This is a genomic window from Georgenia halophila, from assembly GCF_039541595.1.
Window position 1 is genome coordinate 115,344 of sequence record NZ_BAABGN010000004.1, and the last position, 56,411, is coordinate 171,754.

General features: G+C 72.3%; 52 protein-coding genes, 1 tRNA gene and 2 pseudogenes (2 of these 55 cut by a window edge). 25 read left to right on the top strand and 30 right to left on the bottom strand.

The window, feature by feature from the left end; genetic code table 11:
* The 4 genes from ABD907_RS06010 to ABD907_RS06025 form a co-directional block, all read right to left on the bottom strand.
* Positions 1 to 47: the beginning of a homoserine dehydrogenase gene (locus ABD907_RS06010; protein WP_345214848.1), read on the bottom strand. It extends 1,273 nt beyond the left edge of the window; 47 of the gene's 1,320 nt are visible here — the first part of the coding sequence; it begins with the start codon at positions 45 to 47; its stop codon lies beyond the left edge, outside the window.
* Positions 48 to 400: 353 nt separating this feature from the next.
* Complete coding sequence (lysA, locus tag ABD907_RS06015; RefSeq protein ID WP_425555658.1) at positions 401 to 1,840, bottom strand: diaminopimelate decarboxylase; 1,440 nt, start codon at positions 1,838 to 1,840, stop codon at positions 401 to 403.
* Positions 1,837 to 3,480, bottom strand: coding sequence for an arginine--tRNA ligase (gene argS, locus ABD907_RS06020; protein ID WP_345214849.1), 1,644 nt, complete (start codon positions 3,478 to 3,480; stop codon positions 1,837 to 1,839). Before argS ends, lysA begins: the two co-directional genes overlap by 4 nt.
* A gap of 101 nt (positions 3,481 to 3,581) precedes the next feature.
* Positions 3,582 to 4,343, bottom strand: a complete 762-nt coding sequence (locus tag ABD907_RS06025; RefSeq protein ID WP_345214850.1) for a hypothetical protein — start codon at positions 4,341 to 4,343, stop codon at positions 3,582 to 3,584.
* A gap of 258 nt (positions 4,344 to 4,601) precedes the next feature.
* On the opposite strand from ABD907_RS06025, the gene ABD907_RS06030 reads away from it, so the two are divergent.
* A tRNA-Arg gene (locus tag ABD907_RS06030) sits at positions 4,602 to 4,674 on the top strand.
* Positions 4,675 to 4,782: 108 nt separating this feature from the next.
* Here ABD907_RS06030 and ABD907_RS06035 read toward each other — a convergent pair.
* From ABD907_RS06035 to ABD907_RS06050, 4 genes are all read right to left on the bottom strand, one after another.
* A complete protein-coding gene (locus ABD907_RS06035; RefSeq protein WP_345214851.1) occupies positions 4,783 to 5,565 on the bottom strand; it encodes a glycerophosphodiester phosphodiesterase family protein in 783 nt (260 codons plus the stop codon).
* Between the two features lie 60 nt (positions 5,566 to 5,625).
* Entirely contained in the window at positions 5,626 to 6,849 is a 1,224-nt protein-coding gene (locus tag ABD907_RS06040) for a M23 family metallopeptidase (RefSeq protein WP_345214852.1), read from the bottom strand.
* Positions 6,850 to 7,061: 212 nt separating this feature from the next.
* On the bottom strand, positions 7,062 to 8,111 hold the full coding sequence (locus ABD907_RS06045; protein WP_345214853.1) for a hemolysin family protein: 1,050 nt from the start codon (positions 8,109 to 8,111) through the stop codon (positions 7,062 to 7,064).
* On the bottom strand, positions 8,111 to 9,430 hold the full coding sequence (locus ABD907_RS06050) for a hemolysin family protein (RefSeq protein ID WP_486334052.1): 1,320 nt from the start codon (positions 9,428 to 9,430) through the stop codon (positions 8,111 to 8,113). The genes ABD907_RS06045 and ABD907_RS06050 overlap by 1 nt, the downstream gene beginning before the upstream one ends.
* Before the next feature lie 316 nt (positions 9,431 to 9,746).
* Between ABD907_RS06050 and ABD907_RS06055 the strand changes: the two genes are divergently transcribed.
* The 8 genes and pseudogenes from ABD907_RS06055 to ABD907_RS06090 all read left to right on the top strand — a co-directional run bounded on the left by ABD907_RS06055 (position 9,747) and on the right by ABD907_RS06090 (position 18,561).
* On the top strand, positions 9,747 to 13,616 hold the full coding sequence (locus ABD907_RS06055) for a multifunctional oxoglutarate decarboxylase/oxoglutarate dehydrogenase thiamine pyrophosphate-binding subunit/dihydrolipoyllysine-residue succinyltransferase subunit (protein ID WP_425555694.1): 3,870 nt from the start codon (positions 9,747 to 9,749) through the stop codon (positions 13,614 to 13,616).
* A 218-nt stretch (positions 13,617 to 13,834) separates the two neighbouring features.
* Positions 13,835 to 14,440 carry a GDSL-type esterase/lipase family protein gene (locus tag ABD907_RS06060; RefSeq protein WP_486334041.1) on the top strand — a complete coding sequence of 202 codons (606 nt, stop codon included), beginning with the start codon at positions 13,835 to 13,837 and terminating at the stop codon, positions 14,438 to 14,440.
* Positions 14,441 to 14,516: 76 nt separating this feature from the next.
* Positions 14,517 to 15,623, top strand: coding sequence for a GTP 3',8-cyclase MoaA (gene moaA, locus ABD907_RS06065; RefSeq protein WP_425555659.1), 1,107 nt, complete (start codon positions 14,517 to 14,519; stop codon positions 15,621 to 15,623).
* Between the two features lies 1 nt (position 15,624).
* Positions 15,625 to 15,969 (top strand): MoaD/ThiS family protein, encoded by a 345-nt coding sequence (locus ABD907_RS06070; protein WP_345214856.1) that lies wholly within the window; start codon positions 15,625 to 15,627, stop codon positions 15,967 to 15,969.
* A 224-nt stretch (positions 15,970 to 16,193) separates the two neighbouring features.
* Positions 16,194 to 16,919: pseudogene (locus ABD907_RS06075) on the top strand (sensor histidine kinase); the annotation flags it as partial.
* Positions 16,916 to 17,572 carry a response regulator gene (locus ABD907_RS06080; RefSeq protein ID WP_345214858.1) on the top strand — a complete coding sequence of 219 codons (657 nt, stop codon included), beginning with the start codon at positions 16,916 to 16,918 and terminating at the stop codon, positions 17,570 to 17,572. The pseudogene ABD907_RS06075 and the gene ABD907_RS06080, both read left to right, overlap by 4 nt.
* Positions 17,573 to 17,740: 168 nt before the next feature.
* Complete coding sequence (locus tag ABD907_RS06085) at positions 17,741 to 18,085, top strand: ArsR/SmtB family transcription factor (protein ID WP_345214859.1); 345 nt, start codon at positions 17,741 to 17,743, stop codon at positions 18,083 to 18,085.
* Positions 18,082 to 18,561 carry an SRPBCC family protein gene (locus ABD907_RS06090; protein WP_345214860.1) on the top strand — a complete coding sequence of 160 codons (480 nt, stop codon included), beginning with the start codon at positions 18,082 to 18,084 and terminating at the stop codon, positions 18,559 to 18,561. The genes ABD907_RS06085 and ABD907_RS06090 overlap by 4 nt, the downstream gene beginning before the upstream one ends.
* A gap of 22 nt (positions 18,562 to 18,583) precedes the next feature.
* Here the strand turns inward: ABD907_RS06090 and ABD907_RS06095 are convergent, their stop codons facing one another.
* The 4 genes from ABD907_RS06095 to ABD907_RS21080 all read right to left on the bottom strand — a co-directional run bounded on the left by ABD907_RS06095 (position 18,584) and on the right by ABD907_RS21080 (position 20,938).
* The gene (locus ABD907_RS06095; protein ID WP_345214861.1) at positions 18,584 to 19,039 is read right to left on the bottom strand and encodes a molybdenum cofactor biosynthesis protein MoaE; all 456 of its coding nucleotides are present in this window, start codon (positions 19,037 to 19,039) and stop codon (positions 18,584 to 18,586) included.
* Positions 19,036 to 19,965 (bottom strand): DUF6457 domain-containing protein, encoded by a 930-nt coding sequence (locus tag ABD907_RS06100; RefSeq protein ID WP_345214862.1) that lies wholly within the window; start codon positions 19,963 to 19,965, stop codon positions 19,036 to 19,038. Before ABD907_RS06100 ends, ABD907_RS06095 begins: the two co-directional genes overlap by 4 nt.
* Before the next feature lie 7 nt (positions 19,966 to 19,972).
* Entirely contained in the window at positions 19,973 to 20,785 is an 813-nt protein-coding gene (locus tag ABD907_RS06105) for a DUF4097 family beta strand repeat-containing protein (protein ID WP_345214863.1), read from the bottom strand.
* Positions 20,786 to 20,860: 75 nt separating this feature from the next.
* Positions 20,861 to 20,938 (bottom strand): 50S ribosomal protein bL37, encoded by a 78-nt coding sequence (locus ABD907_RS21080; protein WP_425555695.1) that lies wholly within the window; start codon positions 20,936 to 20,938, stop codon positions 20,861 to 20,863.
* Positions 20,939 to 21,150: 212 nt separating this feature from the next.
* On the opposite strand from ABD907_RS21080, the gene ABD907_RS06110 reads away from it, so the two are divergent.
* Positions 21,151 to 21,882 carry a phosphatase PAP2 family protein gene (locus ABD907_RS06110; RefSeq protein ID WP_345214864.1) on the top strand — a complete coding sequence of 244 codons (732 nt, stop codon included), beginning with the start codon at positions 21,151 to 21,153 and terminating at the stop codon, positions 21,880 to 21,882.
* Here the strand turns inward: ABD907_RS06110 and rsrA are convergent.
* Together rsrA and ABD907_RS06120 are read right to left on the bottom strand one after the other, a co-directional pair.
* A complete protein-coding gene (gene rsrA, locus ABD907_RS06115) occupies positions 21,826 to 22,152 on the bottom strand; it encodes a mycothiol system anti-sigma-R factor (protein WP_345214865.1) in 327 nt (108 codons plus the stop codon). The two genes, ABD907_RS06110 and rsrA, sit on opposite strands and share 57 nt — an antisense overlap.
* Before the next feature lie 85 nt (positions 22,153 to 22,237).
* A complete protein-coding gene (locus ABD907_RS06120; protein WP_486334042.1) occupies positions 22,238 to 22,861 on the bottom strand; it encodes a sigma-70 family RNA polymerase sigma factor in 624 nt (207 codons plus the stop codon).
* 172 nt (positions 22,862 to 23,033) lie between these two features.
* On the opposite strand from ABD907_RS06120, the gene ABD907_RS06125 reads away from it, so the two are divergent.
* The 3 genes from ABD907_RS06125 to rsgA are packed head-to-tail and all read left to right on the top strand — an operon-like array spanning position 23,034 to position 25,916.
* On the top strand, positions 23,034 to 23,531 hold the full coding sequence (locus ABD907_RS06125) for a DoxX family protein (RefSeq protein WP_345214867.1): 498 nt from the start codon (positions 23,034 to 23,036) through the stop codon (positions 23,529 to 23,531).
* Positions 23,532 to 23,551: 20 nt separating this feature from the next.
* Entirely contained in the window at positions 23,552 to 24,895 is a 1,344-nt protein-coding gene (gene aroA / locus ABD907_RS06130) for a 3-phosphoshikimate 1-carboxyvinyltransferase (RefSeq protein WP_345215409.1), read from the top strand.
* Positions 24,888 to 25,916, top strand: coding sequence for a ribosome small subunit-dependent GTPase A (rsgA, locus tag ABD907_RS06135; RefSeq protein ID WP_345214868.1), 1,029 nt, complete (start codon positions 24,888 to 24,890; stop codon positions 25,914 to 25,916). The genes aroA and rsgA overlap by 8 nt, the downstream gene beginning before the upstream one ends.
* A 22-nt stretch (positions 25,917 to 25,938) precedes the next feature.
* Here rsgA and ABD907_RS06140 read toward each other — a convergent pair whose 3' ends face one another.
* Entirely contained in the window at positions 25,939 to 27,120 is a 1,182-nt protein-coding gene (locus ABD907_RS06140; protein WP_345214869.1) for an NAD(P)-dependent alcohol dehydrogenase, read from the bottom strand.
* Positions 27,121 to 27,243: 123 nt separating this feature from the next.
* On the opposite strand from ABD907_RS06140, the gene hisN reads away from it, so the two are divergent.
* The 4 genes from hisN to ABD907_RS06160 all read left to right on the top strand — a co-directional run bounded on the left by hisN (position 27,244) and on the right by ABD907_RS06160 (position 32,853).
* Positions 27,244 to 28,050 (top strand): histidinol-phosphatase, encoded by an 807-nt coding sequence (hisN, locus tag ABD907_RS06145; protein WP_345214870.1) that lies wholly within the window; start codon positions 27,244 to 27,246, stop codon positions 28,048 to 28,050.
* Between the two features lie 66 nt (positions 28,051 to 28,116).
* A complete protein-coding gene (locus tag ABD907_RS06150) occupies positions 28,117 to 28,521 on the top strand; it encodes a DnaJ family domain-containing protein (RefSeq protein ID WP_345214871.1) in 405 nt (134 codons plus the stop codon).
* A 61-nt stretch (positions 28,522 to 28,582) separates the two neighbouring features.
* Complete coding sequence (locus ABD907_RS06155; RefSeq protein WP_345214872.1) at positions 28,583 to 29,794, top strand: exonuclease SbcCD subunit D; 1,212 nt, start codon at positions 28,583 to 28,585, stop codon at positions 29,792 to 29,794.
* Positions 29,794 to 32,853 (top strand): AAA family ATPase, encoded by a 3,060-nt coding sequence (locus tag ABD907_RS06160; protein ID WP_345214873.1) that lies wholly within the window; start codon positions 29,794 to 29,796, stop codon positions 32,851 to 32,853. The genes ABD907_RS06155 and ABD907_RS06160 overlap by 1 nt, the downstream gene beginning before the upstream one ends.
* A gap of 55 nt (positions 32,854 to 32,908) precedes the next feature.
* Here the strand turns inward: ABD907_RS06160 and ABD907_RS21085 are convergent.
* The 3 genes and pseudogenes from ABD907_RS21085 to ABD907_RS06170 all read right to left on the bottom strand — a co-directional run.
* A pseudogene (locus ABD907_RS21085) lies at positions 32,909 to 33,376 on the bottom strand (DUF6912 family protein); the annotation flags it as partial.
* A gap of 47 nt (positions 33,377 to 33,423) precedes the next feature.
* On the bottom strand, positions 33,424 to 34,827 hold the full coding sequence (locus tag ABD907_RS06165) for a CpaE/TadZ family protein (RefSeq protein ID WP_345214874.1): 1,404 nt from the start codon (positions 34,825 to 34,827) through the stop codon (positions 33,424 to 33,426).
* Positions 34,824 to 35,513 carry a hypothetical protein gene (locus tag ABD907_RS06170; RefSeq protein WP_345214875.1) on the bottom strand — a complete coding sequence of 230 codons (690 nt, stop codon included), beginning with the start codon at positions 35,511 to 35,513 and terminating at the stop codon, positions 34,824 to 34,826. The genes ABD907_RS06165 and ABD907_RS06170 overlap by 4 nt, the downstream gene beginning before the upstream one ends.
* A 110-nt stretch (positions 35,514 to 35,623) precedes the next feature.
* On the opposite strand from ABD907_RS06170, the gene ABD907_RS06175 reads away from it, so the two are divergent.
* The 3 genes from ABD907_RS06175 (at position 35,624) to ABD907_RS06185 (ending at position 37,751) form a co-directional block, all read left to right on the top strand.
* Positions 35,624 to 35,836: a helix-turn-helix domain-containing protein gene (locus ABD907_RS06175; protein ID WP_345214876.1), complete on the top strand. Its 213-nt coding sequence runs from the start codon at positions 35,624 to 35,626 to the stop codon at positions 35,834 to 35,836.
* 122 nt (positions 35,837 to 35,958) lie between these two features.
* Positions 35,959 to 36,543: a TetR/AcrR family transcriptional regulator gene (locus ABD907_RS06180; protein ID WP_345214877.1), complete on the top strand. Its 585-nt coding sequence runs from the start codon at positions 35,959 to 35,961 to the stop codon at positions 36,541 to 36,543.
* A complete protein-coding gene (locus tag ABD907_RS06185) occupies positions 36,540 to 37,751 on the top strand; it encodes an FAD-dependent oxidoreductase (RefSeq protein WP_345214878.1) in 1,212 nt (403 codons plus the stop codon). Before ABD907_RS06180 ends, ABD907_RS06185 begins: the two co-directional genes overlap by 4 nt.
* Positions 37,752 to 37,831: 80 nt before the next feature.
* Here ABD907_RS06185 and ABD907_RS06190 read toward each other — a convergent pair whose 3' ends face one another.
* A complete protein-coding gene (locus ABD907_RS06190) occupies positions 37,832 to 38,347 on the bottom strand; it encodes a hypothetical protein (protein WP_345214879.1) in 516 nt (171 codons plus the stop codon).
* A gap of 153 nt (positions 38,348 to 38,500) precedes the next feature.
* Between ABD907_RS06190 and ABD907_RS06195 the strand changes: the two genes are divergently transcribed.
* Positions 38,501 to 39,319, top strand: a complete 819-nt coding sequence (locus ABD907_RS06195) for a LysM peptidoglycan-binding domain-containing protein (RefSeq protein ID WP_345214880.1) — start codon at positions 38,501 to 38,503, stop codon at positions 39,317 to 39,319.
* Complete coding sequence (locus ABD907_RS06200; RefSeq protein WP_345214881.1) at positions 39,319 to 39,843, top strand: Rv3235 family protein; 525 nt, start codon at positions 39,319 to 39,321, stop codon at positions 39,841 to 39,843. Before ABD907_RS06195 ends, ABD907_RS06200 begins: the two co-directional genes overlap by 1 nt.
* 20 nt (positions 39,844 to 39,863) lie before the next feature.
* Here ABD907_RS06200 and ABD907_RS06205 read toward each other — a convergent pair whose 3' ends face one another.
* The 11 genes from ABD907_RS06205 to mtrA all read right to left on the bottom strand — a co-directional run bounded on the left by ABD907_RS06205 (position 39,864) and on the right by mtrA (position 53,905).
* Entirely contained in the window at positions 39,864 to 40,481 is a 618-nt protein-coding gene (locus ABD907_RS06205; RefSeq protein WP_345214882.1) for an FMN reductase, read from the bottom strand.
* A gap of 34 nt (positions 40,482 to 40,515) precedes the next feature.
* Positions 40,516 to 41,697, bottom strand: a complete 1,182-nt coding sequence (locus tag ABD907_RS06210; RefSeq protein ID WP_345214883.1) for an LLM class flavin-dependent oxidoreductase — start codon at positions 41,695 to 41,697, stop codon at positions 40,516 to 40,518.
* Between the two features lie 225 nt (positions 41,698 to 41,922).
* Positions 41,923 to 44,793: a preprotein translocase subunit SecA gene (gene secA / locus ABD907_RS06215; RefSeq protein WP_345215410.1), complete on the bottom strand. Its 2,871-nt coding sequence runs from the start codon at positions 44,791 to 44,793 to the stop codon at positions 41,923 to 41,925.
* Positions 44,794 to 44,979: 186 nt separating this feature from the next.
* On the bottom strand, positions 44,980 to 46,290 hold the full coding sequence (locus ABD907_RS06220) for a winged helix-turn-helix domain-containing protein (protein WP_345214884.1): 1,311 nt from the start codon (positions 46,288 to 46,290) through the stop codon (positions 44,980 to 44,982).
* Between the two features lie 103 nt (positions 46,291 to 46,393).
* Positions 46,394 to 47,035, bottom strand: a complete 642-nt coding sequence (locus tag ABD907_RS06225) for a UdgX family uracil-DNA binding protein (RefSeq protein ID WP_345214885.1) — start codon at positions 47,033 to 47,035, stop codon at positions 46,394 to 46,396.
* A complete protein-coding gene (locus ABD907_RS06230; protein WP_345214886.1) occupies positions 47,032 to 47,868 on the bottom strand; it encodes a DUF72 domain-containing protein in 837 nt (278 codons plus the stop codon). The genes ABD907_RS06225 and ABD907_RS06230 overlap by 4 nt, the downstream gene beginning before the upstream one ends.
* A 65-nt stretch (positions 47,869 to 47,933) precedes the next feature.
* A complete protein-coding gene (gene hpf, locus ABD907_RS06235) occupies positions 47,934 to 48,626 on the bottom strand; it encodes a ribosome hibernation-promoting factor, HPF/YfiA family (RefSeq protein WP_345214887.1) in 693 nt (230 codons plus the stop codon).
* A 268-nt stretch (positions 48,627 to 48,894) separates the two neighbouring features.
* On the bottom strand, positions 48,895 to 49,638 hold the full coding sequence (locus tag ABD907_RS06240; protein WP_345214888.1) for a ComF family protein: 744 nt from the start codon (positions 49,636 to 49,638) through the stop codon (positions 48,895 to 48,897).
* 96 nt (positions 49,639 to 49,734) lie between these two features.
* Positions 49,735 to 51,450 (bottom strand): LpqB family beta-propeller domain-containing protein, encoded by a 1,716-nt coding sequence (locus ABD907_RS06245; RefSeq protein ID WP_345214889.1) that lies wholly within the window; start codon positions 51,448 to 51,450, stop codon positions 49,735 to 49,737.
* Positions 51,447 to 53,105, bottom strand: coding sequence for an MtrAB system histidine kinase MtrB (gene mtrB / locus ABD907_RS06250; protein WP_345214890.1), 1,659 nt, complete (start codon positions 53,103 to 53,105; stop codon positions 51,447 to 51,449). The genes ABD907_RS06245 and mtrB overlap by 4 nt, the downstream gene beginning before the upstream one ends.
* 116 nt (positions 53,106 to 53,221) lie before the next feature.
* Complete coding sequence (gene mtrA, locus ABD907_RS06255) at positions 53,222 to 53,905, bottom strand: MtrAB system response regulator MtrA (protein ID WP_345214891.1); 684 nt, start codon at positions 53,903 to 53,905, stop codon at positions 53,222 to 53,224.
* 113 nt (positions 53,906 to 54,018) lie between these two features.
* Between mtrA and ABD907_RS06260 the strand changes: the two genes are divergently transcribed.
* The 3 genes in view from ABD907_RS06260 to ABD907_RS06270 are tightly spaced (at most 1 nt apart) and all read left to right on the top strand, a layout consistent with a single transcriptional unit that may run on beyond the window.
* On the top strand, positions 54,019 to 55,329 hold the full coding sequence (locus tag ABD907_RS06260; protein ID WP_345214892.1) for a glycerophosphoryl diester phosphodiesterase membrane domain-containing protein: 1,311 nt from the start codon (positions 54,019 to 54,021) through the stop codon (positions 55,327 to 55,329).
* A gap of 1 nt (position 55,330) precedes the next feature.
* Complete coding sequence (locus ABD907_RS06265) at positions 55,331 to 56,002, top strand: DUF4129 domain-containing protein (RefSeq protein WP_345214893.1); 672 nt, start codon at positions 55,331 to 55,333, stop codon at positions 56,000 to 56,002.
* A protein-coding gene (locus ABD907_RS06270; protein ID WP_345214894.1) for a DUF4350 domain-containing protein crosses the window boundary here: on the top strand, positions 55,999 to 56,411 show its beginning. 796 nt of this gene lie beyond the right edge of the window; the window shows 413 of its 1,209 coding nt (coding positions 1-413); the start codon lies at positions 55,999 to 56,001; its stop codon lies off the right edge, out of view. Before ABD907_RS06265 ends, ABD907_RS06270 begins: the two co-directional genes overlap by 4 nt.

A 56,411-nucleotide genomic window follows, 5' to 3' on the forward strand; every position in this document is an offset into this window, starting at 1 on the left:
GCGATCCTCACGACGCCGTCCGCACGGGCTGTGTCACTGGTGCTCACGCGCGTCCTCTCGATGGTGTGTCGGTGCTGGTACCGGGGCGCCCGGAGCATGGAGGGCTCGGGCGCCCCAAGGATAAGGGCCCAGCCGCCGAGCAGGGGCAGGTGTCCGGCCAGCGATCCCGACCGCCGCCCGGGAGTCGTAGGACGGTTCGGTCACGCCAGCCCGTGTCACCGCCGAAGCTTCCGTTGATGGCCCTGCCGAAGGTCCCGCTGAAGGTCCCGTCGAACAAGCCCGAAGTGCCCGTCTCGGCGTGGGGAAAGGCAGTTAGCGCTTGTTCGGCGGCCGGCGGCGGCGCCCCGCGAGGATGGCTCGGCAGACCCGGGTGAGCGGGCGCCGTCGGGTCGGCGGGTACTCAGCCGACGTCGAGGCCGAGCACGTCCTCGAGCGTCTCGCGGCGCACGATCACCCTGACGGAGCCGTCGGAGGCGGCGAGCACCGGCGGACGCGGTACGAGGTTGTAGGTGCTGGCCATCGAGCGGCCGTAGGCGCCGGTGGCGGGCACGGCGAGCAGGTCGCCGGCGTGGACGTCGCCGGGGAGCGCGACGTCGTGGACGACGATGTCGCCGGACTCGCAGTGCTTGCCCACCACGCGCGCCGTGACGTCCGGCGCCGCGGAACGACGGTTCGCCAGGGCAGCGGTGTAGGCGGCGCCGTAGAGGGCTGGGCGGATGTTGTCGCTCATGCCGCCGTCGACGCTGACGTAGGCCCGGGTGGCGCCGCCGTCGAGGGCGACGTCCTTGACCGTGCCGACCGTGTACAGGGTCAGGCCCGCCGGTCCGACGACGGAGCGTCCGGGCTCGATGCTGATGCGCGGCGGCCGCGGGCCCAGCTCGGCGCAGGCGGCCCTGACCACGGTCGCCAGCCGCTCCGCGATCTGGTCCGGCGTCGGGGGCAGCGCGTCCTCGTCGGTGTAGCGGATGCCGTACCCGCCGCCGAGGTCCACCTCGGGCATGAGGTGCCCGGTGGCGTCCGCGATCTCGGCGCGCAGACGCAGCACCGCGCGGGCGGCGGCCTCGAAACCGGCAAGGTCGAGGATCTGGCTGCCGATGTGCGAGTGCAGACCGACCAGCTCCAGGCTGTCGGCCGCGAGGATCTCGTCGACGGCCTTCCGTGCGGTGCCGGCAGCGAGCGACAGGCCGAACTTCTGGTCCTCGTGGGCCGTGGCGATGAACTCGTGGCCGCCGGCGTGCACGCCGGTGGTCACGCGGACCATGACCTGCGCCACCGACCCTGCCTCGGCCGCGATGGCGGCCACCCGCTCGACCTCGGGCAGCGAGTCCACCACGATCCGCCCGACGCCGTGGTCGACGGCGGTGCGTAGCTCGTCGTCGGACTTGTTGTTGCCGTGCAGGCCGATCGCCTCTCCCGGCACTCCCGCCCGCAGTGCGACGGCAAGCTCACCGGCGGTCGAGGCGTCGATGCCCAGCCCCTCCTCGTGCACCCAGCGCGCGACCGCGACGGAGAGGAACGCCTTGCCGGCGTAGTACACGTCCGCCCCGGCCAGGCCCGCCTCGGTCGTGAAGGCCTCGCCGAACGCCGTGGCGAACGCTCGTGAGCGGGCACGCACGTCCTGCTCGTCGACGACGTAGGCGGGCGTGCCGTGCTCGGCCGCCACGGCGCGCAGGTCCGCCCCTGCCACGGCGAGTGCGCCGTCGTCCGTGCGGGTGGCACCGGTGGACCACACCCCGGTGAAGGCGCCGTCCGGCTCGGGGGCGCGAGCGGCGGCTCGCCCGGAGGTGCTGGGCGCCTCCCCCGTGCTTCCGGCCGCCGTCGGGGCGTTGTCGCTACTCACATGCGCTCCGGTGCGGAGACGCCGAGCAGGTCCAGGCCGTTGGCGATCACCTGGGTGGTCGCGTCGTTGAGCCACAGGCGCGAGTGGTGGACGGCCTCGATCGGGTCGTCGCCGCGCGGGGTGACCCGGCACTGCTGGTACCAGGTGTGGTACGCCGCGGCGAGGGACTCGAGGTAGCGGGCGACGCGGTGCGGCTCGCGCAGCCGGGCGGCGTGCGCGACGACGCCGGGGAACTGCCCGAGCGCCGCCGACAGGGTGGCCTCGGCCTCGTGGTCGAGCATCGAGGGGTCGAACTCGTCCCGCGTGACGCCGTGCTGGGCGGCGTTGCGGGCGACGTTGCGGGTTCGGGCGTGCGCGTACTGCACGTAGTAGACCGGGTTGTCGAGGTTCTGCTCCCGCAGCTTCTCGCCCTCCAGGGACAGCGGGGAGTCCGCCGGGTAGCGGGCGAGGGAGTAGCGGATCGCGTCGGTGCCGAGCCAGTCGATCAGCTCGTCCATGTCGATCGCGTTCCCGCGGCGCTTGCCCATGCGCTCGCCGGCGATGTTGACGAGCTGTCCGATGAGCACCTCGATGCTGACCGACGGGTCGTCGCCGGCGCAGGCCGCGATGGCCTTGAGCCGGCCGACGTAGCCGTGGTGATCGGCACCGAGCAGGTAGATCTTCTCGGGAAAGCCGCGGTCCTTCTTCGACAGGTAGTAGGCGGCGTCGGCGGCGAAGTAGGTGGGCTCGCCGTTCGCGCGGATGAGGACGCGGTCCTTGTCGTCACCGAAGTCGGTGGTGCGCAGCCAGACGGCGCCGTTGTCGTCGAAGACGTGACCCTGCTCGCGCAGGCGCGCGACGGCCTGGTCGACCGCGCCGCCGTCGTGCAGGCTCTTCTCGGAGAACCAGACGTCGAAGTGGACGCCGAAGTGGTCCAGGGTCCGGCGGATCGCCGCCAGCTGGGCCCGGTATCCGAGGTCACGTGCGACGGCGAGCGCCTCGTCGTCGGGCAGCTCGAGCAAGTCCGGCCGCTGCTCGAGGACCTCGCCGGCACGCTCGGCGACATACTCGCCGGGGTAGCCGCCTTCCGGGACGTCCTCGCCCTTGGCGCGCGCGAGGACCGAGGCCCCGAACTTGTCCATCTGGCTGCCGGCGTCGTTGATGTAGTACTCGGTCGAGATGTCGGCGCCGGACGCCCGCAGCAGGCGGGCGAGCGCGTCACCGAGCGCCGCCCACCGGGTGTGCCCGATGTGCAGCGGACCGGTCGGGTTTCCCGAGATGAACTCGAGGTTGACGGTGTGTCCCGCCTCGGAGGTGTTTTGCCCGTACGCGGGTCCCGCCTCGACGACGGTGCGGGCGATCTCGGCGGCGGTGGAGGCGGCGAGGCGGATGTTGAGGAACCCCGGGCCGGCGATCTCGGCGGTGACGCCCTCGGCGGCGTCGAGACGGGCGGCGAGCAGATCGGCGAGCACGCGCGGGTTCGTCCCGGCCTTCTTCGCCAGCTGCATCGCGATGTTGGTCGACCAGTCGCCGTGCTCGCGCTGACGCGGCCGCTCGACCCTGGGCAGCGGGACGTCGTCGGCGGCGAGGTCGACCTCGCCCGCAGCGACGGCGTCGAGCAGGACGGAGCGGATCAGGGTGGCGAGCTCGGCAGGTGTCACCGGAACAGAGTAGTAGCCGAGAGGCACCGCCTCGACGGGTCCCGGGACGTGATGCGGGCCGCACCCCGAGGCGTACGGCCCTCCCGGCGCGCCGCGGTCCGTCAGATCGACATGGCCGAGTAGACGGTGTTGACCTCTCCGGCCGGGCCGGACAGCGTGAGGACGATGCCGGTGCCGGTGCGCCACACGACGGCGCGGGTCCCGTCCCCGTTGTCGAACGCCCAGAAGTGGCCGGTGTCGTCCTCGTAGTGGGTGCCTTCCCCGATGAGCTCCGCACCGCTCGACTCGTACTCGGCGACGAGCTCTTCGGCGTAGGCCTCGTGCTCCGACATGCTGTCGAACGCGGCGGCGGTGATCGGTAGCTCGTTCGTGCCGTCGGTGTAGACGCCCTCGATGGCCTGCCTCGCACCGGCCTCCATCCCGGCCGAGTTCTCGCTCCAGCCGGCGTCCGTGAGGGCATAACCCGTGCCAGCCACCTCGTCGTCGACGTGGCCCCGGAGCTCGCCCGCGAAGACGTCGCCGCCGGACTCGCCGGTCGGCTCCTCCGCCGTCGGCTCCTCGGTGGTCGGCTCCTCGGCCGTGGGCTCCTCGGCCGTCGGCTCCTCGGTGGTCGGCTCCTCGGTGGTGGATGCCGCCGTCGGGTCGTCGTCCTGCTGATTCGTCACGTAGAACACCGCGGCCACCGCGAGGACGATGATGACGACGACCCCGATGATCGTCCGGACGAGCCAGTTCTTCTCGGGCTGCGGGTCCTGGCCGTTCGGCCCTCCGCCGTACGGCGTCCGGTCCCCGTTCTGCTGGTCCCCGTTCTGCGGCCGGCCGGGGTGCGGCTGACCGGGCGGATTCTCTGGCGGGGTAGACATAACCCTGTTCCTCCCTGCCGCCCGGGGGTGCCGGAGCGCTGGATGGTGTCGGTGGTGCGGACAGGTTAGGCGAAAGGCCGAGCGACATGGCGCCCCGCGGACGAGTCCCGCCATGGCGAGATCCGTTCCGCCCATGCCGTCCAGCGGCATCACCGCGGCACGTGGTCGGCGTCTCGAAGCGCACGCCGCCGAGCCGCCGACATGTGAACCGAGCCCCGCCCGGCTGGTAGCATCACGTGGCGCTGTCCAAGCTGCCGCGCCCCTTTAGCTCAGTGGATAGAGCGTCTGCCTCCGGAGCAGAAGGTCGTGGGTTCGAATCCCGCAGGGGGCACCGTGTGATGTCTCAGGACATCGGAAATGGCCCGGACCCACGTTCTGTGGGGCCGGGCCGTTGTCACGTCCGCAGCGTGGTTCTCGTGAGGGATGAATCACTCGATCGTCAGTGCCACGGCCCGCGCGACGACAGCACGTCGCGCAGCACGCTCGGCCGGTCGGTGACGAGCCCGTCGACGCCGAGGTCGAGCAGCCGCGTCATCTCCTCCGGTTCGTCGATCGTCCACACGTGCACGGCGAGCTCCCGACGATGAGCCGTCTCGACGAACCGCCGGGTCACCACCGGCACGTTCCGGTGCTGGGTCGGAACCTGGACGCACACCGCACCCTGTGCGGGATCCGGCAGGCCACGCAGCGCCCCGGGCTGCACGGCCGCGGGCAGCCGTGAGGCGACCACGAGCCGCCGGATGCCGTTGCTCCCGAGGCTCGTCGCCACGGCCGGGCCGAGAGCGGCTCGCAAGACGCGCAGCCGGGCGTCGGAGAACGACGCGACGCACACGCGATCGAGCGCGCCGGCCTGGTGGAGAGCCTTGACGAGCGGGGCGACGGCAGCGTCGTCCTTCGCGTCGATGTTGACGCGCAGCTCCGGGTAGTCGGCAAGGAGCTCGTCCAGGCGCAGGGGCGGCTCGCCGGAGGAGTCGCGGAGGCGGGCGACCTGGTCCCACGTGAGATCCGCCACACGGCCGATGCCGTTGGTGACGCGGTCGAGCGTCGGGTCGTGGACGAGGACCGGTACGCCATCACTGGTGGACCGGACGTCGGTCTCGAAGTACTGCAGGCCCAGGCCGATGGTGTGCTCGACGGCCGCGCGGGAGTTCTCCGGAGCCTCGAGGCTGCCGCCGCGGTGGGCGATCGCGACCGGACCGGGTCCGGCGAGGTAGGAGGTCACGGGTTCATCCTGCCCGGTCCTGACCGCCCAGGAGCGGTGCGCCAGCCCGGAAGCGGTACCTCAGCAGAGCTCCGTCACATCGACGGCGCCGTGCTCCTCCAACCACGCCAGCGGCTCGGTGGTGGTGCCCTCGGCGTCGGTGTGGATCTCGAAGTGCAGGTGGGGTCCCGTCGAGTTGCCGTTGTTGCCCACCTCGGCGATGACGTCACCGACGGAGACCTGCTGACCCTCCGTGACGAAGATGCCGTACGAGTACATGTGGACGTACCAGCTGTAGTACGTCTCGCCGTCGATCTCGTGCCGCAGGATCACCAGCATGCTGGAGCGGCCGTCCTTGCCGTAGCCCACATAGTCCACGGTGCCGTCGGCGACCGCGTGGATGGGCGTGCCCGACGGCGCAGCGAAGTCGGTCCCGGTGTGGAAACCGTAGCCACCGAACGGGTGGTAGCGGTCGCCATAGCCGGAGGAGTGACGGTACGTGCCCGCGGCGACCGGCTGGACCACGTCTTGCTCGGGCTGCTCGGTGACCGCCGCCCGGGTGCCGGACGCGCCCTCGACGGGACGGCAGGTGACGTTCTCGCGCGCAGCCGCCCGAGAGCTCTGCAGGAGCGTGGCTCGCGTGGAGGCCGCCGGGTCGGCCAGCAGGCTCGCTGGGACCGTCGAGGTCATCGGGGTGGCGCCGTCGAGCACCTCGAGCACGGTGACGTCGCTGGTGCGGACCGCCGCGCTCTCGGCGGCGGCGACGTGCGCCGCCGCGGCCTCGACGCTGGCCACCTGACCGTCGGCCGCGGCGAAGCCGGTCAGCGGCGCGACGATGGTCAGCGATCCCAGGGCGCCGAGGAGCGCGACCCGCGGGGCCCAGCTGTGGGTACGCGTCGGTCGCTCGCCGTTCCTGCGCTGCGCGCGGAGCGAGCGACGGCTGGGGAACGACTCCCGCGCTGTGAGCACCTCGGTGGCGATCTTGTCCCGCTGCTGCGCCCGGACCGCCCTTCTCGTGACGGACGGCCGGTCGGACTCGGCAGCGACCGCCGCGTCGATCGTGGCGACCGCATCGGCGGTGGCGCGGTACTGCTGCGTCACGGGCCGGCGGTTCTCCGTCGTCAGCCGGCTCTCGGTGGTCTGCCGCGGCTCTTCGGCACCCCGGGCCTCGGTAGCCTTCTCGGCCTCGGCGGCCTTCCGAGCCTCGGCGGCCTTCCGAGCCTCCGCGGCCTCCCGTGCACGCTCGGCTTCCCGGATCTGCCGTCGCGTCAATGCCGGCTTGTCGGGCACAGCACGATCCGACATTGGCGGGCGAACCTCCGGAGGGTGGAGCTGCGGCGACTCGTCCCCGAGCGCCGCGGGATTGATCCCGGTCAACGATGTGTCACGGAACCATAACGACGTTGTGGTGCGTGCGTCCAATATCGTCCGATCCGGAGTGTGGACGAGTGGTGTCCGGGAGCCGGTCCGTGGATACCGGTACGGGGCCCGCGGAACAAGCCCTTCGGCGTCGCGCGTCACGCCCGCCGTGCCCGCTGCATCGAGTCACGAACCTCACCGACGAGCTCCTCGAGGATGTCCTCCAGGAAGACCACACCGATCGGCGTCCGCTCACCGGGCGGGACCACGAGCGCGAGGTGCGCGCCCGTGCTCTGCATCACGGCCAGCACGTCCTCGACCTCGTCCTCGGGGGCCACCGAGGCCAGAGCACGCATTCGCCAGCTAGGCACGGGGCGTCCGCGGTCCTCGGCCTTGGCGTAGAGGACGTCCTTGAGGTGGAGATAGCCCACGAGTGCGCCGTGCTCGGCGTGCAACGGCAGCCGGGAGAAACCGGTCCGCGCCACCTCTCGCTCGACGTCGTCCGGGGTGCACGCCACCGAGAGCGTCACCAGTCGCTCCGGCGGCACCATGACCTCCTGCGCCGTCTCCTCGGAGAACTCGATGGCGCCCGTGAGCAGCCCGAGCTCGTCCCGCAGGACGCCTTCGGCCTGTGACCGCTCGACGATCGCGGCCACCTCTTGGGCGGTAAACGCCGAGGTCACCTCGTCCTTCGGGTCCACGCGCATCGCACGCAGGACGCTGTTCGCGACCCAGTTCAGCACGGCGATCACCGGGTGCAGCAGCTTCGACAGGGCGACGAGCGGCGGGGCGAAGAAGCGGGCAGCCCGCTCCGGCGACGTCACCGCCAGGTTCTTCGGCACCATCTCGCCGAGCACGACGTGCAGGTAGACCACCAGCGCGATCGCGACGATGAAGCCGACGACGTGGCTCGCCTCTTCGGGTAGCCCGAACGCCACCATGGGCCCCTCCACGGCGTGCGCGATAGCCGGTTCGGCGACCACACCGAGGCCGGTCGAGCAGATGGTCACGCCGAGCTGGGCGCAGGCCAGCATCAGCGAGACGTTCTCCATCGCGTAGAGCACGGTCTTCGCCGACCGGGAACCGGCATCGGCCAGCGGCTCCACACGGGAGCGTCGCGCGGACATGACCGCGAACTCGGCGCCGACGAAGAACGCGTTCAGGGCCAGCAGCACGATCGCGACAAGGAGGGCGGCGCCGGTGCTCATCACTCCTCCTCCGTCGCGTCGGGGTCCCGCCAGACCCGCAGGCGGTCCACCCGGCGGCCGTCCATCTGCTCCACGTGGAGGACGACGTCGGCGGCCACCACCTCGTCGCCGACCGTGGGGACACGGCCGAGGCGGTCCATGACGAGTCCGCCGAGGGTCTCGTACGGGCCGTCGTCCGGGACCACCAGAGCGGCCCGGTCGGCGAGCTCGTCCGGTCGCATGACGCCCGGCACCACCCAGCTGCCGCCCGGACCGGCGTGCGCGCCCGAACGGCGGCGGTCGTGCTCGTCGGCCACGTCTCCGACGAGCTCCTCGACCACGTCTTCGAGGGTCACCACCCCGGACGTCCCGCCGTACTCGTCCACGACGACTGCCATCTGGAGGCCCTCGTCCCGCAGCTGCACGAGCAGCGGCGCCAGGGCGAGGGTCTCCGGGACGCGGGGCGCGTCGACCATCAACGACCCGGACGCCACGGGGACCTCGGACCGGCGCTCGTAAGGCACGGCGATCGCGCGGCGCAGGTGGACGAGGCCGACGATGTCGTCGCTGTCGTCACCGATGACGGGGAAGCGTGAGTGTCCCGTCGCGCGGGCGAGCTCGACCACGTCCGCCGCCGACTGGTCACGCGTGAGCGTGTGGAGACGCCCGCGGTCCGTCATGACGTCGACCGCGGTCAGCGCCCCGAGCCCGATCGAGCGGGTCAGCAGCGTGGCCGTGGACACGTCGAGCGTGCCGTGCTCGGCCGAGCGGCGAACCAGGGCGGCCAGCTCGGACGCCGAGCGTCCGCCCGAGAGCTCGTCCGCGACCTCGACGCCGAACCTGCCGAGAAGCCAGTTCGCGGACTCGTTGAGGGCGGCGATAACCGGCCGGAGCACCCGCGTGAAGCCGGCCTGGACCGGCGAGACGTACCCGGCGGTGCTCAACGGCTCGGCCAGCGCCAGGTTCTTCGGCACCAGCTCGCCGAAGACCATCGAGAAGACGTTCACGAGCACGAGCGAGAGCACGACGGCGGTCGCCGTCGCCGCGGCGTCGGCGAGACCGGCCGACCCGAGCGGGCCAGAGAGCAGGCTCGCGATCGCCGGTTGCGCGGTATAACCCAGCAGGACCGTCGTCGCGGTGATGCCGACCTGGGCGCCGGAGAGCTCGAGGGAAAGGTTCCGCAGTGCCCGCTGGACCCCGGAGGCGCGCTTGTCACCGGCGGCGACGCGACGGTCGACCGTGCCCGGGTCGAGGGCGACGAGCGAGAACTCCGCGGCGACGAAGACAGCCGTACCTGCGGTGAGAACGATCCCGAGGAGGATCATCAACCAGTCGATCAGCACTCTTCGTCCAGCGAGGCTGGGTCGGGCTCGTCAGGATGGGGCTCGTCAAGGTCGGTATGTCGACCGCGGCGGGAACGTCGCATGGTGGGTAGATCGTAGCCGCGGCTCAGCGGCGTGCCTAGCCGGTCGCTGACGCCGCCTTGACCCGTTGTTGATCCCACCGGCGAGGGGCCCGCCCGAGGGTGTTATTCCGGACTCACTTTGGCGAGCCAGGGCGGCGGCGGACCCGGGCAACACATAGGGTTGAAGGGATCTACGTCACACCCCGGAAGAGGGCGATCTCCGAGTGTCCACGCAGGAACACCACGATCCGATGGCCGCCTTCGGCGCCAACGAATGGCTCATCGAGGAGCTGTACGAGAAGTACCAGCAGGACAAGAACTCAGTAGACCCGGCCTGGTGGGACTTCTTCGAGGGTTACGACAGCAACGGACGCAACGGACGCGACACCGGCGGCGGCGAGAACGCAGAGACAGAGCGGCAGAGCGAGCCGCAGTCGAAGCAGCGGACCGAGACGCAGGCGCGGCCGCGCGCCGAGCGCTCGGCCCCGGTCGAGCGCCCCGACGCGGCCGTCACACGCGAGCGCGAGCAGCCGCAGGAGTCCGGCAAGCCCGTGGACCGCAAGGAGCGCACGCACCGCAAGGAGGCCGGCAAGTCGCCGGTCACCCGTGTCGACCCACGCTCCGAGCAGCCCGCCACCGAGAGCCTGCGTGGGGACCTGCCTCCCGCTCCTCCGGTGGCCGCCCAGCCGGCGGTGCAGTCCTACGACGAGCCGGCTGCGAAGCTCAGTGACGGCACGCCGGCCGGTGAGGACGAGACCGTCAAGCTGCGCGGGGTGGCCGCCCGGACCGTGACCAACATGGAGGCCTCGATCGAGGTCCCGGTCGCGACGAGCGTGCGCGCCGTGCCGGCGAAGGTGATGGTCGACAACAGGATCGTCATCAACAACCACCTCACACGGGCCCGCGGCGGGAAGATCTCCTTCACCCACCTCATCGGTTTCGCGATGGTCGAGGCGCTCACGGACACGCCGGACATGAACAACGGGTACACCCAGACGGAGGACGGCAAGCCGGCCGTGTTCAAGCCGGCCAACGTGAACTTCGGCCTCGCCATCGACCTGCCCAAGCCGGACGGCACCCGCACGCTCGTGGTGCCCTCGGTGAAGAAGGCCGAGGAGATGGACTTCGCGCAGTTCTGGGCCGCGTACGAGGACCTCGTGCGCAAGGCCCGCAACAACAAGCTGACCCTCGAGGACTACGCGGGCACCACCATCACGCTGACCAACCCGGGCGGCCTCGGCACCGTGCACTCGATCCCGCGCCTGATGAAGGGCCAGGGCACGATCGTCGGCGTCGGGGCGATGGACTACCCCGCCGAGTTCGCCGGCTCCTCCGTGGAGACGCTCGCCCGGTTGGGCGTCTCGAAGGTCCTCACCCTGACCTCGACCTACGACCACCGGATCATCCAGGGTGCCGCGTCCGGCGAGTTCCTGCGCAGCATCCATCGAAAGCTGCTCGGTGAGGACGGCTTCTACGACCGCGTCTTCGCGGCCCTGCGCGTGCCGTACGAGCCGGTGCGCTGGTTGCAGGACGTCGAGTACGACACGGCGATCGAGATGGGCAAGCCGGCCCGCATCGCCGAGCTGATCCATGCCTACCGGTCGCGCGGCCACCTCATGGCCGACACCGACCCGCTCGCCTACCGACAGCGCCGCCACCCGGACCTCGACGTCGCCAGCTACGGGCTGACCCTGTGGGACCTCGACCGCACGTTCCCGACCGGCGGGTTCGGCGGGGCCCCGCGGCTGAAGCTGCGCGACATCCTCGGTCAGCTGCGCGACGCGTACTGCCGCACGGTCGGCGTCGAGTACATGCACATCGCCGACCGGGCGCAGCGCAACTGGTTCCAGGAGCAGCTCGAGCAGCCGTACGCCAAGCCGACGACCGAGCAGCAGCGGCGCATCCTCAGCCGGCTCAACGCGGCCGAGGCGTTCGAGACCTTCCTGCAGACCAAGTACGTCGGGCAGAAGCGGTTCTCCCTCGAGGGCGGCGAGTCGCTCATCCCGCTGCTCGACACGCTGCTGACCGACGCCGCCCAGGAGGGCCTGGACGAGGTCGGCATCGCGATGGCGCACCGTGGGCGCCTCAACGTGCTGGCGAACATCGCCGGCAAGTCCTACCGACAGATCTTCTCCGAGTTCGAGGGCAACCAGGACCCGCGGACGGTGCAGGGCACCGGTGACGTGAAGTACCACCTGGGCACCGTCGGTGAGTACAACGCGCCGGACGGCTCGAGCACCCGCGTCTACATGTCCGCGAACCCGTCCCACCTCGAGGCCGGGGACGGAGCCCTCGAAGGCGTCGTGCGCGCCAAGCAAGACCGCATCGATCTCGGTGCGGAGGGCTTCTCGGTGCTGCCGGTGCTCATCCACGGTGACGCCGCGTTCGCCGGCCAGGGTGTCGTCGTCGAGACGCTCAACCTGTCCCAGCTGCGCGGGTACCGCACCGGCGGCACGGTGCACATCATCGTGAACAACCAGATCGGGTTCACCACCGGGCCGTCGAGCGCACGCTCGTCCTACTACGCCACCGACGTCGCCAAGGGCCTGCAGATCCCGGTCCTGCACGTCAACGCCGACGACCCCGAGGCGGTCGCCCGGGTGTCCGAGCTGGCGTTCGCCTACCGGCAGGAGTTCCACAAGGACGTCATCATCGACATGGTGTGCTACCGCCGTCGGGGGCACAACGAGGGCGACGACCCGTCGATGACGCAGCCGGTCATGTACTCCCTCATCGAGAACAAGCGCTCGGTGCGCAAGCTGTACACCGAGTCGCTGATCGGGCGCGGGGACCTTACGGAGGAGGAGGCGGAGCAGGCGCTCAAGGAGTTCCAGCGCGAGCTCGAGCGCGCCTTCACCGAGACCCGTGAGGGTGGTTGGCGGCCGGAGCGTGACCAAGTCGCCGGTCTCGAGCTGCCCGAGTCCCAGCAGGAGGACGCCGGCACGGTCGTGGGCTGGCAGACCGCCGTCAGCCCCGAGGTGCTCGAGCGGGTCGGCCAGGCCCACGTCCGCCCGCCCGAAGGCTTCGAGGTCCACCCCAAGCTGTCGCAGCTGCTGCAGAAGCGCGAGGCCATGTCCCGCGAGGGCGGCATCGACTGGGCGTACGGCGAGCTCCTGGCCTTCGGCTCCCTCCTCATGGAAGGAACCCCGGTGCGCCTCGCCGGGCAGGACTCTCGCCGCGGCACGTTCGTCCAGCGCCACTCGGTCCTGCACGACAACAGCACCGGCGCCGAGTGGACGCCCCTGCTGTACCTCACCCCCGACCAGGCCAAGTTCTGGGCCTACGACTCCTCGCTGAGCGAGTTCGCCGCCATGGCGTTCGAGTACGGCTACTCGGTGGAGCGCCCCGACGCCCTCGTGCTGTGGGAGGCCCAGTTCGGCGACTTCGCGAACGGCGCACAGGTCGTCATCGACGAGTTCATCTCCTCGTCCGAGCAGAAGTGGGGCCAGACGTCCTCGCTCGTGCTGCTGCTGCCGCACGGCTACGAGGGCCAGGGCCCGGACCACTCCTCCTCCCGCATCGAGCGGTTCCTGCAGCTGTGCGCCGAGGACAACATGGTCGTGGCACAGCCGTCGACGGCGGCGAGCCACTTCCACATGCTGCGCCGGCAGGCGTACTCACGCCCGCGCAAGCCGCTGATCGTGATCTCCCCGAAGCAGCTGCTCAGGCTCAAGGCCGCCGCGTCCGAGGTCGAGGACTTCACCTCGGGCACCTTCCGACCGGTCCTCGGAGAGGTCGACGCCGATGTGCGCAACGCCGCCGGCGACGTCGATCGGGTGCTGCTCTGCTCCGGTCGGGTGTACTACGACCTCGCCGCCCGGCGCGCCAAGTCCGAGGACAGCAAGACAGCGATCGTGCGGCTCGAGCAGCTGTACCCGCTGGCGATCGAGGACCTCAAGGCCGAGCTGGACGTCTTCTCCGGCGCCGAGCTGGTCTGGGTCCAGGACGAGCCGGAGAACCAGGGCCCGTGGACGTTCATGTCCGACCACCTGGGCGAGGCCCTCGGCGGTCGCGACCTGCGGGTCGTGTCGCGTCCGGCGGCCGCATCGCCGTCGACGGGGTCGATGAAGCGGCACAAGGAGGAGAACGCGGACCTGATGGACCGCGCCTTCGACCGTTGAGGAACGGCCGGCAGCCGTTGCCGCTCACGCGCGAGCGGCAACGGCAGCGCTCAGGCGTGCCCGGGCCGCCACCTGAGCGTGACAGTCTCGCCGCCACCCCGGGAGATGTGATCCGGACGACGAGGGTGCGCCCGAGCTCGCGGGCGCGCATCCCAGCATCGTGGCCGTCGCCGTGCAGGATGGTAGGAAGACCTCTCACGTTGCGAAGGAGACAGTAGGTGCGCGAGGGCATGCGGGTGTGCGTGGTCGGCGACGAGCTCGTCGCGGGACTGGGCGACGCCCGGGGGCTCGGCTGGATCGGCCGGGTGATGGCGCGGACCACCACCGAGGACCCCATCTTCGTCGCCGAGCTGGCGGTGCCCGGGGAGTCGACGTCGGGACTCTCCGCCCGTTGGGAGACGGAGGCCCAGCGGCGCTTCGGCCCGCACGGCGACAATCGCCTCGTCGTCGGGCTCGGCGCCCAGGACCTCGTCGAAGGGCTCTCCCTGGCGCGCTCCCGGCTCAATCTCGCGAACGTCCTCGACATCGCCTCGGCCTCCCGGGTGAGCTGCTTCGTCGTCGGACCGCCTCCCCGCCCGGACGTGGACTCCGCCGACGCAGCCGCGCTTCCCGCACTATCGCGCGCATTCTCGGACGTGTGCCGACGACGGCACATCCCGTACGTGGAGACGCACGAACCGCTGCGCACGCACGACCAGTGGCACGCCGACGTCGCCGCCGGCGACGGCCGGCACCCCGGCCAGGCGGGGTACGGGCTGCTCGCCTGGCTGGTGCTGCACAACGGCTGGCACACCTGGCTCGGGCTTCCCTCGGACGACGGCTGAGCCGCAGGCCCGTCCGAGGATCCCCGTCGGCCGCCAGCGGCGGCAGCGGAGCCGTGCCCGTGGTTACAGTGGTCAGGTGCCGACCGTCGAACTCGGGCTCCCGCGGCCGCGTAGCGCGCCGCACGAGGCGTCCTCGAACGCGTCGGCCGCGCCGCGCCCCGTGACGACGGAGCTGATCGACTCCTACGGGCGCGTCGCCCGCGACCTGCGGGTCTCCCTCACCGACCGGTGCAACCTGCGGTGCGAGTACTGCATGCCGGCGGAGGGGTTCGACTGGCTGCCGAGCCCGGAGGTGCTCTCGGACGCAGAGGTCACCCGGCTCATCACGGTCGCGGTCGAGCACCTCGGCATCCGTGAGGTCCGGTTCACCGGTGGTGAGCCGCTGCTGCGCAAGGGCCTGGAGTCCATCATCGCGGCGACCACGGCCCTGCGGACCGACACCGGTGAGGTACCGGAGATCTCGCTGACGAGCAACGCGCTCGGGCTGGAGCACCGCGCCGAAGGACTGGCCGCCGCGGGACTGAAGCGGATCAACGTCTCGATGGACTCCCTCGATCGCGCCACCTTCGCCGAGCTGACCCGCCGGGACCGGCTGCCCGACGTGCTCGCAGGGGTCGACGCGGCCGACGCGGCCGGGCTGAGCCCGATCAAGATCAACGCCGTGCTCATGCGCGGCCTGAACGACGACGAGGCGCCGGAGCTGCTCGCCTGGGCGCTGCGTCGCGGTTTCGAGCTGCGGTTCATCGAGCAGATGCCGCTGGGGCCGCCCGAGGCGTGGAAGCGTGGCGCGATGGTCACCGCTGAGGAGATCCTGGCTTCCCTGCACTCGCGGTTTCGGCTCACCCCGCACGACCCGCGCGAGCGTGGAGCCGCCCCGGCGGAGCGTTGGACCGTCGAGCCGGCAGACGGTCTCCCGGGCGGCACGGTCGGCGTGATCGCGTCCGTCTCGGAGCCGTTCTGCGGCGCCTGCGACCGCACCCGGCTGACCGCCGACGGGCAGGTCCGCGCGTGCCTGTTCGCCCGTTCCGAGACGGACCTGCGGGCGTTGCTGCGCGACGGCGCCTCCGACGAGGACATCGCCGAGCTCTGGCGCTTCGCCATGTGGGGCAAGAAGGCCGGGCACGGCATCGACGACCCTGGCTTCCTGCAGCCGGCACGACCCATGAGCGCCATCGGAGGGTGAGATGACCGCACGCGCCGAGGACACCATGGACGCCGGGAACACCACGACGGCCGACGGCGACTCCACGGCAGGTGGCGCCGCCGTCGTGCGGTTGCGCTACTTCGCCGCCGCGGCCGAGGCGGCGGGGTCGCCCGGCGAGGACCTTACGCTCCCGGCGGGCAGCACGGTCGCCGACCTCATCACGGCCCTCACCGACGCCCACGGCCCGAAGCTGGGGCGCGTGCTCACCATCTCGAGCCTGCTGGTCGACGGCGTCACGACGGTCGTCGCCGAGAACGGCGACGCCACCCTCACCTCAGGCTCCGAGGTGCAGGTGGACGTGCTGCCGCCCTTCGCCGGCGGCTGACCGCTCTGCTGACCGCGAGGGCTACTCCTAGCGCCGGGGGCGCCTGTGGCAACAGTGGCCCTCGCAGTTGGCGGCAGCCCTCGCGAGCACGGCCCCGGAGCGCGCACGCGGCTACTCCCGCGGAAGGCGGTGCGAGGTAGTCCCCCGGGACGACGACGACCCCGACGGCGGCGGCCTAGTCTCAGGACATGCGAACCGACCGCGGATGGCGCCGCTTCTACGCGTTGGGTTGGCTGGCGTCCGCCATGGCGGCGACCGTGGCGTTCGTCCAGTGGCAGGGCTACGTCCGGGAGGTCGAGGCACGTGCCGGGGAAGCGGAGCGCACCCGCGAGGAGGCCGCGCGGCGGCGCGCCGTCGAGGAGCGTCTGCGCATCGCCCGCGAGCTGCACGACTCCCTGACCCACAGCATCTCGGTCATCAAGGTCCAGGCCGGTGTCGCGTCGCACCTGGCCACCAAGCGCGGTGAGGAGGTCTCCCCGGCGCTCCACGCGATCCAGGAGGCCAGCGCGGAGGCGTCCCGCGAGCTGCGAGACACCCTCAGTGCCCTGCGCGAGGACGACAGGCCGAGCGGCGGTCTGGACCGGCTGCCGCACCTGGTGGAACGGGCCCGCGACGCCGGGCTCGCCGTCGACCTGACGGTCGCGGGCACACCGGTGCCGCTGCCCGCGGAAGTGGATGCCGCCGCGTTCCGGATCGTGCAGGAGTCGCTGACGAACGTGCGACGCCACGCGGGCCCTGTTCCGGTGACCGTGCACGTGGACCACCGCCCGGGCGGTCTGGTCGTCCAGGTGGACAATGACGGTCCGCTGCTGCGCGGGGCACCCGTGCCCGGGCTCGGCCTCATCGGGATGCGCGAGCGGGTGACGGCGCTCGGCGGGCGGCTGCGTGCCGAGCCGCGAGCCACCGGTGGGTTCGGTGTGCGGGCCGAGCTGCCCGGCGGCGCCTCGTGATCCGTGTGGTCCTGGTCGACGACCAGGCGCTGATCCGCTCGGGCATCCGGGCGCTCCTCGAGGCCGAGGATGTCGAGGTCGTCGCGGAGGGCGCCGACGGGCAGGAGGGCGTGCGCCTCGCCGTCGAGCACCGGCCTGACATCGTGCTGATGGACGTCCAGATGCCGATCATGGACGGCATCGAGGCCACGCGGCAGATCGCCACGGACGACCGCCTCGAGACCGTGCAGGTCGTCGTGCTGACGAACTACGGTCTCGACGAGTACGTGTTCAACGCGCTGCGCGCGGGAGCCGCGGGTTTCCTGCTCAAGGACACCGAGCCGGCCGACCTGGTGCAGGCGCTCCGGGTGGCGGTGCGCGGGGATGCCCTGCTGTCCCCCGCTGTCACGCGTCGCCTGATCAGCGAGTTCGTCGCCCGCCCGCCCGATCTCACGGGCAGTGCCGGCCTGGACGCCCTGACCCCGCGCGAGCTCGAGACCACGGCTCTCGTGGCGCACGGGCTCAGCAACGACGAGATCGCCGAGCGGATGGTGGTCAGCCCGACGACCGCCAAGACCCACGTCAGCCGGGCGATGACCAAGCTCGGGGCACGCGACCGCGCACAGCTCGTGGTGATCGCGTACCAGACAGGGCTGGTCTCCGGACGCACCTGATCCGCTACGGCATACGGGTCGCCCTCATGCCTGTGACGGCTACTCCTCGCGCCGAGGGCTACAGGCACAACTGTGGCCCTCGGTCCCAGCAGTAGCCATCGCTGCTCCGACCGCCCCTTGCCAACATGTCGCGTAAGCGCTAACTTACCGTAAGTGGACACTAACGCTGTGGATCCCTGGACCGCCCTCGGCGACCCGAGCCGACGGCGGATCTTCCAGCGCCTGACCGAGCGGCCGAGCTCGGTCTCCGAGCTGGCGGCAGAGCTGCCGATCAGCCGGCCGGCCGTCTCGCAGCACCTTCGGGTGCTCCGCCAGGCCGCGCTGGTCGAGGCCCGGACGGCGGGCACCCGCCACATCTACGAGGTGGACGCCGCCGGTCTGCGAGCGCTGCAGGCAGACCTCGACCGGTTCTGGGGCCAGGCGCTCAGCAACCTCAAGGCTCTCGCGGAGCAGCAGCCCGCGACGAACCACCACCCGCCCGCGAACCACCACGAGAAGGAGCAGACACGATGAGTACCACGCCCACCAGCAGGTCCGTCCGGCACGAGATCGTGGTCGACGTCCCGGTCGAGACGGCGTTCCGGGTCTTCACCGAGCAGTTCGACAAGATCAAGCCGCGCGAGCACAACCTGCTCGCCAGCCCGATCGTCGAGACGGTCTTCGAGACGTTCGTCGGCGGGTCCGTCTACGACCGGGCCGAGGACGGCTCCGTGTGCCGCTGGGGACGGGTCCTGGTGCTCGACCCCCCGCACCGGCTCGTCTTCAGCTGGGACATCACCCCGGAGTGGCAGGTCGAGACCGACCCGGAGAGGACCAGCGAGGTCGAGCTGCAGTTCCTCCCGGACGGCGACGCACGCACGCTCGTGGCGCTCGAGCACCGCCACCTGGACCGTCACGGACCGGGCTGGGAGTCCGAGCGCTCGAACGTGGACGCCGACGGCGGGTGGCCGCTCTACCTGCAGCGGTTCGCGGCCGCCGCCGGGGCCTGAGCCGCCTGAGCGGGGAGCGCAGTCAGCTGCTGCCGCTCCACTCGTGCGATCCGTCGGGGAAGACCTGGCGTTTCCACACCGGCAGGCGGCGCTTGACCTCCTCGACCAGCTCCGCCGTCGCCTCGAACGCCTCGGCGCGGTGCGCGGCCGAGACCGCGGCCGCGAGCGCGACCTCACCCACCTTCAGCGTGCCCACCCGGTGCAGGACGGCGATCGCGTCGATCGGGAACTGCACGGCGACGTCCGACGCCACCTGCCGCACGACCGCGTCCGCCGCCGGGTGGGCCACGTACTCGATCCCGGTGACGCCGCGTCCGGCGTCGTGGTTGCGCACCACGCCCCCGAACGTGACGACAGCACCAGCAGCCTCGTCGGCGACGGCCTCCGCGCACTCGAGGACGTCGATGTCCTTGTCGCGGACCGCGGCGAGAGCGATGCGCCGGGCCGGCGCACCGAGCCGCTCGCTCGGCTCGTTCACGACCGGCCCTCCCGGCGAGCCACGAGACGGGCGACCGCCTCGGCGCGGTCGGTGACGGCATCGCTCCCGCCGCCGGCCGAGCCGGCTGCCAGCCCGACAAGGAAGGCGGTCAGCGGGGCGCCCGGCCGGCTGGGCCCGTGGGCCACCTGGCCGACCAGCCGCAGCAGGTCCGGGGTGGACGCCGTCATGATGTCCCGGTCGACGCCCAGCTCGGCGCAAACCTCGTCGAGCCAGGTGTTCATCGCCGCCATCTTGCGGGTCTCGTCGCCTCGGTCACGGTCTTCGGCCACGGCTCGTTCTCGCCCCTCCGCCTCGGGTTCGCGGACCTCACGGTGGTAGTCCGTCCCACTCTCCACCGACAGCACCGCCAGCACCAGCCGGCCGACGGTGCGCAGGACCGTCGCGCTCGCCTCGTTGGCCAGCAGGCGCCCGACCCCGGGCAGCACCGGGACCAGGCGCTCGGTGAGGTGCTCCCGTTCGCGAGCACGCAGGGACCGGGCGCCGGGGGCGTCACCGGTCGCCCATGCCTCCGCCTCCTGACGGCACAGGTCCGCGACGTCGCGCGCGGGCGTCACCAGGTCGCCTGCGGGTGCGACGAGCTGGAGGTGGTCGGCGCGCAGGGCGTCGAGGTCGTCCTCGGCGCGGCGGCGGCGGGCGGCACGCGCGTAGACGTCGAGGCTCATCAGGTCGGTGGTGAACAGCTCCGCGTCGGCCTCGAGCCACCGGGCCGCCAGGCGCCATGCCGTGGCGGTCGCGCCGCTACGCAGTCGTTCGGTCGTCGACTCGTCCGGCGGGGACAGGACATCGGCGACCGCGTCCCAGCTGCCGGCCCGATCGCGCGCCGCCTGAACCAGCTGCGCCTGGAATCCGGCCGCGGTGTCCTCCCCGGCGCCCTCCACGGGCGCCAGGCGTCCGTGGTCGCTCATCGGACCCTCATGTGCCGGGCAGGGCGGTCGGCGTGCGAGTGACATCAAGGCTGCCGGAGACGGAGCGCGAGGTGAGAAAGCAGATGCCGCCGTCCGTGCGGTCCTCGAGGGTTGTCGCACCGAAGCCGGAGGCCTTGCGGTCCGCGCCGTCGAGGCGGACCGCGCCGGTCAGGCTGCGGGCGGTGAGCGAGACGCCGGTCCCCGCCGGGAGGGCCACGAGCATGTCGCCGGAGACCGTGCCGACGCCGACCTTCGACGTCTGCGCGGTGCTGCGGACCTCGACGAAGCCCGACACGGAGTTCACGTCGGCGCGTGGCAGATCACCACCCAGGCTGACGCGGCCCGCAGCAGTTGTCGCCGTGACCGGTCCGTCGTGCCCGGAGACCGTGATGTCGCTGGAGGCGGAGCGGAGGGAGGCTGCTCCGCGGGAGCCGGTGACGACAAGAGCACCGGTGGCCGTGTTGAGGTGGATGTCCTCGGCGAGGTCCGCCACGTAGGCGTCCGCGCTCGCCGTCGCGGCCGTCACAGCGGTGCCCCTCGGCACGCGTACGGTCAGCCGGGCGGAGTCCGAGGAGCTGTAGGAGCGCAGGCGCTTGACCCAGCCGTCCCAGCCGATCGAGGGGTAGCCGACGGTGAGGCGCCCGTTCTCGACGGTGAGTTCCAGCGGGTTACCGCGCAGGTCGGTGACGTCGACCCACACGTGCGGGTCGTCGTGGGTCCGCACGTCGACCGAGCCGGCGACGAGCTGGACCCGCAGCCGGGTGACACCGTCGAGCTGGTGCTGGGACGGTCCGGAAACGATCCAGGATCGGGTGGCCATGGCACCGAACCCTACGCGTCCAGGGGTGTCCCTACTCGGTGACGGCCACGGTCCGACGCGACCGACCCTCGACGCTCAGCCCGCGTTGGGGCGCTTGCCGTGGTTCTGTGGTCTGCCCTTGCGGGCACGACGCTTGCGTCCGCGCTTGCTCATCTTTGTCTCCACGCTTCTCGCCGCTGGTGCGGCGACGGGGACATGGTCCCACACGTGCCACAGCCTTGACATCCCGCACGTGCCGCACATGCCACAGTCTTGACCACTGCTTGGCCGCCTCTTCATCCGGTACGCGATACACCTCACACTCCGTCCGGAACCCCGTGTCGAGCTGGCGCAGCGACACGGTTGTGCGTCTACTGTTTCGTCACGTGCGTGCCCTGCAGCGAGCGGTCTCCCTGCCCTCGCTCGTCGTGGCGTTCGTGGTGCTGACCCTGCTGTCGCTGCGTCCACTGCGTCCCCTCGAGGCGGATCTGCACGGGTTCTGGGTGCGCACGTACCCGGACTGGGTCGAGTGGATCCTCCAGCAGGTCCTCGACCGCCTCACCGGCCAGGCCGTATGCCTGCCCGTGCTGGTGATCGTCGCCGTCGTGCTGGCGCGCCGCTACCGGACGTGGCGGCCGATCCTGGTCGCGGCGGCCACCGAGGTGGCCTTCCTGGGCGGCGTCGGGCCGTTGAAGCTGCTGTTCGCACGCCCCTCCCCCGAGCTCGGCAACGCGCAGTTCTTCCACTGGCACTGGGGGCTCCTCGACGGCGGCTGGCGGACGAGCTACCCGTCCGGCCACTCCGCGGAGGCCATCCTGTTCTACGGGGCCGCGGCGTACCTGATCATCCGGTACTGCCGACCGAGTCCTCGGGCGACCCGGTGGATCCGGGCCGGCGTCGGCCTGATCACTGTGCAGTCCGTGGTGGTCGCGTATCTGCTCGGCTGGCACTGGACCACCGACCTGCCCGCGGGCGTGCTCGTCGGCGGCATCCTGCTGCACCTGGTGCTGCGCGCGGACCGGCGCCTCATCCCGTCGCTGCTCCGGCGGTGGGACCCGTCGTCAGTCGACCTGGACCCGGGTGACCTTGAGGACCGACAGCTGAGATCGCACCCGTAGCTTCAGCGAGCTCGGCGCCACCTCGAGGCAGGAGCGACGAACCAGCTCACGAATGTGCTGCTCGGCGTCCGTGGCCTCTGTGCACGTCGGGCACTCGGCGGCGTGGCGCCGCAGCCGGGCCTCCTGGCCCTCGTCCAGCTCGGCGTCGAGGAACTCGAAGAGGTGCTCGAGGAGCTCGTCGCAGCTGCAGGGGCCCTGCTGGCCGGCGCGCTCGCGCACGGCACGCTCCGCCCGCTCGGCGAGGTGGTCCTCGGCCTGCTCGGCGTTCACGCCTTGCTCCTCTCGCACGAGCCCTGCGGTGCCTCGCTCCGGCACACCTCGTCCCTCGGCGTCCCTCCGCGGGGGCTCCTCGCGCTCATGCTTTGGCCTCCGTCCGGATGCCGAACTCTCGCGCGTGGTCCACGAGGAGCTCACGCAGCTGTCGACGCCCGCGGTGCAGCCGGGACATCACCGTCCCGATCGGGGTACCCATGATATCCGCGATCTCCTTGTAGGCGAAGCCCTCCACGTCCGCGAGGTACACGGCGATCCGGAAGTCCTCGGGCAGCTCGCCCAGGGCGTCCCGGATGTCCGAGTCGGGCAGCAGGTCCATCGCCTCGGCCTCCGCCGAGCGCAGGCCCGTCGAGGTGTGGGACGCCGCCCGGTGGATCTGCCAGTCCTCCACCTGCTCGGCGTCGGACTGCTGGGGCTCGCGCTGCTTCTTGCGGTAGGAGTTGATGAAGGTGTTGGTCAGGATCCGGTAGAGCCAGGCCTTGAGGTTCGTGCCCGGCCTGTACTGATGGAAGGACGCGTAGGCCTTGGCGAACGTCTCCTGGACGAGGTCCTCGGCGTCGGTGGGGTTGCGCGTCATGCGCATGGCCGCCCCGTAGAGCTGGTCCAGGTACGGCAGCGCCTCGCGCTCGAATCGTTCTGCCCGTGCGGCGTCGCTCTCACCGCCCGGGGCGCGGTCGAGGTCACCCTCGTGGCTGTCCGTCATCATCCACGAGCCTAGCGCCGGCGTCTCCGGGACGCGTGCGGAGGCCACAGTCGGGGTCGTCGGTCGAAGAACAGCAGTCATCACGTCCGTCACAACCACCCACGCGGCCCGGGCATTCCGGACCCGATGTGTGCGAGGGGTCGCAGGCGACGCCGTTGTGCGGTAGCAATGAGCCATGAAGATCCTCCGTCTGCTCGCGCGCCCGATGATCGCCGCCCCGTTCGTCGCAGACGGCGTCGATGCCGTTCTGCACCCGGAGGGCCACGTGGAGAAGGTCCGCAACGTCCAGCCTGCCCTGGAGCGGGCCGGCGTACCGCGCAGCTTCCTCACGGACCCGACCCTGCTCGTCCGCGCGTCCGGCGCCGTCACCGCGGTCTCCGGCCTGCTGCTGGCCACCAGCCGGAGCCCGCGGTCGGCGGCCCTGACCCTGGTCGTGGTCGGCCTGCCGGCCACGGTGGCGAAGAACCCCGTCTGGCAGGCCGGCAGCGACGACGAGCGCTCGGGGTACGTGTCCGGCCTGCTCAAGGGTGTCGGGCTGTGCGGCGGTGCGCTCCTCGCGGCCGGTGACCTGGCCGGGCTGCCGTCCTGGTCGTGGCGGATGAAGAACGCACGCCAGCACCGTGCGAAGATCCGTGAGGTCAAGAACCGGGCCAAGAGCCGGTACAAGGACTGACAGAAGGACCGGTACCCGAACTGAACGCCTCGCTCGGCACGACGTCACCCGCCACGCCCGCCACGCCTTGGCCGGCGCCCGCCGCAGCGGGCCCCCTCGACGCCCTCGTCGACGTACCGGGATCGAAGTCCCTGACCAACCGGCACCTGCTGCTCGCCGCGATCGCGGACGGGCCCACGGAGCTCGTCCGGCCGCTGCGCTCACGAGACAGCGAGCTCATGGTCGCCGCCCTCCGCGCCCTCGGCGCCGGCGTGGAGCCCACCGGTGACGGCGCAGACCTGCGCATCATTCCGGGCCCGCTGCGCGGCGGCGTCACGGTCGACGCCGGCCTCGCCGGTACCGTCATGCGGTTCGTCCCCGCGCTGGCGGCCCTGGCCGACGGCGAGGTCCACATCGACGGAGACGAGCGTGCCCGCGAACGCCCCATTGCCCCCGTCGTGGACGCGCTGCGCACCCTCGGTGTCCGGGTGGAGACCGGCACCTCCCCCGCCGGGGCGGCGGTCCTGCCGCTCACGGTGCACGGCACCGGCTCCCTGGCCGGCGGTCCGGTCGACGTCGACGCCTCCGCCTCCAGTCAGTTCGTCTCCGCACTGCTGCTCGCCGCCCCCGCGTACGGCGACGGCATCGAGGTGCGGCACGTCGGCGCGACCCTGCCGTCGCTGCCGCACATCACCATGACGGTCGACGTGCTGCGCGAACGCGGCATCGAGGTCGAGGCCGACCCGGACGCCGGACGTTGGCGCGTCCAGCCGGGCCCGGTCTTGGGTGGCCGGATCGTCGTCGAGCCGGACCTGTCCAACGCCGGGCCGTTCCTCGCCGCGGCCGTGGCCGCCGGCGGCACCGTGCGGGTCCCGCGCTGGCCCACCTCCACCACGCAGGCCGGCGACCGGATGCGCGACCTGCTCCCCCGGCTCGGCGCCGCCGTCGAGCTGAGCGACGGCGTCCTGTCGGTCACCGGGCCGGCCGACGGCCGCATCAGCGGCCTCGATGCCGACCTGCACGACGCCGGCGAGCTGGCACCCACGATCGCCGCCCTGTGCGCGCTCGCCGAGAGCCCGTCGCGCCTGCGCGGAATCGCTCACCTGCGGGGCCACGAGACCGACCGGCTCGCGGCGATGGTGACCGAGATCAACCGGCTCGGGGGTCGCGCCCGCGAGACCGACGACGGCATCGCGATCGAGCCGGCGCCGCTGCACGCCGGCGTCGTCGAGAGCTACGCGGACCACCGCATGGCCACGTTCGCCGCGATCCTCGGGCTGCGAGTTCCCGGCGTGGAGGTGGTCGACATCGCCACCACGGCCAAGACGATGCCGGACTTTCCCGGGATGTGGGCCGAGATGCTCTCGGACGGGCCGCGTGCGTGACGACACGGGCACGGACGACGCCCGGGTCCGGGTGCGTCCGAACCCCCGGGGCAGCCGGCCGCGTACCAAGCACCGCCCCGAGCACGCCGACGCGGTGCGGGCGATGGTGCTCGGCGTCGACCGCGGCCGGTACCACCTGATCACCGACGACGGGACTCCCGTGGTCGCCATCAAGGCCCGCGAGCTGGGCGGCGGGGAACGTGGCGCCGTCGTCGTCGGCGACCGGGTCGGCGTCGTCGGGGACGTGTCCGGGCAGGAGGACACCATGGCCCGCATCGTCAAGGTCGCCGCGCGTACCTCGGTGCTGCGCCGCTCGTCCGAGGACAGCGACGCCGCGGGCACCGAGAAGGTGATCGTCGCAAACGCCGACCAGCTGCTGATCGTCACCTCGGTCGCCGACCCGGAACCTCGCCCGCGCATGGTGGACCGCTGCCTCGTGGCCGCCTACGACGCCGGGATGGAACCCGTCCTGTGCCTGACCAAGGCGGACCTCGACGACCCCGGACCGTTCCTCGAGCGCTACGCGGCGCTCGAGGTCCCGGCCGTGGTGACCTCCGTCGTCGACGGGCGGGTGCAGGGCCTCGATGCGGTGCGCGACCGGCTGACGGGGCGGACGTCGGTGCTGGTAGGGCACTCCGGCGTCGGCAAGTCGACGCTGGTCAACGCGCTCGTGCCGGACGCGGGTCGGGCGACCGGCGAGGTCAACGCCGTCACCGGCCGTGGCCGGCACACCTCCTCGAGCGCCGTCGCCCTGGCCCTGCCGGACGGCGGCTGGGCGATCGACACGCCTGGAGTGCGTTCGTTCGGGCTCCAGCACGTGGGGGTGGCGGACCTGCTTGCGGCCTTCGACGACCTCGCCGCCGTGGCAGAGGAGTGCCCGCGCGGGTGTACGCACACCGAGGACGCGCCGGACTGCGCCCTCGACGAGTGGGTCACCGCAGGCGGCGCCGGAGCAGCAGGCGAGGCCAGGCTCGCGTCGTTCCGGCGGCTCCTGGCGTCCCGTTCGACCGAACCGTCCTGACGCACCGGCCGGCGAGGACCGGTCAGGCGATGCCGACGACGCCGGTGTCGGCCTCCGGCACGGGTTCCGCCGGACCGCCCTCCTCCGGCCGCACCCGCAGCACGGGCTTGATCGCCTCACCGCGGTGGCTGGACTCGAGGGCCCTCTCGACGTCGTCGAAGTCGAAGTAGGAGATGAGCCGGTCGAACGGGAAGCGGCCCTGGCGGTAGAGCGCGAACAGGGTCGGGACGAGGCGGTCGCTGCGGCCGCCGCCACCGAGCACACCGACGATCCGCTTGCCCCACATCGTGGTGAGGTGGTCCACCTCGAAGCTGGCGCCGGCCGGTGCGCCACCGACGAGGAGGCAGGTCCCGAGCATGCCGACGGTGGCGACCGCCTGCTCGACGACGGCGATCACGCCGGTGCACTCGAGCGCGAAGTCCGCGGGCCCGCCGCACAGGTCACGCACCGTCTCGACGACGTCGGGCTCCACGGCCGCGTCGACGACGTGCGTGGCGCCGAGCTCGCGGGCGAGCTGCAGGCGGGAGGGGTGCTTGTCCACGGCCACGATCGTCGTCGCCGGCGTGTTGGTGGCCGCCATGACGGCCGCGAGTCCGACGGCGCCCGCGCCGTAGACCACGACGCTGTCGCCGCACCCCGGTCGAGCGGTGTTGAGGACGGCTCCCGCGCCGGTCGAGATGCCGCAGGCGAGCGGCCCGGCGATGTCGAGGGGGATGTCGTCGGGGACGGAGACGGCAGAGCTCGCGAGCGCGAGCGAGTAGGTGGCGAAGGAGGACTGTCCGAAGAAGTGTCCGTGCAGCGGTGACCCGTCGGCCGTGCGGTAGGCGCTCTGCCCAGCCCGTGGGCCGAGGAGCCGGAATCCGCCGGCCACCGCCTCGCCGAGCCTCGCGCAGTACCGGTGCTCGCCGTCCTTGCAGTGCTCGCACTGTCCGCAGAACGGCCAACCGAGGACCACGCGGTCCCCGACGGCAGGGCTCGTGACGTCGTCGCCAACCGCTTCGACGACGCCGGCGCCCTCGTGCCCGAGGACGGCCGGGACGGGCATCGGCATGTCGCCGTGCCGGGTGATCTCGTCGGTGTGGCACACCCCGGTGGCGACGACCCGCACGAGGATCTCGCCCGGTCCGGGCTCGTCGATCTCGATGTCCCGGTAGCTGAACGCCGCGTCCCGCTCCTCGACGACGGCGGCCCTGCTCTTCGTCACTGGTCTGCCTCCTCGGTGAGGGATGTCCGACTTCCGGCACGCTATCAACGTCCACGGACCGGGACCGGAGTCTCGCGGTGCGGCACCACCGGGGTCCGGCGGGGCCGCGATAGGTTGCCGAACATGACTGTGCAAGGTGCGAGCCGCTACACCGACGACCTGCGACTCGCCCACGTGATCGCCGACCAGGTCGACGGCCAGACCATGAGCCGGTTCGGGGCTCAGGACCTCCACGTCGAGACCAAGCCGGATCTCAGTCCGGTCTCCGACGCCGACCGCAGCGCGGAGGAGATCGTGCGCAGCCAGCTCTCCCGCACGCGGCCGCGCGACTCGGTGCTCGGCGAGGAGTTCGGCAGCACGGGCCACTCTCCCCGGCAATGGGTGATCGACCCGATCGACGGGACGAAGAACTTCGTCCGCGGCGTGCCGGTGTGGGCCACGCTGGTCGGGCTCGTCGAGGACGGTGAGGTGGTCCTCGGCGTCGTCTCGGCGCCGGCGCTGAACCGGCGGTGGTGGGCGGCCCAGGGCTCGGGGGCCTGGACCGGACGCTCGCTCTCGGCGGCGCGTCAGCTCAGCGTATCCGGGGTCTCGGACCTCGACGACGCCTCCCTGAGCTACTCCAGCCTCGGTGGCTGGGCCGAGCGCGGATCGCTGCGCTCCTTCCTCGACCTGGCGCAGCGCGTGTGGCGCACCCGGGCGTACGGAGACTTCTGGTCCTACATGCTGGTGGCGGAGGGGGCGGTGGACGTCGCCTGCGAGCCGGAGCTCGAGGTCTACGACATGGCGGCGCTCGTCCCGATCGTCACCGAGGCCGGTGGGCGCTTCACCGGCCTCGACGGCGTGCACGGGCCGTGGGGCGGCACCGCCGTGGCGACCAACGGGCTGCTGCACGACGAAGTGCTCGAGACGCTCGCCGCCCAGCAGGACTGAGCGCGGCCGCGCACGCGGCCGGCAGCCCGGTGCGGGCGCCCGCAGGCTACTGGCAGACTTGCTGGCGTGACCGAGCGCAAGCCACCGGGCGTCCCCGTCGGCAACTGGGTCGACGAGCTCATCCGCGCCGCCACCGAGCGCGGCGAGTTCGACAACCTGCCCGGCGCCGGGAAGCCGCTGCCGGACACCGACACCAACGACGAGAACTGGTGGATCCGGCAGAAGATCCGCGACGAGGACCTGCCGGCCGACGTCCTGCTGCCGCCGGCGCTGCAGCTGCGCAAGGAGGTCGCCGACCTTCCCGAGACCGTCCGCGACCTGCCCACCGAGGAGGCCGTCCGCGACGCCGTCCGGGAGGTCAACCGGCGGGTGGCGGACTGGATCCGCACGCCGAGCGGGCCGGTCGTCCCGGTCGCGCCCGCCGATCCGGACATGATCGTGGCCGCCTGGCGGGACGGGCGCCGGAGCTGATCCCCGGACGCCCCGGCGGGGGTCCGCACGCGTGTCACAACCCGCGGATACCGTCCGAGGCATGCGCATCCTCCATACCTCGGACTGGCACCTTGGCCGGACCCTGCACGGTGTGGACCTGACCGATCATCACGGCGCCTACCTGGACCACCTGCTCGAGGTCGTGCGGTCCGAGCGGATCGACGCTGTGGTCGTGGCGGGCGACGTCTACGACCGAGCGATCCCGCCCGCGGACTCCGTAACGCTGCTCTCCGAGGCCCTAGCCCGGCTGACCGAGCACACCAGGGTGGTCCTCACCCCCGGCAACCACGACTCGGCGACCCGCCTGGGGTTCGCGTCCGGGCTGTTCCGCGACCGGCTCGTCGTGCGGACCCGGGTGCGCGGTATCGCGGAGCCGGTCGAGCTCCCCGACGCCGACGGCGGTCTCGGGGCCCGCGTCTACGCCCTGCCCTACCTCGATCCCGACATGGCGCGCACCGAGCTGGCCGAGCCGGGTGATGACGGTGAGGCAGGGACCGTAGTGCCGGCCCGGTCGCACCAGGCCGTCACCGCGGCGGCACTACGTCGGGTCCGGGCCGATCTGGCGCGCAGGAACGCCGCGGGCGCTCGGGTGCCGGCCGTCCTGCTCGCGCACACCTTCGTCACCGGCGGCGCCGCCAGCGAGTCCGAGCGCGACATCCGCGTCGGCGGGGTCGACCAGGTGCCGTCGGGCGTGTTCGCCGACGCGGGGCTGGACTACGTCGCTCTGGGCCACCTGCACGGCCCGCAGCGGGTCGGCCGCGAAGGGATCGACCCGGTCATGCGGTACGCGGGCAGCCCGCTGGCCTTCTCCTTCTCCGAGGCCCGTCATCGCAAGTCCACGGCGCTGGTCGATCTCGGCCCCGACGGCGTGGCTCACGTCCGGCTCCTCGAGGCGCCCGTCCCGCGCCCGCTCGCGGACGCCACGGCCCCGCTGGCCGATCTGCTCGGACGCCGGTTCGACCACCTGACCGACCACTGGCTCCGGGTCACCGTGACCGACCCCGTCCGTCCCGAGCAGCTGTGGGCGCAGATCTCGCGCCGGTTCCCGCACGCCCTCGTGCTGCGGCACGCCCCCGCAGAGGTTCCCGGAGCACCGGCCGGCAGCACCGCCGGACCGTCCGGGACGCAGGATCCGCTGGAAGTGGCTGCTGCGTTCCTGCGGGCGGTCGGCGGCCGGCCTGCGGACGACGCCGAGGTCGCCGTCCTCAGGGAGGCGTACGAGTCCGTCCTGGCCGCGGAGCGGAGCGCCTGATGCGCATCCACCGGCTCACGCTGGAGGCCATCGGCCCCTTCCCGGGCCGGCACACGATCGACTTCGACGAGCTCTCCGCCGGCGGGCTCTTCCTGCTCGAGGGCCCCACCGGTGCGGGGAAGACCACCCTGATCGACGCGGTGGTGTTCGCCCTCTACGGCACGATGTCGGGCGACTCCTCGGACGACCGCCTGCACTCCGACCACGCCGAGCCGCGTGTGGAGCCGTTCGTCGAGCTTGTCTTCTCCACCGGCGCGGGGACGTTCCGGGTGTGGCGCTCCCCGAAGTTCACGCGCCCGAAGCGCCGCGGCGACGGCGTCACCGTGCAGAACGCGCGCGCCAAGCTGTGGCGGCTCGTCGACGCGCACGACGACGGGGTCGCGGTCTCCGCCCACGTCCAGGAGGTCGGTGACGAGCTGGGGCGCATCGTGGTGCTCGACCGCGCCCAGTTCACCCAGACGGTGGTGCTGCCGCAGGGACAGTTCGCCTCCTTCCTGCACGCCCGGCCCGAGGACCGGCGTGCCGTGCTGCAGGAGGTGTTCGGCACCGAGATCTACGACCGGCTGCAGCAGCGGCTGGCCGAGATGGCCCGTGAGGTCCGCTCCGGCGTCGACGGCGCGGCCCGGGACGTCGGGTCCGCCGCCGAGGCGGTGGTGGCCGCCGCCTCGACGGGCGCCACGGACCAGGTGGACGCTTCCCCGGGACCGGGCCGGCGCACCGACGATCAGGGCACCGACGACCCGGCCGCGGAGCTGCGCGCAGCGGCCGCCGAGCTGGACGCCCCGCGCCTGCGCGCGCTGTGCGACGCCGCCCGGGAACGGTGGGAGGCCAGGGACGCCGACGCCGCCCGGACACGCGCCGGCGCGGAGGCCGACGAGGCCGCAGCCCGCGAACGGATGGATGCAGCGCGGGACCTCGCTGCGCGGCTGACCCGACGGGGCGCGCTGCTCGAGGCGGAGCGTGCCCTCTACGCGGACGCCGAGGCCGTGCGGGCCGCCGCCGGCCGGCTCGACCTCGCGCGCCGTGCGGCGCCGGTCGCCCCGCTGCTCGCGGCGCACCAGCGTGCGGCAGATCGTCGCTCGCACGCCGCGGCGGCCCGCGAGCAGGCCGTCGTCGCGGCCGCCGCGCACGACCTCGAGGGCGTGGACGGACCCGAGGCGCTGCGCCGAGCCCACGACGAAGCGACGACGACGCTCGGCGGGCTCGACCCGCTCGTCACCGTCGAGGACGAGCTGCCCGCCCGCTCACGCGCCCTCGCCCGCGCCGAGGCGCAGGCCCGGGAGGCGACGGCGCGGACCGCCGAGCTGGCCGCGACCGTCGACGCACGACCCGCGCGGCGCGAGGCCATCGAGGAAGAGATCGGCCACTACCGCGACGCGGGGACCGCTCGTGAGCGCGCCCTGGCCGAGCGGCGGGGAGCCCAGGAGATCCTGCACGCGGCCCGCAACGCCGACGACGCGCAGACGCCGGTGGAGATCGCTCGCGCCGACCTGACGCGGGCCGCCGACGACGCCCGCACCGCGCTCGACGCCGAGCACGACGTCCGACGCCGCTGGGTCGCAGGCATGGCGGGCGTCCTCGCCGAACGGCTCAGCCCCGGTCGACCGTGCGCGGTCTGCGGCGGGACCGACCATCCCGCTCCGGCCCGACCGACGGACGAGCACGCGACCGACGAGGATGTGGCAGGTGCCACCGCGGCCCGTGAGGCGGCCGACGCCCGTCTCGCGCAGGCGCAGGCACGGTTGACGGGCCTGACCGAACGGCTCGCCGCGCTCCGGGACACGGCCGGCGGCCTCACCGTCGAGCGGGCCCAGGAACGCGTGGCCGCCGCCGAGAAACAGCTCGAGGCCGCAGAAGCCGCCGTCGTCCGGCATGCCGAGCTGGCGCAGTCGCTCACCGACCACGACGCGGAGACCACTCGTCTGGCCGCGCAGCTGGCCGACGCCCGCACCACGGACGCGACCCGGGCCGAACGGATCGCTGAGCAGTCCCGTCGCCTGGCCGAGGACGAGAAGCGCTGCGCCGCGGCGCGGGGACCGGCTGCCTCGGTGACGGAACGCGCGACGCAGGTACGTGCCCGTGCGCGCGCCGCCCGCACGCTGCTGGAGGCGACGACGGAGGCGCACGACGCCGCACTCGCAATGCAGGACGCCGACGAGCGCCTCACCGCCGCCCTGGCCGAAGCAGAGCTCGAGGACGCCTCGGTCCTCCGTGCGGCCCTGCTCGACGAGACCGAGGCGCGTGCGCTGGCCGAGCGGGTCGAGGCACATCGCGCCGAGGTTGCGCGGGTGGCGGCAGGCCTGCGCGAGCCGGGCATCGTCGAGCTCACCGGGGCCGAGGAGCCGGCCGCCGCAGCCGCCCGGGAGAGGCACGAGGCGGCCCGTGCCGCACTCACCCGGGCGGCCGGCGCCGCCAGCGAGACGGCCCTGCGGTGCCGCCAGGTCCGCGCGGCCACCGACCGGCTGCTCGCGGCCGTCGACGCCCACGCCCGCTCGCACCGCCGGGCGGCTCCCGTGCTCCGCACGGCCGCGCTCGCCACGGCCGGCGAGGGCAACACTCTCGACACCACGCTCGCGACCTACGTGCTGCTGCGCCGGTTCGAGGACGTGGTCGCCGCGGCCAACGACCGGCTCACCGCGATGTCGGACGGCCGGTACGCGCTCGAACGCATCGACGAGCGCGAGGGCGGGCAGCGCTCGCGCAAGGCCGGACTCGGGCTACGGGTCCGCGACCACGTCACCGAGACGCCCCGCGACCCCCACACGCTCTCGGGCGGGGAGACCTTCTACGTCTCGCTGTGCCTGGCGCTCGGCCTCGCGGACGTCGTCCGGTCCGAGGCCGGCGGCATCGAGCTCGGCACGCTGTTCGTCGACGAGGGCTTCGGCTCCCTGGACCCCGAGACGCTCGACGCGGTCATGAAGGAGCTCGGCCGCCTGCGGGAGGGCGGCCGCGCCGTCGGGGTCGTCTCGCACGTCTCCGAGATGAAGGACCGCATCCCCGAGCGGGTCTCGGTCCGGCGACATCCGTCGGGCGCCTCCACGCTGGCTCTCCGCCACTGAGCGCAGCGAGGTGCTGCTCGAGGCGATCAGCCATCTCCAGGCGGAGGTCCGCCCGCTCCCCGGCGTCGTACCACAGCAGGTCGCGCTCGGCGCTGCGGTCCAGGGCGGCGTCGTCCCCGGCGGCCGCCGCTCGCACGTCTTCCTCGGCCGCGGGCTCGTCGACGAGCAGGGCCACCACATCGCTCCAGGCCACCGGGCCGAGCACCTGCACGGCGCTCGGCAGACGTTCGCCGCCGGTCTCCGGCGCGGGCGGCACCTCGACCCCGGCGTCCGCCACGTCCGCAGCGACGACGACGCGGCGCGGCACCGAGTTGTCATCGGCGAGCAGACGGACCGAGTCGTCGGCGGCGGCCATCGTGGCGACCATCTCGAGGCCCTCGTCGTCCTCCTCCGGCAAGGCGGCACGCAGGGCCGCGGTGACGGCGTGCGCCCATCGCGGCGACAGCCCGCCGTCGTCGGCGAGGTCCGTCGGGGCGGCCGGCAGGTAGATGCGCATGGCCCGAGTCTGCCAGCGCACCGACATGCTGGGCGGAGGTCGATCAGAATGTCGGCCCCTCGCAGGGGACCGGTCTAGACCCTTGCCGCTCGGGGCTTCCCCGGCCGGCCGAGCCGGCCGCGCCGCCGTCGGGTTCGTGAGCGTTCCCCGGCCAGCCACCGTGCGAGCTGCTCGATCTCGGCCCGAGCGGGGGAGGCAGGAGCCACCTGCGGGAGCGAACGACCCTGCACGACTGCCTTGTCGAGGGCGAGCCGGTCCTCCGGCACGATAACCGCGTCGCCCACGCCGGCGAACCGCACGAGTGCCTCGTGCACGGCCTCGGTCGGCGAGGACCCGGCGGCCGACGGCCGGACATGGTTGACCACCACGACGCGGCGGGCCGTCGAGGAGAGCTCCGCGTCACCGAGATCGCCCAGTGCCATGACCAGGCGGCGCATCCCGACCGGATCACCGGCTCCGACGACCACCAGGACGTCCGCGGCGGCCAGCGCCGAGGCGGTCGCCTCGTAGCGGCGGGCACCGAACCCGTCGTGGTCGCTCTCGAGGGTGCTGCCGGTGTCCACGACGGTCCACGGCACCGTCGCCCTGGCGACGTCCCAGATCACCTCCAGCGCCGCGGCCGGCACCTCGCGCCACCGGTCGGCCCTGGTCAGGCCGGTCATCACGTGCAGCGACCCGTCGACGATCGGGCAGGCGCGCAGCAGGGACCCGGGGCCGAGCCGCCCCGCCAGAGCCTGGCGCGCCGCCGAGGCCACGGCGGAGGCGTCGTCCAGGATGCCGAGCACCTGAGTCACGGACGGTGCTTCCGTGTCGGCGTCGACGAGCAGCGCACGCTCGGAGAGCGTGGCGAGCTCGGCGGCCAGGGTGACGGCGAGGGTCGTGCGTCCGGGCGCGCCTGGCGGCCCCCAGACCACGACCAGCTTCCCGGGCGCCCCGGGCTCCTCCGTCGCGCCGGGCTCGGCGGCGCCGTGGGGGTCGGGCGCCGCCCCCCGCCCGACGTCGTCGTGCGGTTCCGTCTGGAACCCGCCTGCCCCCGGCGGAGGCGCGCCGGCACCCGCCGCGACGGCGTCCTCCCGGTCCGGGAGCCGGCCGGGTCCGGTGCCCGGCCGTTGCGGGCCCGGTGCGTCGTCGGGCCGACGGCTCATGGCGAGCACCGCCTCGGCGAGGGCCGTGGCGACGCCGACCGGCTCGACGGCGTCCGCGCCCAGCGCGGCGCACCGCGGCAGATCACCGGGCTCCGCGACCAGGACCGTCCGAGTGCCCGCCGCGCGCAGGCGGGTGATGACGGACCGGTCCACCCCGTGCAGGTCCGCGCCGACGACGGCGAGGCTGCCGAGCCCGGCCCCCGCCGCGGCGAGGACCTCGGGTACGTCGGCGCAGCGCCGTACCACCCGCACGCCCGAGCGGGGCGCGTCCAGCAGTCGCACGAGCTCGCTCTCGACCGGCCCGCTGAGCGCCAGCAGGACGCCGACGTTCACGTCTCGTCCGGCTCTGGTACGTCCGCGCCGCCGGCGTCGATGGTCGGCACCGCCACGAGCTGACCCTCGCTCGAGAGCGCGGCGAGCACGGCGGACACCTCGTCGCGGGGTACCAGCAGCTCTACGGACGTGCCCTGCGTGCCCGCCAGCACCGAGTCGTCCTCCATCACCTCGGCGACGACCAGCGTGGGCGCCAACAGCTCGGGCTCGCGCGTTGATTCGGTCGACGCCGCACCGGTGGTCGCCTGCGCCGGCGCGAGCCACAGGTCGACGACCGTGCCGGGACCGAGATCCGTGGGGACCGCCAGCCCGAGCGAGACGACGATCGGCTGGACGCTGACGGCTTCGGAGCCGCCGACGGCGGTGCGTGGCACGAGCTCGCCGGCACCGATCGTGCGGATGGCGACCGCGTCCTCCGGCAGCGGGTCGGCGGCGAGGTGGTAGAGGTCCTCGTCGTCACCGAGGCGGACCTCACGCACGGTCAGCTCCTCTACCGTGACGGCGTCACCGGGCGTGAGGGCGTCGCCGGCGGCGTAGACCTCGACCGTGGCCGCGGCGTCACGAACGGCCCAGGCGCCGAGGGCGACCGAGCCGGCCACCAGCACGATGCCCACGCCGAGGCGCGGATCTCGCCAGGTGGGTCGGCGCATGCGCCGGGCCTGCGGAAGATCGTCAGTGGTCATCATTGCCCCCTGTCTGCCTTGGCGCCCATCGTGCCGCGCGAGGCCCCAGGACCCAAATCTCCGTCCACAGTCCCGTGCCGGCGCAAGCCCGCCGGCCACGGCGGTGCGATGATGTGAGCATGCCGCAGCGATTTCTGACACTGGCCGACGTGGCAGAGGCGCTCGCCGTCTCCGTCACACAGGTCCGTGCCCTCGTCCGCTCCGGCGAGCTCCGCGCCATCCAGGTCGGCGGCCGCCACCAGTGGCGGGTCGAGGACAAGGCGCTCGAGGAGTACATCGCCGAGCAGTACGAGCGCACCCGGGCCCGTATCGAGGCGGAGCGCTGACGACTCGCTGACTGCCACCACACCGCCCCATCGCAGCGAGCGCACGGCGAGCAGGGCGCCGTCTCGGCGTGCTACGTTTGGGCGAGCGCCCAAGGCAATCGTCCAAGAGCATGGTGGTGATCATGGCGACGCCAGATCGAGTACGTGAGGTACGCCGGCGACTGCTCGACGCCGCGGTCGAGCTGATCAGCGAACGCGGCTGGACGGCAGTGAGCACCCGGATCGTGGCCGAGCGCGCCGGGGTCGCGCCCGGGCTGGTGCACTACCACTTCGCGTCGGTGCAGGCGTTGCTCTCGCAGGCAGCGACGGCAGCGATGCGGGAGACGACACGCTCGCTCGGGCCGACGCTCGCGCGAGCGCGCACCCCGCAGGAGGCGGTGAACCTGCTCGCGAGGTCGTTCGGATCGTCCACCGGCACCGACCCGATGTCGGTCCTGTTCGTCGAGACCTACCTCGCCGCGACGCGCGATCCCGAGCTGGCAACGGCCGTGGCCGAGACGATCGCCGCCTTCCGGTCGCAGCTCGCCGCCTGGCTCGCCGAACAGGGCGTGCCGGACCCCGCCGCCACAGCCGCTGTGCTGGGAGCCGCAATCGACGGCCTGGTGCTGCAACGCGGGATGGACCCGGAGCTCGACGCGGCGGCCGCCGCACCGGTCCTGACCCGGTTGGTCCCGCACGCGGGCGAATCGCTGGAGGACGCGTCATGAACGTGGTGATCTGCGGCGCCGGCATCGCCGGCCTGACGCTCGCGCATCGCATGTCGAACCAGGGATGGGGCGTCACCGTGCTGGAGAAGGCGTCCGGGCCGCGGACGCAGGGCTACATGATCGACTTCTTCGGACCGGGGTACGACGCGGCCGAGGCGATGGGGCTGCTGCCGCGGCTGCACGAGCTCGGCTACCGGGTCGACGAGGCACGGTTCGTGGACGCTCGCGGCCGCCCACGCGCACGGCTGAAGTTTCGGCAGTTCGCCCAGTCCCAGGACGGCCGGCTGCTGTCGATCATGCGGCCCGACCTGGAGCTGGTGCTGCGCGAGAGCCTGCCCGAAGCGGTGGACCTGCGCTTCGGGACGAGCCCCACCACGGTCGAGACCGACCCGGACGGCGTCCGTGTGACGCTCAGCGACGGCCAGCGGATCGGCGCCGACCTCCTCGTCGGTGCCGACGGGATCCACTCGACCGTCCGCTCGTCGGTGTTCGCCAGAGACCGGGACGTCGTGCGCTACCTCGGCTTCCACACGGCCGCCTTCACGTTCTCCGACCCGGCTGTCCGGGCGCGGGTCGGCGACCGGTTCCACCTCACCGACTCCGTCGATCGACAGATGGGCCTGTACGGGCTGCGCGACGGCCGCGTGGCGACCTATCTCGTGCATCGCGCGGCCGACCCCACCCTGCCCGACGACCGGCGCGCGACCCTGCGCGCGACGTACGGCTCGCTCGGGTGGGTCGTCCCGGACGCTCTGTCCCGCTGCCCGCGGGACGAGGAGATCTACTACGACCAGATCGCCCAGGTCGAGATGCCTCACTGGCACTACGAGCGCGTCGTGCTGGTCGGGGACGCCTGCTACGCGGTCTCGCTCATCGCCGGCCAGGGCGCCTCGCTCGGCGTCGCCGGGGCGTTCGTCCTCGCCGAGCAGCTCGGGCACGGCCCGTCCGTCGAGGAAGGGCTGGCCCGGTACGAGGAGCTCTGGCGGCCCGTGGTCGAGGAGAAGCAGCAGGTCGCACGTCAGAGCGTCCGGTGGTTCCTTCCCCGATCGCGCGTGCAGGTGTGGCTCCGAAGGGTCATGCTGGCCCTGGCCCGACTGCCCGGCTTCGACCGGTTGGTGGTGGGCGCGATCGGCGGCAAGCACACCACGATCGTCCGTGAGCTCGCGCACCAGAGCGGCAGGCTGCGGGACACCTCCACGCGCCGCTGACCGTCGCGCGGTCAAACCGGCCGACCGGTGTGGGGCCTTCGTGGTCGTCCTCTCGGTCGGGCCACTGACCTCGACGACCGTCAGACCGTGGAGAACGAGACGACGGCGGCCAGGGCGATGGTCAGCGGGCCCGCCTGCCCCGTGGCCGGCCTGAGGTCCACATGGTCGGCACCGACCCGAGTCAGCCAGCCCGTGTAGGCACCGCCGTCGCACGAGACCCGCACGCGGGCCCCCTCCCGCGCCAGGACTCTCAGCACATGAGCCATACCTAACCTGCGCTCCACCACTCCCGCCTCGGGCGCGACGGGACCGAGCGGCCACGCGGCCTGGACGGCGGCAAGCGGCGCGAGGGTCCGGCGATCACGGTCGCCCACGAGAACCCACTGCGGCGCGGCGTCGAGCACGAGACCGACGACGTCCTCACCGGTGCGCAGCCGCAGCCGCACGTGCTCACCCTGACGGGCCCGGATCCGGTCCGCCAGCGATGTCCGGCCGGCCTCGGCCTCGGTCAGCTCGGCGACAAGAGTCTCGTCGTCGGCCCGCTCGGCCGCGTCCAGCTGACCAGCAAGGTCTTCGAAGAGCGCCTCCCATCTCATAGTCGAACGGTACTGACGTTGCCGACGCAGCACCGTCCACACGACGCGGTTCCGTACCTTGCGCGTCGCGCAGGCATTGAGGTACAAATCGGCTTCACAAACATCAAACAGCATCAAACGATACGATTAGACAGAGTCCGAGGAGGCGCACCGTTGCGTTCCGACCACCCGCACCCCGTTCGAGCGGCGCCCCTCCTGCTCCTGGTGTCAGCGGTGCCGGGCGTCTGGCTGGGCCGGTCGGCGCTCAGGCTGACGGCCTCTCTCACGGCGCCGTCGGGCGTCCACGACCTCGCGGACGCTGTCTCCGCGCTCTGCCTGTGGGGCGGTTGCCTCGTCGCCGCGTGGTACGCGCTGACCTGTGCGTGCTCGCTGGTCGTCCAGTCGGCACGTGCCACGGGCCGCCGGACACTGACGCTGGAGCGGACCGTACGGCGGTGGGGCTTCCCGGTGCTGCGGCGCGCTCTCCTGACCACCGCGGCCGCGGGGACCGGCGCGACAATCGCTCTCAGCTCCGCGACAGCGACCCAGGAGCCGGCCGATCCAGCGCTCCCGTTCGACCTCGGCTGGAGTGCCCACACCGCCCAGCCGGCAGAGCGCGGCACACACCCAGAGCCAACGCATCCGGGCGGCCGCGAGCCGGTGCGAGCCGATGATCCGGAGCGGGACCAGCCGGACCAGACGTCGCCGCAGACATCCGCTCCGGCAGGGAGGGCCGACCAGCAGCCGGGATCGCCCGATGCGGACGTCACGCCGGTCGCCGACGGCGCCGACGCGGACGTCGACACCTACCTCGTGCGTGCGGGCGACACGCTCTGGTCGATCGCGGCAGCGCACCTCGGGCCGGGTGCCAGCGACTCCGACGTCGCCGCCGCCTGGCCGGCCTGGTACGAGGCCAACAGCTCGAGGGTCGGGGCAGACCCCGATCTCATCCATCCCGACCTGCTGCTGCGGGTCCCGACCGAGGAGCCATGATGACTGCGACCTTGACCCGCCCGGCGCGTCCGGGCCACGCGCGGACCGGCGTCAGCCAGCCCGCCGACGACCCGGCGGGGACGCCGCGCACCTCGACGGAGCAGCCGTGGGACCGCGTGCGTTTCAGCGGTCCGCAGACCGAGAGGCCGTCGACCACCGATCTCCGTGATGCCGTCCCGGTCGATGAGCGAGAGCTCCCCGATCCGCAGCAGTGGGCCGGAGCGCTCGTACGCTCCACCGTCGAGGTGCTCTGCGGGTCCAGACCGGTAGCCCAGCTCGGACGGTGGCTGTGCCCGGAGCTGTACGAGTCCGTCTCGCGCCGCGTCGGCCTGGCCAACCGGATCCAGGGCCGGCCGCGGGTCGCTCGACGGGCGATGACCCGGCGAGTGCACGTCTGCCGCGTCGGGCCGGGCGTGGTCGAGGCGTCCGTGGTGGTCCACGACGGCGCGCACCTGCGCGCCGCCGCGGTCCGGCTGGAGGCGTACCGCGGCCGGTGGCGCGCCACCGCGCTCGAGATCGGCTGAGCTCGGGCAGGTCCGGCGGCCTACCGGCCCCTGAACATTTCCTCGAACGTCGGCACGCCCTCGTAGTCGTCGGCGGCCCCCGCGGGCTCCCGGGCGGCGACCTTCTCGGCCAGCTCGGTGCCGGCGCGGCGGATACGGGCGGGCAGCGGGTTGACGGTGTCGGCCTCGCCTGACCAGTCGTCGGTGGCCGCGAAGACCGACGTGGTGACGACGTCGGCACGCAGGTAGGTCAGCAGCGGGCGCATCGAGTACTCCAGGGCGAGCGAGTGGCGCGACGTGCCGCCCGTCGCCCCGAGCAGCACCGGCCTTCCGGTGAGCGAGTCCTTGTCCAGGATGTCGATGAACGACTTGAACAGCCCGGAGTAGGTGGTGGTGAACAGCGGAGTCACCAGGACGAGGCCGTCCGCGGCGCTGACCTTCTCGAGCACCTCACGCAGGGAGCCTGCGGGGAAACCGGTAACCATCGCGTTGACGATCTCGTGGGCGATGCCGCGCAGCTCGGTGGTCTCCACGGTGGCCGTGGCGCCGCGCGCCGTCAGCCCCTCGAGGGTGGCGTCGGTGAGCCGGTCCGCCAGCAGCCGGGTGGACGACGGCTGGCCGAGGCCGGCCGAGATGGCGATGATCGTGCGCTCGCTCATGCTTCTCCTGTCTTCCTCGTTCGCTGCGGCATGCTCAGCCGCCGGAGGCCGCACCGTCAGGGGTAACGGCGCTGTCCACGGCGGTCTTCCCCGTCCAGTGGTCCTCCCCGACGACGTGCCCGGCATGCTCACGGCCATCCGTGCGGGCCCTGGCGACTCGCTCGGCGTGGCTGGGCGGGTTCGCCGGGACGTGCTCAGTACGCTCGGGCTCGAGCTCGCGGCGCAGCGCCGGGACGATCTCCTCGGCCAGGATGTCGATCTGCTCGAGCACGGTCTTGAGCGGCAGGCCGGCGTGGTCGATCAGGAAGAGCTGTCGCTGGTAGTCACCGACGTGCTCACGCATCGCCGCGTAACGATCGATGACCTCCTGCGGGCTGCCGACCGTCAGCGGTGTCTCGGTGGTGAACTCCTCCATCGACGGGCCGTGGCCGTAGACCGGTGCGTTGTCGAAGTAGGGACGGAACTCTCGCTTGGCGTCCTGGGAGTTCTTGCGGGCGAAGAACTGACCACCGAGGCCCACGATCGCCTGGTCGGCGCGTCCGTGACCGTAGTGCTCGAAGCGCTGCCGGTAGTAGCCGACCATCCGTTTGGTGTGGGTGATCGGCCAGAAGATGTTGTTGTGGAAGAAGCCGTCCCCGTAGTAGGCCGCCTGCTCGGCGATCTCGGGGCTGCGGATGGAGCCGTGCCAGACGAAGGGGGGCACGCCGTCGAGCGGGCGGGGCGTGGCGGTGAAGCCCTGCAGCGGGGTGCGGAACTGCCCCTCCCAGCTCACGACGTCCTCGTCCCAGAGGCGGCGCAGCAGGGCGTAGTTCTCGATCGCCAGGTTGAGGCCCTGGCGGATGTCCTTGCCGAACCACGGGTACACCGGACCGGTGTTGCCGCGGCCCATCATGAGGTCCATCCGGCCGTCCGAGATCACCTGCAGCATCGCGTAGTCCTCGGCGATCTTCACCGGGTCGTTCGTGGTGATCAGCGTGGTCGCCGTGGAGAGCAGGATGTTCTCGGTGGTGCCGGCCAGGTAGCCCAGCATCGTCGTCGGGGACGAGGCCACGAAGGGCGGGTTGTGGTGCTCACCGGTGGCGAAGACGTCCAGACCCGCCTGGTCGGCGTGCTGGGCGATGGTCGTCATCGCCCGCAACCGTTGGGTGTCATCCGGCGTCCGACCCGTGGTGGGGTCGGTGGTGACGTCGCTGACGCTGAAGATCCCGAACTGCATGGCGCCCGTCTCTCGTTCGATGCATTCGCATGTATCTGTACAACAGGCGCCAACAGCGTCCGGTCGACAGGTATTCCACCGCCACGTGGGTCGACGCTTCCGCGGAAGCGTCGACCGGCGGTTCGAAGATCTTCGGACGCGACGTCATCACGCGCGGGGCCTGCACAGCGACCACGAGCCGAGGAGGCGCTTCAGTGACGCTCCGCGGCCGCTCCCGACAGCCGGCTACCGCTTCTTCTTGGCCGCCTTCGCCGCCTTGCGGCGCTGCTCACGGTTCTGAGCGCCGCCGCTTCCGCCGGAGCTCGCCTGGACGGGTCCTGCCTGGGCGGGCGCCGACGTCGGCGGACCCGTCTGGGCGGCAGAAGCCGGTCCGGACGTCGGGTTGCCGTCCATCGCGGATGCCGAGTAGCTGAGCTTCGTCGGGCGCGAGGGCGCCTCGAGCCCGAGCGCGTCGGACTCCGGTGCCGCGGCCTTGCCGGCCGGCACATTCTTGCCCTCCTCGCCATCGCCTGCCGCGCTCGTCGGCGCGGCCGCGGCCGTGGCGGCGGCCGATGCCGCCGTGACCGCCGGGGCGGACTCGTCCTGCTGCTGCTCGCCTGGGCGCTTCACCTCCAGGTTGAACAGGTACTGGATCGACTCCTCCTTGATGGCCTCGTTCATCGCCTGGAAGAGCTCGTAGCCCTCACGCTGGTACTCCACGAGCGGGTCACGCTGGGCCATCGCCCGCAGCCCGATGCCGTTCTTGAGGTAGTCCATCTCGTACAGGTGCTCGCGCCACTTGCGGTCGAGCACCGACAGCACGACGCGGCGCTCGAGCTGGCGCATGACCTCGTCGCCCAGCTCCTCCTCGCGGGCCTCGTACGCGATCCGGATGTCGGACTTCAGCTCTTCGAGGAGCATCTCCTGGCTGACCCGCGTGGGGTTGCCGGCCTCTTCGATGATGTCCTCCGGGGTGATCCCGACGGGGTAGGTGTTGCGCAGCTCGCTCCACAGCGCGTCGAGGTCCCACGTCTCGGGAGCGCCCTGGCCCGTGTACCCGGTGACGAGGCCGGCGACGACGTCGTCGAGGAAGCCCTTGACCTGACCCTCGAGGTCCTCGCCGCTGAGGACGCGCCGGCGCTCGTCGTAGACGACGTTGCGCTGCTTGGACAGGACGTCGTCGTACTTGAGGACGTTCTTCCTGGTCTCGAAGTTGCGAGCCTCGATCTGGGCCTGCGCGCTCGCGATGCCCTTGGAGACGAAGTTGTGCTCGAGCGGCATGTCGTCCGGGTAGGAGGAGGACTCCATGACGCGCATGGCCATGCCCGAGTTGAACAGGCGCATGAGGTCGTCCTCGAGGCTCAGGTAGAACCGCGACTCGCCCGGGTCCCCCTGACGCCCGGAGCGACCGCGCAGCTGGTTGTCGATGCGTCGTGACTCGTGCCGCTCCGTGCCGAGCACGTACAGACCACCGAGCTCGACGACCTCGTCGTGCTCCTCGGCGACCGCTTTCTGCGCCTCCTCGAGCGCCGCGGGCCAGGCCTCCTCGTACTCCTCCGGGCTCTCCGAGGGGTCCAGGCCGCGCTCCTTCAGAGTCGCGACGGCGATGTGCTCGGCGTTGCCGCCGAGCATGATGTCGGTGCCGCGCCCGGCCATGTTCGTCGCGACGGTGACGGCGCCCTTGCGGCCGGCCATCGCGACCACGGCGGCCTCGCGCTCGTGCTGCTTCGCGTTCAGGACCTCGTGGCGGATGCCCTTCTTCTTCAGCATCGCCGAGATGACCTCGGACTTCTCGACGCTGGTGGTGCCGACGAGCACGGGTTGGCCGGTCTCGTACCGCTCGGCGATGTCCTCGACGATGGCCTTGTACTTCTGCTCGACGGCCTTGTAGACGAAGTCGGACTGGTCCTTGCGCACCATCGGCTTGTTGGTCGGAATCGGCACCACGCCGATCTTGTAGGTGCCCTGGAACTCGGCCGCCTCGGTCTCGGCCGTACCGGTCATACCGGCGAGCTTGTCGTAGAGCCGGAAGTAGTTCTGCAGCGTGATCGTGGCGAGCGTCTGGTTCTCCGCCTTGATCTGCACGCCCTCCTTGGCCTCGATGGCCTGATGGAGCCCCTCGCTGTAGCGGCGGCCGGCGAGCACGCGACCGGTGTGCTCGTCGACGATGAGGACCTCACCGTTCTTGACGATGTAGTCCTTGTCCCGCTTGAACAGCTCCTTCACCTTGACGGCGTTGTTGAGGAAGCCGATCAGCGGGGTGTTGAGGGACTCGTAGAGGTTGTCGATGCCGAGGTAGTCCTCGACCTTCTCGATGCCGGGCTCGAGCACGCCGACGGTGCGCTTCTTCTCGTCGACGTCGTAGTCCTCGCCGGCCGTCATGCGGGTGGCGAGGCGGGCGAACTCGACGTACCACTTGTTGACGTCGCCCGAGGCGGGGCCGGAGATGATCAGCGGGGTGCGGGACTCGTCGATGAGGATGGAGTCCACCTCGTCGACGATCGCGAAGTGATGCTCGCGCTGGACCAGCTCGTCGACCGACCACGCCATGTTGTCGCGCAGGTAGTCGAAGCCGAACTCGTTGTTGGTGCCGTACGTGATGTCGGCCTCGTACTGCTTGCGGCGCTCGTCGGGCTTCTGGCCCGCGATGACGGTGCCGGTCGTCATGCCGAGGAACCGGAACACGCGCCCCATGAGCTCGCTCTGGTACGACGCCAGATAGTCGTTGACCGTGACGATGTGCACGCCCTTGCCAGTCAGCGCGTTGAGGTAGGCCGGTAGCGTCGCGGCGAGGGTCTTGCCCTCACCGGTCTTCATCTCGGCGATGTTGCCGAGGTGCAGAGCGGCGCCGCCCTGCACCTGCACGTTGTAGTGGCGCTGGCCGAGCGTGCGGCCCGCGGCCTCGCGCACCGCGGCGAAGGCCTCCGGCAGCAAGCTGTCGAGGCTCTCGCCGTCGGCGTACCGGGCCTTGAACTTGTCGGTCTCCTCCCGCAGCTCCGCGTCGGAGAGGTGGGAGACCGATTCCTCAAGAGCATCCACCTCCGCGGCCATCGCGTTGAGCTTCTTCAGGATCCGTCCTTCGCCCATCCGGAGGATCTTGTCGAGGATCGAAGGCACGCAGCACTCCAGGTCGTCGTTCGTGGCGGTCGGCCCCGCGGCACGGGCGCCCTCGGTCGGGCGCACCGGTCCATGGTAGGCGTTGCCCCCGAACGGGCGTGCACGTGTGGCAGGTATCGCGCAGAGCGGACATGCATCCCGACCGGCGGCACGACACTCCGACGCCGCGGCGCCCGCGGTGTGGCGTCACCTGCGGGCGACCGCGCGTGCCACATCGGCGGCAAGGTCTCCTCCGGCGTCGAGATCGACGGCGACGCCGTCCATGCCCAGCCAGGTCGCCATCTCCCCCAGCTCGGCGACCAGCTCGGCGACGACGGCGTCACGAGCCGGCCACGCGCCGGAGCCGGCCCGGGCCAGACCCGGGACGTGGTCGGGCGTCTCGGCGAATGCCGATCGCACCCGCAGCAGCATGGCCTGGCGGTCCGCCTTCAGGTCCACCCGGGCCACCAGGTGCTCACCCAGCAGGAACGGCAGGACGTAGTACCCGTGGGTGCGCCGGGCCGGGGGCGTGTAGATCCCGATGCGGTAGTGCATGCCCCACAGGGCGAGCAGCCGGTCTCGTTCGAAGACGAGCGGGTCGAACGGGGCGAGCAGCGCCCGGGCGCCGGTCCGGCGCGGTACCCGAGCTCCGGTGTCGAGGTAGGCGGGTCTGCCCCAGCCAGGAACGTGGACCGGCTCGAGCGCGCCTTCCTCGACGAGCTCGAGCACGGCTCGGGTGGTGTCGTCGGTACGGGTCCGGAAGTAGTCGGCCAGGCACCGCACGGTGCCGATGCCGTGCGCCCGTGCGGCGATGCGCACCAGCTCGCGGATGGCGTCCGCCTTCGCCGGCGCCGGCTCCGCGAGGGCCGCCGGCGGCAGCACGCGCTCGGTCACGTCGTACGCCCGCTCGAACTGGGAGGTACGGCGGGCGACGGCGACCTCACCGACGTCCCACAGGTGCTCGAGGGCATGTTTGGCCGGCGTCCAGTTCCAGCCCCAGTGCTCCTTCGCGCCACGCTCGTGCCCGAGGACGGTGTGCAGCTCGCCGGCGGTGACGGGCCCGTGCTCAGCGACGAGGTCGCGCACCGCCTCCAACAGTCCCGGGTAACGCTCCTGGTAGTGGTCCTCCTTCTTGCGGTAGGCCGCTCGGCGCCACCACAGGAGCCGATACGTCCGTGGTGGGACGTAGGAGGCGACGTGTGCCCACGACTCGACGATCCAGCGAGGCGATCTGCCGCTCGCCCGGTCCATCAGGGCGACGTCGTAGGGCCCCAGCCGCGAGAACACGGGCAGCAGGTGGGCCCGGGCGAGAACATTGACGGAATCGATCTGCAGCAGCCCGATGCGCTCGACCAGGCGCCGCAGGTGTCCCATGGTCACCGAGCCCGGCGCGGGGCGCGCCCGATCGAGGCCTTGCGCGGCGATCGCCACCCGCCTGGCCTGCCCCGGCGTCAGGGCCCGCGTCGGCGCGCCCGTGGGTGCCGCCGTCGTCCTTCGGGATATCGCCGTCGTGGTCACCCCACCATCCTGCCCGGCGCCGCCCACACGGTGGCGAGCCGGCGGGCCGCGCCGGCGGGCCGGACGGCTGGACGGGACTCGCGGACGAGTCGGCTGGGCAGGTTCAGAGGGCCGCTCGCAGGTCCTCGACGAACGACCCGAACGCCTCGTCCCACTCGGGCTTGCCGCGCAGCCGCACGACGGCGGAGGGATGGGTCGTCACCAGCACCCGGCCCGCGGCGTCGCCGGCGTCGTCGCCCTCGAGGACCTGGCCCCGGACGTCGCCGATCCGGACGTCGTGGCCGATCACGGCGCGCGCCGCCGTCGCTCCGAGGCAGACGACGACGTCCGGGTGCACGGCGGCCAGCTCCGCCAGCAGCCACGGCCGGCAGGCCGCGATGTGCGGGACGGCGGGCTTCTTGTGCAGGCGCCGTTTGCCGCGCTCGACGAAGCGGAAGTGCTTGACCGCGTTGGTCGTGTACACGTTCGCGGGGTCGATGCCTGCGGCCTCCACCGCCTCGTCCAGGACGCGGCCGGCGGGTCCGACGAACGGCTCGCCCGTGCGGTCCTCGCGGTCACCCGGCTGCTCGCCGACCATCAGCATGCGGGCCCCGGGCGGACCTGAGGAGAACACCACCTGGGTGGCGTCCGCCCACAGCTCGCACCCGCGGCAGCCGGGTGCGGCCTGCCGCAGGGCGTCCACGTCGCCCTCGGGCGGCACCCACTCCTGGGCGCCGGGCCGTTCGGGAGCCGATCCTCTGGTCATCGTGTCTCCACGCGCGCGGGCAGCAGGTCCGCCAGCCGCCGGGCGAGCGCGATGGCGTCGACGGGTGCGCGCACCTTGGTGTCGTTGTCGAAGTAGACGTAGACGTCGCGCCCGGTGTCGTGCCAGGCACGGATCCGGGCCGCCCAGGTGTCCAGCGCCGGGTCGTCGTAGCCGCTGACGTACAGCTCGGAGTCGCCGTGCAGGCGCGTATAGACGAAGTCCGCGGTGACCTCCTCCAGGAAGGGCCACTTCCCCGCGGTGTCGGCCACGACGACGGCCACGCCGTGCGCCCGCATCAGCTCGGCGAATGCCGGGTCCCGGAAGGTCTCGTGCCGGACCTCGACAGCGTGGCGCAGCGGCCGCTCCGGTCCCCCGTCGGTCCACGCCTCCTTGAGCCGGTGGTCGTGGCCCGCGGCCAGGGCGGCGGCCGCCGTCGTGGTCCGCGGGAGACGGCCGAGGAAGTCGTCCATGCGGCTGGCGTCGAAACCGAGGTTGGGCGGCAGCTGCCACAGGAACGGGCCGAGCTTGTCGCTCAGAGCCAGCACGCCGGAGGCGAAGAAGTTCGCGAGCGCGACGTCGACGCCGGCGAGCTTCTTCATGTGCGTGATGAATCGCCCGCCCTTGACGGCGAACAGGAAGCCGGGCGGTGTCTGCTCGTACCACGCCCGGTAGCTCGTCGGGCTCTGCAGCGAGTAGAACGAGCCGTTGATCTCGACGGTGCCGAGGCGGTCCGCGACGTACGCCAGCTCGCTGCGTTGTGGCAGGCCGCGCGGGTAGAAGACGCCCCGCCACGGCCCGTACCGCCATCCGGAGATACCGATACGGACCGTCATCTGGCGGAGTCTATGAACGTCCCGGTCTCTGCGCACCGCGAGGCGCTCCGGGATTCGGAGCGGGATCAGGTGACGGCCGCGCGCTCCCGGGTCTCGACGTGGTTGGTGGAGGCCTCGCCGCCGCCGTCCGACATCTCGGTGTTCAGCCGGATGACGCCGTAGGTCCAGCCGTGCCGGTGGTAGACCACGCACGGCTGCCCGGTCTCGGAGTCGATGAAGAGGAAGAAGGGGTGGCCGACGAGCTCCATCTCGTAGAGGGCACGGTCGACCGTCATGGGCTCGGCGTCGTGCAGCTTCTGGCGCACGATCACCGGGGAGTCTCCGAGCTGGGCCTCCACGGACTCACCCGGCGCGGTCGGCGCGACGGGGTGGTCGGGGAGGCCTTCCGCGTCCGCGTCTGCGTCCGCGGACTCCGGGAGCGTGGCATCGACCGGTTGTGGGACGGCATAGCGGTGGTGGTTCTTGCGACGGTCGCGCGAACGGCGCAACCTCTCGAGCAGCTTGCCCGAGGCGAGGTCGAGGGCTCCGTAACGGTCGGAGCCCTTGGCCTCCGCCCGAATCACCGGTCCGCGGTCACGCACCGTGATCTCGACACGCTCGCAGACGTCCGCCTGGCGAGGGTTGGGCTCGTGCGTGAGCTCGACCTCGACGCGCTGCACCCGCGGCGCGAGCTGCTCGATCTTTGCGAGCTTGCCCTCCACGTGCGAACGGAACCGGCCGGCGATCTCGGTGTTTCGGCCCTTGACGACAATCTCCATGGTGTCCTCCTCGATCCGGGGGCGCGCGGCAGGAGCAGCTCCTGCCGTGGTGACGTACTACTGGCTCGCACGTCATGGGCGAACCTGCGCGGTGACCACCTCCCCTCGGCCGGACTCCGCTCGCGCTCCCTTGCGCCTCGCCTCGGGTCCGGCAGCGGCCTTCATAGGGTCACGCTAGTACCGATCGGGCGCCGGGGGGATCCCTCGGCGACCCCGAAATTCACCTCAGGGTCGCCGCCGCGTCACCAGCGCGCCACCGGTGGCGGATCTAGCTCGCGAGACGGCCCGCCGCACCGGTCGGCCCCGCCGTCGAGGCGAGCGTGAATGCGGCAACGGTCCGGCCGCCCGCTGCCTCCGCGGCGTCGGCGCTGGCGGCCAGGCTGGCGCCGGTGGTGACCACGTCGTCGACGAGGACGACGGCGGTGCCTGTGGGCAGGCGCGCCCGCGCCCGCACGGTCCCACGCCGGTTGGCGATCCGTGCCCGGGCCCCGATGCCCGCCTGGTGAGCGCTGCCGCCGCGACGCCTGAGGACGTCCGCCACCAGGACCTCTCCCTCGTGCCGGCCGGCGGCGAGGCCACGCGCGACAGCGTCGGCGAGGTCGGCGACGACGAGGCGGCGGGCCACGCGCCTACGCCACCCCGAGGGCACGGGGACGACGAGGACGCTGTCGTGGTCGGTGAGCAGGGACCTCAGGTCGGGGTCGTGGGCCCACGTGGTGGCGGCCTGCTCGGCGGCGGTGAGGACCTCGGGGGCGATGTCCTGCCGGCGACCGGTCTTCCACGCGAGCACGATGGCGCGCAGCGACCCGCGGTACTGCCCGACGGACCAGGTGGGCAGCGGCGAGGTGCCGGCTCCGCCGAGCAGGGGTGCCCGCTGCTCGCACCGCACCGGCGGCCGGCTGAGCAACCGGACGCACCGCGCACAGAGCACGAGGTCCCAGCGGCCGCACCCGGCGCACTCGACCGGCAGGACGAGCCTGCCGGCGTCGGTCAACGCTTGGCGGACATCCACTCCCGCATCCTGACGGCTGACGTGGCCACCCCGGTGTCCCCGGGGGCACGGCTGTGGACAGGAAGTCGTGGCCGCTGCCGCCGGGGACCTACGGGCTCACCCGGGAAAGGCCGGGTCGGACAGTCCGCTGAGCGTCGCCCGCCACGCCGAGCCGTTGCGCTCGAACAAGCGTCCGGCGTCCGTGGTGACCACCAGGGACCGTGCCCCACGGCCCGCGGTGACGTCCGTGGCGCCCTCCACCGGGGGCAGGTACGTGGTGGGGCCCCCGATCGGGACAAGGTGCACCGTCGGGTCCGGGGCGACCGAGGAGGTACCGAGCACCGCCAGGGTTCCCTCCTCGACCCATGCCATGTCGGTGGCGTCGGTGAGGACGTCACCGATCCGCCTGGGCTCGCCGAGCTCGCGCGGAGTCCCGTCGGCGGCGCGGACGATCGCGGCGACGTCGAGCACGGTGCTCCCGGCCGATTCCCAGATCACCGCGATGCGAGCTCCGTCCCGCGAGACCCTGAGGGCACGGATCTTGCCGTCGGCGAGCCACGACGCGCCGACCTCGACGAGCTGCCCGTTGGAACGCACCGCACGCAACGTCCCGTCGGAAGCGGCCGGTGTCGTCCACACCCAGCCCTGCCGGTCGACCGACGGCGGCACGAGCTGTGTCCCTTCGGTGAGCAGGATGGGCGGCGCGTTGTTGCCGGAGGCGCTGACCAGGCGGTCGGTGCCGTCGAGGAACACCGTCGTCGCGACCGGGCTCTCATAACCGACCGCCGGGTCGCGGACGTCCATCCCGGCGAGCAGCTCGCTGCGGACACGGGGGCTCGCCTCGCCGTCGGCGACCTGGACCAGCTCGCCGTCGCTGACAGCTGTCAGCGGTGTGCTCGTGTAGGGATAGGCGGGCAGGCGCGGCGGCGGCGCGTTGAGCTCGAACGGTGTCCCGGCCGCGGTGATCTCCACCTCCTGGACGTTCGGCACACCGGACAGCGTCGCCTGGATCTGGGTGTAGAGCAGCGCCCGCTCCATGCCCTCGGCGGCGAGGGAGTCGACCGAGAGATCCACGTGCGCGACGCCCTCGGTGAGCAGCACCGACTCGACGACCAGGCGCGTACCGACCGGGACCATCGTCGTCACACCCGGCGCCAACCATGGCGAGGGACCCTCGAGGAGCGCGCTCACGAGCGACGTGGCCACGTTCTGCTGGGGGAACCACCGCACCTCCGGCACGAGAGCCTCGTGATCGGGCGTGAGGAAGTACAGGACGCTCTGGGTGTAGACCGACTGGAAGTTGGCCACCGGCAGCAGCACACCGTCCTCGAGCTCGACGATCCGCCACTCGCCCTGGGTGTTGCGGGCGAGGGTGAAACCGGTTTCGATCATGGCCCCCTCGGCGGCCTCGGTGTACCGGCCGGCGCCGTCCAGCGAGGCCTCGGCCATGACGGAGACCTGCACGCCGCCGTCGTCGGTGCGTTCGATCTGCGGGGCGGGGGCGTCGGCGTAGATGCGGACCTGCTCCAGCGGCTGCCAGGTCTCGGCGGCCGGGCCGGCGAGGAACTCGCGGGCGACGAGGAACTCGTCGTTGATGCCGGCCACGGAGGCGGAGAGGAAGCCGTCGACGATCTCCTCGGGCGTCGACCCCGCCTGCGGGCCGCTCGCGAGGAACCCGATGCCCTGCGGCGCGGGGACGTTCGGATCCGAGGCGGTGACCGGACCGGAGCGCGGCAGGTTGGCACAGCCAGCCAGTGCCAGCAGCATCGCGGCGAGTGTCGTCGCGACGGCGGCACGCCGCCGGCGGGTCCTCGTCCCGTGTCCCGCGATCATCGGGCCTCCTCCGCCGTCCCGGCGACCGACGCCGGGTCCTGGCGGGACGCCCCGGCCTCGCCGGGCCCGAGCGGCGCGCGGGCGGTACCGGACTCGAGCACCCGGGTCGACCCGGGTGCCAGCGGCAGCGGCGACATCGTGATGACGGTACCGGCCCGCCGCGGCAGGGTGAGCAGGAAGGCGGCGCCGACGCCCGGACGCCCCCACGCCTCGAGGGTGCCGTTGTGCAGGTGGGTGTCCTCCATGGATATGGCGAGGCCGAGGCCGGTGCCGCCCGTCGTGCGCGCCCGTGCCCGGTCGGCACGCCAGAACCGGTCGAAGACGTGCTTGGCCGCCTCCGCGTCCATCCCGACGCCGTGGTCGAGCACCCGCACGGCCACGGCCGCGTCGTTGACCCCGACCGTGACGTCGATGGGCCTTCCCTCACCGTGCTCGATGGCGTTGGAGAGCAGGTTACGAATGATGCGCTCGACCCGTCGGGGGTCGATGTCCGCGGTGCACGGCTGGTCGGAGAGATGGATGCGCAGCTCGGTTCCCTTGGCGTCGGCCAGGATGCCGGTCATCTCCACGACGTGCTGGACGACGTTGCGCAGGTCCCGCTGCTCGGCCTCGAGCACGGCCGCGCCGGCGTCGAAGCGCGAGATCTCGAGGAGGTCCGAGAGCATCGACTCGAAGCGGTCGAGCTGCGCATGCAGCAGCTCCGCCGAGCGGCGGACGGCGGGGTCGAAGTCGTCCTTCGCGTCGTGGATGAGCTCGCCGGCGATCCGGATCGTCGTCAGCGGCGTGCGCAGCTCGTGGGAGACGTCCGAGACGAAGCGCTGCTGCAGCCGCGAGAGCTCCTCCATCTGCTGGATCTGTCGCTGGAGCGAGGACGCCATCTCGTTGAAGGACTGGCCGAGCAGCGCCAGCTCGTCCCGACCGCGCACATCCATGCGTTCGTCCAGCATGCCGTCCGCCAGCCGCTCCGCGGCGAGGACGGCGTCGGTGACCGGCTGCAGCACCCACCGGGTGATCGCCCACGTCATGACCCCGAGGAGGATGACGATCGCGACGGCGCCGACGGCCAGCACCTGCATCACCAGCGCGATCGTCGCCTCCTCGGGCGCCAGGCTGTAGAAGAGGTAGAGCTCGTACGTGCCCGCGACGGGCAGGGTGACCGGCTCCCCGACGACGATGCCCGGGGCGTTGCCGGCCTGGGTGGGCAGCGCCACCGGCTGCCAGTGCTGGCCACCTTCGCTCGCGATCGCCTCGCGCATCTGCGGGCTGACGAGGCTGCGCAGGTCGATCGGCGAGTTCGTCACCGGCTCCACGATGGTCACCGTCGAGCTGGACTGCGGCGAGCGCCGGAGCACGGCTCCTTCGGCGTCGGAGCGGGAGGGCAGGCCGAAGACCCAGTCGTTGGCCACCTCCTGGGCCTGCTGGCCCGTGGTCGCCGTCGCGTCGTCGAACACCTGTTGCGCGTTCTGTGTCTGCAGCGCCGCGTCCTCGAGCATCTGCGTCACCCGCTCGTCGTAGAGACCGTCGCGGATTTGTGCCGACAGGACGCCGCCGATGACGCCGAGGGCGACCAGCCCGCCGAGCACGGTGCTGGCCACCACACGGACCGTCAGGGAGGAGCGCCAGCTGCGGATCAGCCGCAGGACCTTCCGGCGCATCCGACGGCGCAGGCTCGCCCGGGCACGGGGCGGGCGATACGTCGTGGCCGGGCCGGCGGGATGGGGAACCGAGCCGGCCCTGGGTCCGGCGGGCTGGGGCCCGCCGAGGTCTTCGGTCACTCGTGTGGTGCCCCCGCCCGATATCCGACGCCACGGACGGTCACGACGACCTCGGGGTGCTCCGGGTCCTTCTCCACCTTCGCGCGCAGCCGCTGGACGTGGACGTTCACCAGGCGGGTGTCGGCGGCGTGCCGGTATCCCCAGACCTGCTCCAGCAGCACCTCACGGCTGAAGACCTGCCAGGGTTTGCGCGCGAGCGCCACGATCAGGTCGAACTCCAGGGGGGTCAGCGAGATCGGCTCACCGTCGCGGGTCACCTCGTGGCCGGCGACGTCGATCTCGAGGTCGCCGATGCGCAGTCGCTCCGGCTCCGGGTTCTCCTGGCGACGCAGGCGCGCGCGCACCCGCGCGACCAGCTCCTTGGGCTTGAACGGCTTGGCGATGTAGTCGTCCGCGCCGGCCTCCAGCCCGGCGACCACATCGAGCGTGTCCGACTTCGCCGTGAGCATGACCACCGGCACGTCGGAGTCCGCGCGGATGATGCGGCAGATCTCGATCCCGTCCAGTCCCGGCAGCATGAGGTCGAGCAGGACGAGGTCGGGCTGCTCTCGGCGAAACATCTCCGGGGCCTGGGTACCGTCTGCGCAGAAGACGGCGTCGTAGCCCTCGGCGTCGAGCACGATTCCGATCATTTCTGCCAGCGCGGTGTCGTCGTCGATCACAAGCAGCTTGGGACTCATGGGGCAATGTTCCCATTCCGGACGCTGCGCGGTGTGGACCGCCGTTCCGGCACCCGCTGTGGCGTGCAACGATGGGTCTCGCCACCACGACGCAGCCGGGGGGAGGTAGGGCGATGAGCAGCCGGCCTGAGGACGACGGCACGCCGGAGCACGACGCCGGACGGTACGGCCCGTACAGCGGACCGCCGGACGGCGAGCAGCCGCGCTACGCGCCGCCCACGCAGCACGGGCAGCCCACCCAGCCCTCACCCTGGGGCCCGGACCCCGCTCCGCAGCCCGGCCAGTACACCCAGTACACGCAGCCCACCCAGCCCTCGCCGTGGGGCGGGGAACCCGGTCAGCGGCCCGGGCAACCGTGGGGCCAACCGCCGGTGCCCCCATCGTGGGGTGGGGACCCGAGCCAGCAGCCCGGCCAGTACGGCCAGTACGGGGACGCAGCGCAGCAGCAGGTGCCCCGCGGCTTCACCGGCGCCGATCGGCCCGGCATCATCCCGCTGCGGCCGATGAACATCGGCGAGATCCTGGACGGCGCCTTCCGTGCCATCCGGGCCAACCCGCGGGCCACGTTCGGGCTCTCGTTGCTCGTCATGGGTGTCACCGCGGTCATCGAGGCGCTCGTCCTCTCCTTCACCGTCGGCAGCACACTGCTCCCCCTCATGGGGCAGACCACGCCCACCCTCGGGATGGAGGAGCTGGGTACCGGCGCGATCACGTCACTCGTCGGCCTCCTCGCGGTGTCCGTCGCCGTCTACATCGCCTCGATCGTGCTCACCGCCTTGCTCATCGTCTCGGTGAGCCAGTCCGTCGTCGGACGTGTCGCCACGATCCGGCAGGTCTGGCACTCCGCGCGCGGGCAGCTGTGGAGGCTCATCGGCCTGACCCTGCTGCTGGCACTGGGCTGGACCGTGGTGCTGGTCGTGGTGATCACCGCACTCGTGCTGCTCGGCGTGGCTCTCGTCGAGGGCGGTGGCAACAACCCGTTCATCACGGGCCTGCTGATCTTCCTCCTCTTCCTCGGGGCCTGTGTCGTCATGGGCTACTTCGTGGTGCGGCTGACCCTGTCGGCACCGGCGCTCATGCTCGAGCGGATCGGGCCGTTCTCCGCGATCCGGCGGTCGTGGGCGCTGAGCAGGCGCCAGTTCTGGCGGCTGTTCGGCGTCCTGGCGCTGGCAGCGATCATCGTGGCGATCCTCACGTACGCGATGATGATCCCGCTGACCATGGCGTCATCTCTCTTCTCGGGCTCGCAGGAGGCCCTGGTCATCACCTCGATCGTCATGGGTGTGCTGTCCGTGCTCGTCTCCGCGCTGACCACGCCGTTCCTCGCCGCCGTCGTCGCACTGGCCTACATCGACATCCGTATGCGAAAGGAAGGCCTCGACGTCACCCTCGCCCAGTCCGCCCGGCCCGCGGAGGCTGGCTGACGTGACCGGTGTACGCGCCGGCGTGCCCGTCGAGCCCGATGCCGCCGAGGCACAGCGGTGGGCCGAGGAAGAGCTCGCCAAGGCGGTCTACGACAACCAGCCAGGACTGATCGAGCGGATCCTCGAATGGCTCGGCAGGCTGCTGAGCGACATCGGATCCATGGGGATGGAGGCGCCACCGGCATTCGTGCCGCTTGTCGTGGTGCTGGCCTTCGTCGTCGTGGTGGTCGTCTCGCTGCTGCTCGGCGGACGGGTCCGCGCACGGCGGACGGCGCAGCGGCAGGATTCGCACCAGCTCTTCGACGACGTCCGCGACAGCGCCGCGCTCCTCGCGGCCGCGGACGACGCCGCCCGGCGCGGCGACTGGGTGACCGCCACTCTCGAGCGGTTCCGCGCGCTCGTCCGTTCGCTGGACGAGCGCGCGGTCCTGGAGGACCGCGCCGGTCTGACGGCGTACGAGGCCGCCACGCTTGCGGCCGCGGCACTGCCGGACCACACCGACGGGCTGCGCTGGGCGGGCCGGCTCTTCGACGACGTCTGCTACGGCCACCTTGCCCCCGGACAGGCCGAGGACCGGCAGCTGCGTGAGCTGGCCTCCGCCGTCTCGAGGGCGCGGCCCGCCCGGCACGACGATCACCGACCCGTCGGCGCCGGCTGGGCGGAAGTGCGATGACGACCACCACCTCGACATCCCCCAGCGTGGCGTCGCCGGAAGGAGCCGGCCCCCGGTCTCCCGATGACGCCGCACCCGGCACGCGGCGACGCCGCCGTCGCCGCCGCGTCGTCACCGCCGCCGTCGTGGTGGTCTTCCTCGCCCTCGCGATCCTGGCCACGCTGCTCCAGCAGCGCACGTCCGGGCGGGCGCTCGCACCCGACAACCCCGCACCGCAGGGCACCATGGCGGTCGCCGAGATCCTCCGCGGCCAAGGGGTCGCCGTCGAGGAGGCGGACAGCTTCGCCGAGCTGACCCACGTGGCCGGCCCGAGGACGACGGTGTTCGTCACCGACGTCTCCGACCTGCGGCCCGGCCAGTACACCGAGCTGTTGGGCACCGGCGCCGACCTGGCGATCGGCGGGAACCT

Bases quoted from the DNA above. Each gene is read 5' to 3' on its own strand.
- ABD907_RS06125 (WP_345214867.1), top strand. From the start codon at position 23,034: ATGAAGATCCTCCGTCTGCTCGCGCGCCCGATGATCGCCGCCCCGTTC.
- ABD907_RS06180 (WP_345214877.1), top strand. From the start codon at position 35,959: ATGGCGACGCCAGATCGAGTACGTGAGGTACGCCGGCGACTGCTCGAC.
- ABD907_RS06190 (WP_345214879.1), bottom strand. From the start codon at position 38,347: ATGAGATGGGAGGCGCTCTTCGAAGACCTTGCTGGTCAGCTGGACGCG.
- ABD907_RS06160 (WP_345214873.1), top strand. From the start codon at position 29,794: ATGCGCATCCACCGGCTCACGCTGGAGGCCATCGGCCCCTTCCCGGGC.
- mtrA (WP_345214891.1), bottom strand. From the start codon at position 53,905: ATGAGTCCCAAGCTGCTTGTGATCGACGACGACACCGCGCTGGCAGAA.
- ABD907_RS06200 (WP_345214881.1), top strand. From the start codon at position 39,319: ATGACTGCGACCTTGACCCGCCCGGCGCGTCCGGGCCACGCGCGGACC.
- ABD907_RS06090 (WP_345214860.1), top strand. From the start codon at position 18,082: ATGAGTACCACGCCCACCAGCAGGTCCGTCCGGCACGAGATCGTGGTC.
- ABD907_RS06105 (WP_345214863.1), bottom strand. From the start codon at position 20,785: ATGGCCACCCGATCCTGGATCGTTTCCGGACCGTCCCAGCACCAGCTC.
- ABD907_RS06170 (WP_345214875.1), bottom strand. From the start codon at position 35,513: ATGATGACCACTGACGATCTTCCGCAGGCCCGGCGCATGCGCCGACCC.
- ABD907_RS06070 (WP_345214856.1), top strand. From the start codon at position 15,625: ATGACCGCACGCGCCGAGGACACCATGGACGCCGGGAACACCACGACG.
- ABD907_RS06225 (WP_345214885.1), bottom strand. From the start codon at position 47,035: ATGACCAGAGGATCGGCTCCCGAACGGCCCGGCGCCCAGGAGTGGGTG.
- hpf (WP_345214887.1), bottom strand. From the start codon at position 48,626: ATGGAGATTGTCGTCAAGGGCCGAAACACCGAGATCGCCGGCCGGTTC.
- ABD907_RS06155 (WP_345214872.1), top strand. From the start codon at position 28,583: ATGCGCATCCTCCATACCTCGGACTGGCACCTTGGCCGGACCCTGCAC.
- ABD907_RS06185 (WP_345214878.1), top strand. From the start codon at position 36,540: ATGAACGTGGTGATCTGCGGCGCCGGCATCGCCGGCCTGACGCTCGCG.
- ABD907_RS06230 (WP_345214886.1), bottom strand. From the start codon at position 47,868: ATGACGGTCCGTATCGGTATCTCCGGATGGCGGTACGGGCCGTGGCGG.
- hisN (WP_345214870.1), top strand. From the start codon at position 27,244: ATGACTGTGCAAGGTGCGAGCCGCTACACCGACGACCTGCGACTCGCC.
- ABD907_RS06205 (WP_345214882.1), bottom strand. From the start codon at position 40,481: ATGAGCGAGCGCACGATCATCGCCATCTCGGCCGGCCTCGGCCAGCCG.
- ABD907_RS06055 (WP_425555694.1), top strand. From the start codon at position 9,747: ATGGCCGCCTTCGGCGCCAACGAATGGCTCATCGAGGAGCTGTACGAG.
- ABD907_RS06025 (WP_345214850.1), bottom strand. From the start codon at position 4,343: ATGTCTACCCCGCCAGAGAATCCGCCCGGTCAGCCGCACCCCGGCCGG.
- mtrB (WP_345214890.1), bottom strand. From the start codon at position 53,105: ATGCGCCGGAAGGTCCTGCGGCTGATCCGCAGCTGGCGCTCCTCCCTG.
- ABD907_RS21080 (WP_425555695.1), bottom strand. From the start codon at position 20,938: ATGAGCAAGCGCGGACGCAAGCGTCGTGCCCGCAAGGGCAGACCACAG.
- ABD907_RS06040 (WP_345214852.1), bottom strand. From the start codon at position 6,849: ATGTCGGATCGTGCTGTGCCCGACAAGCCGGCATTGACGCGACGGCAG.
- ABD907_RS06260 (WP_345214892.1), top strand. From the start codon at position 54,019: ATGAGCAGCCGGCCTGAGGACGACGGCACGCCGGAGCACGACGCCGGA.
- ABD907_RS06210 (WP_345214883.1), bottom strand. From the start codon at position 41,697: ATGCAGTTCGGGATCTTCAGCGTCAGCGACGTCACCACCGACCCCACC.
- ABD907_RS06120 (WP_486334042.1), bottom strand. From the start codon at position 22,861: ATGATGACGGACAGCCACGAGGGTGACCTCGACCGCGCCCCGGGCGGT.
- ABD907_RS06100 (WP_345214862.1), bottom strand. From the start codon at position 19,965: ATGAGCGACCACGGACGCCTGGCGCCCGTGGAGGGCGCCGGGGAGGAC.
- ABD907_RS06245 (WP_345214889.1), bottom strand. From the start codon at position 51,450: ATGATCGCGGGACACGGGACGAGGACCCGCCGGCGGCGTGCCGCCGTC.
- ABD907_RS06045 (WP_345214853.1), bottom strand. From the start codon at position 8,111: ATGAGCACCGGCGCCGCCCTCCTTGTCGCGATCGTGCTGCTGGCCCTG.